Source organism: Terrabacter sp. 2RAF25 (assembly GCF_052115265.1).
Classification (GTDB): domain Bacteria; phylum Actinomycetota; class Actinomycetes; order Actinomycetales; family Dermatophilaceae; genus Terrabacter.
In genome coordinates this window covers 1-57,671 of record NZ_JBFRGJ010000011.1, presented here as the reverse complement: position 1 = coordinate 57,671, position 57,671 = coordinate 1, and the positions used below count along the sequence as shown (strand labels likewise).

Genomic DNA, 57,671 nt, shown 5'->3' with positions numbered 1-57,671 from the left:
CCGTCCGCCCCGGTCGGCCGCGTCGGCGTCGCCTTCTCGGGTGGCGTCGACTCGAGCCTGCTGCTGGCGCTCGCGGTGCGTGGGCTCGGGCCCGAGCAGGTCGTCGCGGTGCTCGGTGTCTCGCCGAGCCTGGCGGCCGACGAGCGGCGGGGCGCTCACGACGTCGCGGCGCACATCGGCGTCCCGATCGTCGAGGTGGGCACGCACGAGGGTGACAACCCCGCCTACCGGCGCAACGGTCCCGACCGGTGCTTCCACTGCAAGGACGAGCTCTTCACCCGCATCTCCGACGAGGTCGTGCAGCGGCACGACCTTTCGGCGGTGGCCTACGGCGAGAACGCCGACGACGCCCGCAGGCCGGACCGCCCTGGTGCCCGCGCCGCAACGAACCACCGGGTTCTGCGCCCGCTGGCTGACGCCGGACTGACCAAGGACGACGTGCGGTCACTCGCTCGGGCCCTCGGTCTGCCCAACGCCGACAAGCCCGCAGCGCCGTGCCTGGCCTCACGCATCCCGCACTTCACCGAGGTCGACCCCACACGCCTGGCCCAGGTCGAGGCAGCCGAACATGCTCTGCGTGCCATGGGATTCACGGACAGCCGAGTGCGCCACCACGGTGACGTGGCGCGCATCGAGCTGGCTGCCGACGACCTGGTTCGCGCCGTCTCACCTGACGTACGCGACCGGCTGGTCGCCGAGGTCACTGCCGCCGGCTTCCGGTTCGTCGCGCTCGACCTCGCCGGCATCCAGTCCGGCGCCTTCACCCTGCCGCTCGTCGAGGTGACTCGTGGCTGACTCGTCCCTCGACGGGGTCGCGGAGCTCGACCTGGACCGCGGCTCGCGACGCGGCTACCCCGAGGCGATCTACTGCGAGGGCAAGACCCCCGAGCAGGTGCGTGCCATCGCCCGCCGGCTGGCGGAGGCGTACGCGTCCGGCGAGACCAGCGGCACCGCCCTGTTCACGCGCGCCTCCGTCGAGCATGCCGCCGCAGTGGTGGCCGAGCTGCCCGACGCGCTTCACGACGAGATGGCACGTCTGGTCGTGTGGCCACCCGAGCCCCCCACTCCCACAGGCGAGCTCGTCGTCATCCTCTGCGCCGGCACGTCTGACCTTCCGGTTGCGCAGGAGGCCGCGGTGACCGCCCGGCACCTCGGCCGACCCGTCGAGCTGGTCGTCGACGTCGGCGTGGCCGGCATCCACCGGGTGCTCGCCCGGCGCGAGCTCATCGACCGCGCAGGCGCCCTGGTGGTCGTCGCGGGCATGGACGGCGCGCTCGCCAGCGTCGTCGCCGGGCTGGCGCGCGCACCCGTCGTCGCGGTCCCCACGTCGGTGGGCTACGGCGCCGCGTTCGGTGGCATCGCCCCGCTGCTCACGATGCTCAACGCCTGCGCTCCCGGGGTCGGGGTCGTCAACATCGACAACGGCTACGGCGGCGGGCACCTCGCTGCCCAGATCGCCGCCCGCTGACCCTTCGGCTGTCGACGCCGGCACGCGAAAGCAGCCGCTCAGGCGACCGGAGACCCGTGACCGGCCCCCCGTCACGCCTGCGCGCGCAGGCCCTCCGGCACGGCCGCACCCGCGACCAGCCCGGCGACCACGGCAGCCGCCACCGACCTGTCCAGGACGTGGCGCACGGGAAGCCCCGATGTCGAGGCAGCCGCCTCGACGTCACGGAACTCAGGCGTCGCAGTGACGACCCGACCGTCACGGTGGGCCACCTTGACGCCGATGCGGCACCCGTCCACGTCGACGTCGCACCAACCCCGTGCAAGCGCCCACCGCCGCACCGTCGTCTCGCGAATCCCGATGGTGGTCGTCGTGGCCAGGAACAGCTCGCAGAGGGCTGCTCGGTGTCGTGCGTCGGTGAGGACCGAGAGCTGCTGGGCCGGCCGTCCCCGTTTCATGACGATGGGCGTCAGCCAGGCGTCGGCGGCCCCGGCATCCATGAGCGCGTCGATGACCGTGGGCCACAGGCGTGGGTCGAGGTCGTCGACATTGGCTTCCAGAACGACCATCTCGGCGCTCTCCAGGTCGGTGGGCTCGGAAGCACCCGCGTCGTGGTCGTCAGGCGGCAGTGCACTGTCGACCGTGAAGGATCCGCCGACCGGCTGACCGAGGACCACCCTGACGACGTTGGGGCGTCCGGGCACGTCCTTGGTGCCTGCGCCCACGCCGCGGCTGATGACCTGCACGGGTGGCAGGTCGCCCTGCCCGGTCGCGAGCGCAGTCGCCAGCGCGACGCCCGTGGGTGTGGCGAGCTCGCCGTCACCACCGGACACGACGTCCCAGCCACGCACGAGCTCCAGCACGGCAGGCACCGGGACGGGGATCCGTCCGTGCGCCGCGTTCACCGTGCCGGAGCCGAGAGCGATCCTCGACACGGTCACCGACGAGACCCCCAGCGACGTGAGCGCGGCGCAGACCCCCACGACGTCGGCGATCGAGTCCCAGGCACCCACCTCGTGGAAGTGGACCTCGTCGACGCCGACACCGTGCACGCGCGCCTCGGCCTCCGCGAGGGCGCCGAAGGCCCTGAGCGCCCGATGGCGGGTCGAGTCGTCCAGTGGGGCCGCTGTCAGGCGAGAGCGGATCACCGACCACGACCGGTGGTGCTGGTCGGGAGCCAGCAGCTCGACATCCACCTTCAGCGCACGCATACCAGCGCGTTGCACCTCGGAAACCACGAGTCGCACGGTGTCGGGGATGACGGCGTCGACGGCCGACTGGACCTGTGACAGAGGGGCGCCCGCATCGACGAGCGCGGCCAGCAGCATGTCTCCGGCGACACCGGCCGACAGGTCGAGCCAGGCTGCACGGTCGGGTTCGGCAGGGCGCTCCATGACCGACACCGTATGCCGTGCCGCCCCGGCGCGTCCGGATGACCCGAACGCCCCGAGACGCCCCGAGTCGCCCTGGACGCCCCGAAGGGGCGGACCGACGACGCGGTCCGCCCCTTCCACGCTGTTCAGTTGTCTCCCATCCCTGTGGGGGTTCCTACGGCAGGTGCCGTGTCGTCACTGCGGCACCACCGTCCCCGAGCGCACCGCAGGACCGCTGCCGACGGCGTTGGAGGCGACCACCTCGAACACGTAGCTGCTGCCGGAGGGACTGGTGAAGGTGAAGTTGCGCGTCCGCGCACCTGCGCCGAGTACGACCGACTGCTCGGGTGTTGCGGCCGGCGTGCCTGCCGTGACGCGGTAGGCGCTGACCGTGTACGCCGAGATCGCGGCCCCGCCGGTGTTCGTCGGCGGTGTCCAGCTGACCGACGCGGTCCGGGCGCCACCCGCGGCACCCGCATTCGCCGCGGTGATGGTCGCGGCGCCCGGCGTGGTCGCAGGAGTCACTGCGGCGGACTGCGCCGAGAAGGCTCCTGCCCCGATCGCGTTGACCGCCCTGACCTGGAACCGGTAGGCGGTGCCGTTGGTCAGGCCCGTGACCAGCAGGCTGGTGGTACCTGCCGCGGCCGGCCGTAGCGCACCCTGTTGCACACCACCAGAGAGGACGCGCACCTCGTAGCCCGTGATCGGCGAACCGCCGTCGCTGGCCGGTGCAGTCCAGTTCACGGTCACCGAGGCGTTGCCGCGGACAGAGGTGCCGATCGTCGGCGCCGTCGGAGCCACGGCGACGCCCGTGCCCGAGACCGCCACAGTGCTCGAGGCACCCGGAGCGTTCGTGACGATCGTCACCGTCGCCGACCTCAGCCCGGCCGCTCGCGGCGCGAACCGCACGGCGACGAGGCAGGTGGCCTGCGAGGCGACCGAGGCGCAACCGGCGGCCGGAGTGGCCGTGAAAGAGGTCGCGTCGGTGCCGGTGACGGTGGCGGCGGTGACCCGCAGAGCTGCGATGCCGGTGTTCCGAACGGTGATGTTGCGCACCGCAGAGGTCGCACCGACGTTCGTGTTCGGGAAAGCGATCGACGTCGGCGTCACCGCTGCCCGCGGGGCCACTGAGATGGTCGTGTCGGTGAACCGCAGCTGCTCGATGTTCCACAGGGTGTCGATCCCGTCAGCCCCACCGTTGCTGTTGACGGTGATGCTGCCGTTCGCGTTCGCGGTGATCGTGTAGGTGGTCGAGGCCGCAGAGAACACGGCGGTGTCCACGGCGGTCGCGTCGGGCGCGGCCGTCTTGAGCTCGCGCACGGCCACCAGGTTGCCCGGGTGGGCGATTCCGGCGAACACGGCCTGCTGGAGGGTCATGCCGGTGGTCCCTGGACCCCACGGGTTCGTGGCGGTGGCGGGGATCGCCTTGTTCTCCATCAGGTCGGTCGTCCCCGTCTCAGTGGCGGGGTCGGCCGGGTTGGTGCGGTAGCTGATGCGCACCGAGAGGTAGCGGTCGCCGTCGATGATCTCGTCGCCGGCACGACCCTCGATGGTGTCGCTGCCACCGCCGCCGAGCAGGATGTCGCCCTCGCCCCAGACCGGGCCGGTGAGCGGGCAGCTGCCGGAGGCGGACAGTGCGGCCACCGCGGTCGCGGTGCCCTGCCACTGGGCCACGGGAGGCAGGATGTCGGACAGTCCGCCGATGCGGGCCATCCCTGCCTGGTCGATGGCGTCGCAGCCGGAGAAGCCGCCTGTCGTCGCGTCGATCAGACGAGGCGTGGCGAGCACACCGTCGGTGCCCTTGATGCTGTCGTCGAACGCCGTGCCGGAGTCGGCCTCCGTCTCCTGCCAGCGGTCACGGTTGACCACGAGCTGGATCGGCAGTCCACCGAGGTTGTTGTTGATCATCATGTCGTCCGTCTGGGCAACGGTGTTGTACTGCCCGATCGCCCAGTCGAACCCACCGGCGCCCGCGTTGCGGTCGATGGCAGCATTCTGCGCCATGACGTCGTCGCCGCCCTCGGCGTCGTAGTCGTTCTCACCGACCTGACCGACGAAGATGTCGTTTCCGGGGGCCGTCTCCGCCGGGTCGTCGAAGAACGGCGCACCGTGGTCGCCCTGGAGCAGGTCCTGCCCAGAGCCGCCCTCGATCCAGTCGTCGCCGCCGTCACCGAAGACCGCGTCTGCGCCCTGGCCCGCGATGACGAAGTCGTTGCCGGGTCCGGCGAACGTCTCGTTGTCGTTGGCGCCGGCGTTGATGAAGTCCTGACCGGCGTTGCCCATCGGGATGTCGTCCCCGGGGCCGGCGTCGATGGCGTCGTTGCCCGGGCCGCCCTTGGGCACGTCGGCACCATCGAGGTCGGTGATGATGTCGTCACCGTCGCCGCCGAGCACGACGTCGTCGCCACCCTGGCCGTCGATGACGTCGTTGCCGGCGCCACCCCAGAAGGTGTCGTTGTCGTTGCCGCCCTTGATGCGGTCGGCGGCCGAGGTCCCGTTGTAGACCGACTGGCCGTTGATGCCGGTCGGGTCCACGGCGTTGCGCTGCCGGTAGGCGATGGTGCCGTCGGGCGAGCGCACGAGCAGCAGGTTCTCGTCGCAGTCCGGCGTGTTCGGGTCGTCCTTGAGCGATCCCTGGCCGATGATGCTCGCCGGGACGTCCGGCGTCGCCGCCCGGACGACCGTGTTCGGGGTGTTCGCCGGGTCGTTGAGGAACGACATCTGGAACTTGCAGTCGGCGGTCGCGAACGCGTCGGCCTTCAGCGTGTTCGTGCCCTCCGTGTTGCGCTGGATCATCTCGGAGAAGCTGTTGCCCTCGAGCTGGGTGCGCAGGTTCATACCCGGCGTGCGGGCCAGGTAGTAGAGCCGGTCGCCGTCCTGGAGCTTCTCGAGCTGCCCCTGGAAGACGTAGTTGAACGTGGTGCCGAGCAGTCCGCCGAAGAGGTTCGTGACCTCTCCGAGGCCACCGACCCACAGGTCGATGTCGTCGACACCCGTCACCGTCCGGCCGCTCGCGTCGTTCGCCCAGGCGCCGTTGCCGAACATGAAGTCCGCGGCGTCAGCCGGTTGCACGTCGGCAGGTGTGATGACCGCGCCGGTCACCGGGTCGATGACCGCCGGCCGTGGGTCGACGATGGCACGAGCCGCATTGCGCTTGCCCGCGATCGTCGTCTCGCTCGTGATGCTCGGGTGCAGGCCGTACGCAGCCACGTAGTTGACCAGCGACTCCGGGTGCTTCAGGTGCTGCCCGTAGTCCTGCCAGCTGGTGTAAGGCGCGAGCTGACTGTCGTTGGTCTGCGCGAACACGTCGCGACGGAACTCGTTCAGCCGGGGAACGCCGGCGTCGCGGGCACGCGTCATGTTGAGCGTCGGCAGGTCGAGCGGCAGGCCCAGCAGGTTGTTGCGCAGGGTCTCGGTCACGAACTCGTCGATCTCGTTACCGGTCTGGTCCGAGGAGCCCATGACGACCGCACCGGCCGCTTCTGCGGGCGAGTAGACCGGATGGGTCGGATCGACCGAGTTGTCGAAGTATGCCGGCGGGTTCAGGAACGCCGTCAGCAGCGGGAGGCTGTTGTCGCGCTTCGACCCGTCGGCGTTCGTGTCGGTGCGCGCGACGAGGTCGTCGAGCATCGAGTGGCCGAAACGGTAGACCGCGTGGGCGAACTCGGCCTCGATCGCGGGGTTGATGTCCGGCGAGTAGACGTGGAACGGCCGGACGGCCGGCACCATCTTGCGGGCGAACTCCTCGAAGACGAGGTGCTGGTACTCCATCTCGGTGACGAAGCGGGCGGCCTGGAAGAGGCGTCCACCGAACCCGTAGCTGATGTCGGTGCCGTTGAACGGGTGAGCCGCGCGGAAGTCGGCCAGCAGTGCTGCGTTGGCCGGGTCGTTCAGGGTGTTCGTGATGTCGTCCACCAACCGGTTGTGCTCGGAGTGGAAGATCTGGTGGATCGTCGAGAGTGCGATGTTCTCGTTGCAGCGACCGTCACCACAGGCGAAGTGCGCGTTGAGCATCTCGTCGTCGTACGTACCGGCCGGCTGCGCCGCGAAGTCCGCCGACGGCACCTGGTCCGTGTCCGGCGTCGGAGCCACGGGCGCCGTGGCCGGGTTGTGGTCGGTGTCCTGGGGCGATGGGTCGGCATTGTGGGCGATGTCCGTCAGGAACGGCGTGTTGAAGTGCAGCACGTTCGCCGGCACCCCCACCGGGCTGGCGGTGTCACCCTCGACGAGCCCCGAGGACGTCACGTACTGCGGCAGGCCGCGTACGGGTCCGGGGAGGAAGTTGCCGTACGGGTCGGTGGCCAGCATGGGGATGTTCGTCACGTCACGGTCGACGAGCAGCAGGCCGAGCTTCTCGGCCGCCTGCTTCTTGACCGAGGCCCACGTGGAGATGCCGTCCTGACCGTCGGGCGAGCCCGGGTAGGTCTGGCCGGCGGCCAGGCCGCCGAGGAACTTGCCGGTCGAGAAGGGCTTTCCGCCGACCATCGTGTAATCGCGCAGGAAGACCTGGTGCGAGGAGTGCGACGTGTACGTCTGGCTCTGGTCGACCCACGGGGAGTCGGTGTTGTCGGCGGGCACGTTGTCGGCGCTCTCGTCGACCGTGGTGGCCGGGTTGTCGTCGAGGATCCCGTCGGGTCCGGGCCGCACCTGGGCGCGCGAGAGCACCATGAACGCCTGCGAGGCAGGCACCTCGTCACCGGTGTTCGCCTTGCCGTCCGGCCCGAGCGTACGCAGCGGGTCGTCGGCCTTGAGCGGCACGAAGACGGTGCCCTGGTCCTTGACCGTCTGGTCGACGCCGTGGTCGAAGAACTGGCCGAAGAACGTGAACATCGAGTTGAACGGCGGCGACAGGCCGACATCCGTCGTGACGTTCGGGATGAAGAGCGTGTGGTGCGACGGCACGCAGCCGGCGGGAACGCCGTCGACCGGCGGAACGGCTGTCGGGTCAGGGTCTGTCGTGCACGGGAAGACGCCGGGGTTGCCCTGGCTGCGCACCGGGAACCCCGCAGCGGCGATGGCGGCGGGGTTGGTCGAGGTCTGGTCGACGACAAGGTTGCTCACGGTCCGGGGCTGCGAGTCGACGACCACGTTGCCGGGCGAGAACTGCTTGTAGCTCGTGGGTCCGGACGGTCCCACGGGGAAGGCGGGCGTGATCGGCTCCGCGTCGCGGAAGAGCGGCTCGGCCAGGTGCGGGAACGGCTGGTCCGCTGCGGCGAACGTGTAGCTCGCAGCGTTCTTGAGGTTGTTGCACGACCCGTCGGTGGTGCGCAGGCCGTAGGAGGTCAGGTAGTCCGGGATCTGGTCGGCGGCCGGACCGACAAGAGTGCCGCAGGGGTTCGAGGCGGTCCAGGTGGCCGAGTGACGCTCGGCGATCTTGATCTGCTTGAGGATGAACGACAGGTCGCCTGCGGTCACGACGAACCCGTTGCCGACAGGCGCCACCGCGGCTCGCGTCACGGCCGACGGCACCACCATCGCCACCGGGATGACGAACGCGATGCCCGCCGCCACCCTCCTGAACCGACCGGCCACGGACGGACGCCATGCTCGCGACGTCGTCCCCCGCGCAGCGGGGATCACTCGGGCGGAAGGGCGCCCGGTGGACTTCCAGAGGAAGCGATTCATGCCACACCTGCCTATTTGGTTGCCGAGTCCGCCACAGGGTCAGAGCGGACCTACTCAGGACCGGGGTGGGGTCGCAGGCTCAGGCGCACGGTCAGGGCGGCGGCGCTGCCGCCGACCTGACCGGCCGCCGTGAGGCTCCCGCCCGGGGGCCGCATGCCGGGATCGTGTGACGTGACCGGAACGTCCGGGGCGGGAGCACAGCTCGAGCCGCCGCCTGTCATCACAACGCCGTATGCCGCGGGAGTCACGACTGTCCTACGAGCCACGGAGGGACACGCCGGAGCCGTCGTCGGCTCGTCGTGCGTCCGTAGGCTGTCCCCGTTGCCCATGCATCGAGCGTGACGAACCTTGTTGTGGCACAACAGTGCCCGGCGGGGGCGTCATGTACCCCCTCGCGCGGGAGCAGGCGAACCCCTCAGATGGGGGTGGCCATCGAGCGCCTCGAGCTCCTGACCGGGTGCAGGAAGGTCAGCGAGCCCACGACCACACGGTCATCTTGGGGAAGCGGGCGACGAGTCGCGTCCCTCCCAGTCCCGATGGCCCGACGCCGAAGGAGCCGCCCGTCTCGACGACGCTGTCCTCGATCAGCAGCAGGCCCAGGTGCCCGTCGCCGGTGGGCAGGACGGGCCCCCCGGCACCGTCGTCCTCCACCTCCACGACGACGTCGCTGCCGTCCAGCCTCGCCGCGATCCGGGCCTTCGAGGCGCTGGCGTGCTTGACGACGTTGCGCAGCCCCTCGCGGATCACCTGGTAGGCGAGCTCGACGGCTTCGCTGGAGACCGTCTGGAGATCCGGGTGCACCTCGACCACCACGTCGATCCCCTGGCTGCGAACGGGTTCGACGAGCTGCTCGACTGCGGCGGCAAGCCCCTCTCTGGCCAGGCTGACCGGGTAGACGTCGCTGAGGATCCCGCGCAGCGATGCGATGTCGGTCTTCAGGCGTTCGCTGAGGAACTCGAGGACCTCACGCTCCGCGGCCGCCTCGTCGGGCAGGTGCTTCTGCACCGCCGGGAGCACGTAGCCCAGGCTGGTGAGGTCCTGGATCACTCCGTCGTGGAGCTCGCGGGAGATCTTGCGTCGCTCGGTGTCCGAGGCGACGAGAGCGTGCCTCAGCAGCGCCACCCGGTCCGACTGCGCGTGGTCGAGGCGCCGTGCGAGAGACAGGGCGAGCGGCACGAGAGCCAGCATGACCACGGCCACAGCGCCGAGGGCCAGCGGCACCGTCCGGAGAGAGATGACGACCTCGTCACGCACGATGCGGTCGGTGCTCCAGTAGGACTCGACGAGGATCGGGAGGCCGTCGGCGTCCCGCGCGGCGGCGTACACCTCGAGCAGCTCGCCGAAGGCCTGTTCCTGGGTGTTCTCGGCCTTGGTGAGGTCCGAGACGGTCGCACGGACGGCGTCGGTCCCGAAGAGCGCGGACTCCTCCGGCTCGAGCTCGAAGCTCTCACCGTGCAGTGCGTCGGCGTCCGACCAGATGACGTGGCCGTCGGGAGCCCACACCTTCACCCTCACCATCGCTCCGTCCCTGAGCGGACTCCCCACAGACGCGTCCAGGGACGCCGTCGCTGCGCGGTCGCCCCTTCGGACAGCACCGTTGACCAGAGGCGCCACCACGTTGCGCGCGAAGGAGGCACCTCGTGCGCTGTCCTCCCGCACTGCGATGTCGCTCGCTGCCGCGCTGACCGCAAGGCCCACGCCCACGCTGCACACGGCGAGGGCCAGCAGGCCCCACCACACGAAGCGACGGACCGTTCGACTGCGGACGGACGGGGCTCCCGCGCCCGGCGCGGCCGGCCCCGCTGCGGCTGTCGCCGGCGCGGCCGGCGCTCCTGCGGCCGGAGCTGATCTGGAGCGACCAGGTGAAGGCACGGTCAGGCGCCGATCAGCCCGTGCTTCCGCGCGCTCACCACCGCTTCCAGCTGGGAGTGCGCGTGCAGCTTGACCAGCAGGTTCTTGACGTACCCGCGGCAGGTCAGACGGGTGATCCCCATCTTTCCGGCGATGGACGCGGTGTTGTGCCCCTCGGACAGCAGCATGAGCACCTCGGTCTCCCTGGCGGTCAGCGGCGTCGACGTCGGAGCGGCGGGTGGGGCCTCGCGGAAGAGGTCACGGATGACGCGTGGGTGGACGACGAGGCCGTCAACGGCACAGGCACGGATGGCGTCGAGCAGGTCGACCAGAGCGCCTTCCTTGAGCAGGAACGCGCCGGCCCCGGCCTCGGCCGCGCGCCGCAGCAGTGCCTCGTCGACGTGCGCCGTGAGCACGACGACGCGCAGCCCCGGGTTGCCACGGATCATCTCCGCCGCCACCTCGATGCCGTCGCCGTCGCCCAGCAGCACGTCCATGACGACGACGTCGGGTGCGAGTTCGGCAACGCGCTGCCGCGCCTCCGCAGCGCTGTGGGCGGCGCCCACCGAGGCCAACCCCGGTTCCATACCTATGGCCAGGGCCATCGCGGCGGCAACGGCCTGGTGGTCGTCGACCACCAGCACCCTCGTGCACTCCTCCAGCGTCTCGCGATGCGGGTCCAGCCCGACAGTCAAGCTCATGATCCTCCCCGTTTTCCCCCTGAACACCTCGGTCACGCCGTGCCGGCCGGACTGATGCGGCTCCCGATCCAGTATGGATAACCCCACCGGCGCCGTCTCGAGATTGCCGAGGTCACGGCGGTCGAAGCGCGAATTCGTCTGATACCGGGGCCGACACAACCGGCAAGACGGTGCATTCGGGTCACCGGGACGGTCACGGTCGCACCGAGCGGAACGACCGTCACCGAGGGACGGGGCGACTTACCTGCCGTTGGGCTACTGCTGACCGAGTCCGGGAGTGATTCACAGGTGCGGGCCATTGGGGTGGGTGAGGCACCGCCCATAGTGTGACAAGCGGGACAGAACGACAGTTCTGATGCGAAGGAGTCCCCGATGCGTCCACACACCGTCCTCGCCCGCGCCGCTGCGACCACCGCCCTGGCCGTGGTCGCACCGGTCGCGCTGGCCGTCTCGGGCCCGCTGACGACGGCGGTTGCCGCCGCGCCGGCCTCGGGGCCGGGCACCGTCTCGGGGGCGGTGCCGGGCCCCGCCGGGGCCGCCACGCCGACCCAGCCGACGGCGGCAGCCGAGTCGCCTCCCGTCACCCCGACGGTGACCCGGGTGCCGATCCCGGCCGTCGCCTCCCCCATCACGTCCACCACGTCCACCACGTCCACCGCGTCCTCCGCGTCCTCCGCACCGTCGGCTCGCGCAGCGTCCGGGTCGGGGGCCGCGCCCAGCGCGCCCGGCACGTCGGACGCGCTCAGCCCGCGCAAGGTGGTCGCCGCGGTGAGCCGCGCGGGCACGAAGTTCGACGTCCTGGGCGTCACCTACCAGGGCGCGGCGCCCGCCGGGCTCACGGTCGAGGCCCGCACCCACACGAAGAACGGGTGGAGCGGCTGGATCGGCCTCGACGTCGACGAGGACCACGGCCCGGACGCCGGCACGGCGGAGAGCCGACGAGCCCGAGTGGGCACCGACCCGCTCACGGCAGCGGGCTCCGACGGCGCCCAGGTGCGGGTCCTCTCGAACGGCGGCGCCGCGCCCCGCGACCTCGCGCTGAGCCTGGTCGACGCGAAGAGCGCCCCCTCGGATGCGGCCGTCGCCGCCTCGCCCGTCGGCACGGCGAGCACCGTTGCCGGCGCGCCGAACACCTCCGCCGGCACGGCACCCACAGCCGGAGCCCGAACCGCCGGCGCGTCCGCGACCGCCGTGTCGACCGCATCCGCGGCCTCGGTGGCGTCGGTTCCGCAACCCACCATCGTGACCCGCGCCCAGTGGGGCGCCGACGAGAGCATGATGCCGTGCCAGCCCGATCCGCTGGGCGGGTTCAAGGCTGCTGTGGTCCACCACACGGTCAACGCGAACACCTACACGGCCGCCCAGGCCCCCGGCCTCGTGCGCGGCATCTTCGCCTACCACACGCAGAGTCACGGCTGGTGCGACATCGGCTACAACTTTCTCGTCGACCGTTTCGGCCGCATCTACGAGGGGCGCAAGGGCGGGCTGAACGGCTTCACGCAGGGTGCCCAGGCCGGCGGCTTCAACTCCGACACGCTGGGCGTCTCGGTGATCGGGGACTTCACCAACGTGAGGCTCCCGAGCGCGGTGACGAGTGCAGTGAGCCGGACCATCGCGTGGCAGGCCGACCGCTCGGGGTTCAACCCCGCGTCGTCGGTCGTGCTCACGTCAGGCGGCAGCACGCGCTACGACGCGGGCGTCCGGGTGACGAAGCCGCGCGTGATGGGACACCGTGACCTCAGTCTGACGAGCTGTCCGGGCGATGCCGCCTACCCCCAGGTGGCCTCGATCAGGTCGTCCGCCTCGTCGACCTGGCGCGCCTACCAGTACGTCGCCGGCCGGTCCGTCTACGTCCCCGTCACGGCGCGACGCCTCCTCGACACCAGGACGGGGCTCGGCACCACCAAGCGCCCGCTCCCCGCGAACACCTCGCTGGTGCTCACCGTGCCGGGGCTCCCCTCGACGGCGACCGCCGTCACCCTCAACGTCACGGCACTCGACGCGACGGCCCCGACGACGCTGACGGCATACCCGGCCAACATGTCACGGCGCCTCACGGCCAACCTCGATGTCGTGCCGGGTCGCACGATCACGACCCAGGTGACGGTCGGCGTCGCGCCGGGTGGCACGGTGCGCCTCTTCAACGCCAGGGGCGCGGTCAACGTCGCCGCGGACCTCGAGGGCTACTTCCGCACGGGCACGGGGGCCGGCTACGCGGCGTACACCCGCCCCTCGCGCCTCGTCGACACGCGGACCGGCGTGGGTGCCCCGCGACAGCAGGTGTCGCAGGGTCGGCCCGTCACCTTCACCGTTCCGGGGCTGCTCAGCGGCACACGCGCGGTCAGCTTCAACGTGACGGTGCTGAACGCCTCCGGCCCGACCAGCGTGACCGCCTACCGTGCCGGCAGCGCTCGCCCTGCGGTCCCGAGCGTCAGCGTCACCGACCGCACGCCGGTGGCGAACCTCGTCACCATCCCGGCAGACCAGTCGGGCCGGGTCACCATCTCGGTGGCGCAGGGCCAGGCCGACGTCGTCATCGACGCGCTGGGCTTCTACGTCGACGGTCGCGGCCTCACGTTCGTCCCCGTCGCGCCGCGCCGGCTCGTGGACACGCGGGTCGGGTGGGGCGTGCCCGCGGGCCCGCTCGCGGCGGGCCGCGCCACCACCTTCGGCATCCCCAACACCACGTATGCCGTTCGCGGCGCCGCTCTCGCGGTGGGAGGCATCTCGACGGCGAACGGATGGGTCTCGTTCTACCCTTCCGGTCAGAGCCCGCCGGCGACCTCGACGCTCTCCACGGTGCCCGGTCGCACGATCACCAACCTGGCGTCCACCGCCACGACGACCGGCAGCCTCGTCAACATCTACAACTCCGCCGGCTCGACACAGGTCATCGTCGACCTCATGGGCTACTACACGGGCTGACCCGGCGCCGCTTGCTCTCGTGCCAGACTCGCGGTCGTGACCGGCGAAGCGTGGCCCTCCAGCGCCTTCCTGCGTTTCTGGAGGGCGAGCGCGGTCTCCGGACTGGGCAGCTACGTCACCCTCTTCGCACTGCAGGCACTGGTCATCCTCGACCTGCACGGAACGGCGTCCGAGGTCGGATGGCTCAACGCGGCGCGGTGGCTCCCCTATCTCGTCTTCGGGCTGCTCGTCGGCGCGCTCGTCGACGGCAGGCGGCGGTTGCCGCTCATGGTCGGCACGGACCTCGCCCAGTCGGTTCTGCTCGTGGCGATCCCCGTGCTCTGGTGGCTCGACCTGCTCTCCCTGCCGGCGCTGCTGGTCATCGTCATGCTGACCGGTTCCGCCGCAGTCATCAACGGCGCCGCCGAGATGTCGTTCCTCCCGCGGCTGCTCGAGGCCCGCCACCTCCAGCCGGCGCATGCTCGCATCGACGGGGCGGATGCCGCGGCTTCGACGGCAGGTCCCGCGCTCGGGGGCGTGCTGGTCAATGCACTGGGCGCGCCGCTCGCCGTGCTGCTCGACTCGCTGACCTACCTGTACTCCGCCCTGACGTTGAGCCGGATCCAGGTCGAGGAACCGCCCCAGCGCACGGGTGTCACCGTCCGCCGGCTCGTCCGTGAGATCGCCGAGGGCATCCGCTGGGTCTATCGGACCTCGGGCCTGACCACCATCGCGGTCGCGACCCACGTGTGGTTCGTCGGGAACGCGATCGTCGGTGTCGTGCTGGCCCCCTACGTCCTGCTCACCCTCCACCTGACCGCCTTCCAGTTCGGCATCGTGGGTGCGGCGGGTGGCATCGGCGCCGTCATCGGGGCCCTGGTTACGACGTCGGTCGGCCGACGCCTCGGAACCGGCCGCACGATCATCGCCTGCCACGTCCTCACGACCGCCGGGGTGGTGGCCATGGTGCTTGCCGGGCAGAGCGTCGTCGGCGCGCTGGCCGCGGTGCTGTCGGGCCAGCTCCTCTACGGCCTGGCGATGGGTATGAGCAACTCCCACGAGATGAGCTACCGGCAGCTCAAGACGCCTGACCCGCTGCAGGCCCGCACCAACACGACGCTCCGTTCGTTCAACCGCGCCGTCGCGATGGTGATGGCGCCCATCGCCGGAGTGCTCGCCGACGGCTGGGGCGTCCGGCCCACCCTGCTCCTGGCAGCGGCCGTCTTCGCGCTCGTGGCGGTCGGGCTGGCGGCCACCCCGTTCCGCCACGTCAGGGTGCCGGCGTAGGCGTCGCCTTCAGCGCCCGGCCGGAGGGGACGACGCTCCTCGCGCGCCGGGCTGGCGGGAGCATGCAACCGAAACGCCGCCTGAGGGTTCGTCAGGAGTGGAAGCATCAACAGGGGGATCCGGTAGGTGGTCAGCTCATGCACGATGACGACGAAGACGACGGCGAGGCGGTCCGCGCCGTGTACGACGTGTCCTACCGGCGCCTCGTGACCCAGATGGTGGCCCTGTGCGGCAACCGGTCCGAGGCGGAGGACGTGGTGCAGGAGTCGTTCCTGACAGCGCTGACGCATCGCGCGGACTTCATCGACGCGGCCAACAAGGAGGCGTGGCTGCGGACGGTGGCCCTGAACCGGCTACGCAACCGTTGGCGTCGCGCCCGCGTCGCCGGCCGCGTGCTGCCCAAGTTCCGGGCCGAGCTGAGCATCGAGCTCGGACCCGGAGCCCCCGAGGACCACGTCGCCATCGTGTATGCGTTGAGCCAGCTGAGCCCGCAGGTCCGGCTCACCGCGGTGCTCTACTACATCGCGGACCTGACCGTCGCGCAGACCGCCCAGGAGCTCTCCGTCCCGGAAGGGACGGTGAAGGCGCGTCTGGCGCGGGCTCGCGTCCAGATGGCCGGCTACCTCGACGACCACGAGGAGGCCGACCATGTCTGACCTACGCAGCTTCGCCCGAGAGACCGAGCGGTCGATCGACCAGCCGCCCTTCGAGGTCATGATCGCGACCCAGCGCCGGGCTCGCCGGCGCCGAGCGGCCGTCGCGGTCGCCGCCGCCGTGGCCGCCGTGCTCGCCCTGACTCTCGCCGTCGCAGGCCTCAACCAGCTCCGCCGGCCGCAGATCCCGTCCGTGCCTGCTCCGAGGCCGACCCTGGACCTGCGGGTGCCGAACTGGACCGCCGACCAGATCGTCGGGTTCCCGGCGGCGTCCATCGTGAAGCAGTTCCAGGCGCGCACCGACTCGCGGACCATGCTGACGGTGTGGAAGCGCTGTCCCACCCCGACGCACGACAACGACTGCCTCGGGCGAGAGGCCATCGCCGTGATGGACGGGTCGGGCCACCGGCTCGTCACCCTCGGAGCAGTCACCGACGCCCCCGCCCAGCCTTCCGGCGCCGGGGACGGCTTGCTCCGAGAGGTCGGCAACGGGCTCTGGTACTGGGCGCACGAGAACCCGGGACCCTACCTGCTGTCGGCGACCATGAGCCGGCCGGTCCTGCTCACCGTGGTGAACGGCCCTGCCACGCCCAACTACGGCGTCTCCAGCATCGAGTGCGCGGACCAGGTGAGCCTGTGCTCACTCAACGTGGCGGCGGGCACGCTCCAGCGGCTCGCGGTGCCCAACGTGCCAGACACCCGCTGGGCCACCCCGACCGCGCAGGGCTGCGGGCTCTGGGGTCTGGCCGGCGTCGGCACCAGACCGCGACTGGTCATCCAGCAGCGCGACGCCTCGTTCGCCGTCACCGATCTGCCTGGCGACCCGAACTCCACGACCATGGCCGAGGGCGGTCCGAACTGCGAGGTCGCCTTCTACCAGAGCGTCACCGAGCATTCGGACCAGCTCGTCGTCACCCTCGACCAGGGCAGGACCTGGCAGATCCGTCAGTCCCCGTTGCCGCAGGTCGCCGGCTACTACGAGCACCAGCCCCGGGACCGGTTCCTCATCCCGCCTGACTGGAGCAAGCTGCCCCCGATGACCCACCCGCTCACCCCGCCCGGGCCGCTCAAGCCACTCTGAGCCACTTTGATGGGGAGTCCGCGTGCCCTCGCATCGTGCCGCAACGCCCGTATGCCGGCCCCGATCCACCGGGGGGCGGCGGCGCCGCGGGGCGGGAGAGACGGTCGGTTCTCAGCGGGTGAAGGTGAGGTGGGTGACGCCGCTCGGCGTCGACACCGCCTCGACGGCATACCCCCGCTCCAGGGCCTCGAGGCCGTCCCACAGCCGCACGCCGCGGCCGAGCAGGATCGGGACCTGGACGACGTGCAGGTGGTCGACGAGCCCGGCGGCGAGGAAGTCGCGCACCACGGTCGGCCCCCCGCCGATGCGGACGTCCAGGCCGTGCGCTGCCTCCCGAGCCGCGTCGAGCGCGTCAGCCGGCGACGCGTCGAGGAAGTGAAACGTCGTGCCCTCGTCCATCTCCAGCGGCTGGCGCGGGCGGTGGGTCAGGACGAAGGTCGGCGTGTGGAACGGCGGGTTCTCGCCCCACCATCCACGCCACTCCGGGTCGTCCTGCCACCCCGGCGGACCGAACTTGCCGGCGCCCATGATCTCCGCGCCGATGCCGTGCTCGTGACGCTCGGCGAAGGCGTTGTCGGCGCCGGTGCTGCCCGCGGCGCCCTCACCCTGCTCGACGACGCCGAGGCCGTGCCAGAACCTGGTGGCCGTCATCCACTCGTGGAGCCGGTGTCCCGCATGACCGAACGGGGCGTCGGCCGACAGTCCTTCGCCGGTGCCGAAGCCGTCGAGCGAGATCGAGAAGTTGTGGACTCTGGTGCGCGACACGAGTGGCTCCTGCGGTTGTCGGGGGTCAGCCAGGCGGACGGTCGCCTCGTGTCGTAGCTCGAGGAGAGGAGACTCGTCCACCGCGATCCTGCACGGCGGCTCGCCCTGCGGTCCACCTCTTTGGCCGAGACACGAGCGGCCTAGCCTTGGGGCATGGATCTCGGCCTGGACTTCGGCACCACCCACACGGTCGTCGCCCACGGCGATCGCGGCAACTACCCGGTGGTCTCCTTCCTCGACGAGGAGGGCGACGCCCGCGACCACTTCCCGTCCGTCGTCGCGGACGACGCCGGGACGCTGGTCTATGGCTTCGCGGCCCTCGAAGCGGCGGGACGAGGTATGCCGTCCGCCCGGTCGTTCAAGCGCCTGCTCGCCGAGCCACGGGTCACGCCCGACACCCTGATGCGCCTGGGCGACCGTGACGTGCCCCTCTTCGACGTGCTCACTGGTCTCTTCGCGGCCGTCCTGGGCGCACTCCGCACCGCGTCGAGCATCGACGAGCGCCTGGACGACACCGAGCCGCCACGGACCATGCTGGGCGTGCCTGCCCAGGCCAACAGCGCCCAGCGCTTCCTCACGCTGGAGGCGTGCCGACGAGCGGGCTTCGACGTCGCCGGACTCGTCAACGAGCCGTCAGCGGCCAGCTTCGAGTTCGCGCACCGACAGGCCCGTTCGATCACGTCGCGGCGTGACCTCGTCATCGTCTACGACCTGGGAGGCGGCACGTTCGACGCGTCGCTCCTGAGGCTGTCGGGCACCCACCACGAGGTGCTCGACTCCTTCGGCGTCAACCGGCTCGGCGGCGACGACTTCGACGAGGTCCTCGCGGCGACCGCCTTGCGCGCTTCCGGACGCTCACGCACCGAGCTGTCCGACACGTCGTGGGCGGTCCTGCTCGAAGAGTGCCGCGAGGCCAAGGAGCGGGTCGGTCCGCAGTCCCGCCGCATCGCCGTCGAGGTGCCCGCACCGGACGGCGGCGACACCACGACCGTCACGGTTCCCGTCGACGACTTCTACGCCGACGTGACCCCGCTCGTCGCCGAGACGACCGAGGCGATGGAGCCCCTCGTGCAGTCGCTGCAGTCGTCCGACGTGCACGGCGAGGAGCTCGTGGGGGTGGCCGGCATCTACATCGTCGGCGGCGCGAGCGGTCTGCCGCTGGTGCCCCGCCTGCTCCGGTCACGGTTCGGGCGCCGGGTGCACCGCTCCCCCATCCCCAGCGCCTCGACGGCCGTGGGCCTCGCCATCGCCGCAGATCCCGACGCCGGGTTCTCGCTGCGCGACCGGCTCTCACGTGGCTTCGGGGTCTTCCGCGAGCGCGAGGGCGGGGCAGCCGTGTCCTTCGACCCCGTGCTGGACCGCTCGCTCCGCACCGCAGACGCGCTGGACGACTCCGCCCCCGAGCCGGTCGTGGTGACCCGCCGCTACCAGGCGGCCCACAACATCGGCTGGTTCCGCTTCGTGGAGTACTCCTCGGTCGACGACCAGGGCGAACCTCGCGGGGACCTCACGCCGGTCGCCCAGATCGTCTTCCCCTTCGACCCCGAGCTCCAGCGCACCGTCGGCGAGGGCGGTGGCGCCGCTGCCTCGTCGGCCCTGCACGAGGTGCCCATCGTGCGTCTCGAGTCGGGCCCGCTGCTCGAGGAGCGCTACAGCGTCGACCCGGCCGGAATCATCGAACTGTCCCTCACCGACCTCACGACTGGCTATCGTCAGGAACACGTGCTTCACGCCTGAACGCGTCCTTGCTGGGGGGTGAGGTTCATGCAGCCTCGAGATCGGGCCACGCATCGTTCGGCCCTGTTCGCGACCGGCGTCGCAGTCGTGCTGTGTCTGGCCGCCGCCTTCGGCGTGTGGGCCCTCGCCACTGCGCCGTCCACGACGCAGGCCGGCCTGCCCGTGTCCCCCACCGCCGCCGCGGCGGCGGGTGGCGGCCCTGCCGTGGCCACGCCGCGTGGCGCTGCGCCGCGCCCGGTTCAGCCGAGCACCGCGGATCCCACGGACCTCGACGCGCTCGTGGCGAGCGAGGACGCCGCCGGACAGACGCCGGGGCAGCACCCGACGACGAAGTCCGCCTCCTTCGTCGGCGAGGTGGGCACCTACCTGGTGGGGCGCGGCATACCGCCGGGGACGTACGAGTCGGCAGGTGGTCACGACGGCAGGACCTGCCAGTGGTCCCGCCTGAAGGGTCTGGCCGGCATCCCGGCCGACGTGCTCGCCTCGGGCTCCACCGACGCGCCCGCCCGGGTCACCATCCTCGCGAGCGACGCCTTCTTCCAGACCAAGGACTGCGCGACCTGGCACAAGACCGCCGCCTGACCGATCGCTTCCAGGTCGCCGCTCCCGGCCGTATGCCGTCCGCGCCGAGGAGTCAGCCCTCCCGCGCCACCGGGCGACGGGTGGGGTCGAGCAGCTGGGCGAGGTGCAGGCTGTCGCGGCCACGAAGGTCCGCGACCTGGGTGCGGCACGAGAACCCGTCAGCGAGCACCACGGCATCCGGGTCGGCGTCGATCGCAGGGAGCAGGTTCTGGCCCGCGACCGCCAGTGACACGTCGTAGTGACCGATCTCCACGCCGAAGTTGCCGGCGAGCCCGCAGCACCCGGCAAGGGTCTCGACCGTCGCGCCGGTGGCCGCGAGCAGGTCGGCGTCGGTCTTCCAGCCGAGGACGGCGTGGTGGTGGCAGTGCGGCTGGGCGACCACCATGGTGCCGCGCAGGTCGGGGCCGGTCCAGCCCGGGGTCTCGGCGAGGAGCTCTGCGAGCGTGCGCACTCGTGACGCGACCAGTGCGGCGTCCTCGTTTCCGGGGAGCAGCTCGTGGACGTCCGACCGCAGCACCGCGGTGCAGGAGGGCTCGATGCCCACGATGGGCACACCGGCTCGGGCATCCTGCGCGAGTGCCGCCACGGTGCGGCGCAGGATGCTCCTGGCCGAGTCGAGCTGCCCGGTCGTGATCCACGTCAGCCCACAGCACACCGAGTCGCTCGGGAGCCGAGGCTCGTAGCCCGCGTCGCGCAGCACGCGCACCGTCGACTCGGCGACCTCCGGGGAGAACGCGTCGGTGAACGAGTCGGCAAACAGCACAACGGGTTTCAGGTCCGACACGGCCGGCCGGAACGTGCGTCGGAAGGGACGTCGGGCGAACGCCGGGATCGATCGACGCCGGTCGACTCCGGCGAGCCACAGCGACACCGAGCCGACGAGGGGAAGGGTCAGGGCCCGGTTGGCGAGCCACGGCACGCGGCCGCCCAGGCGGGCCCACATCGGCAGCCTGCCGAGCGTGTAGTGCGATCGCGGGCGCAGCCGGCGGCGGTAGGTCTGGTGGAGCGCCTCGGACTTGTAGGTCGCCATGTCGATGCCGGTCGGGCAGTCGGACGCGCAGCCTTTGCACGAGAGGCACAGGTCCATCGCGTCGTGCACTGCGGGGTCGGACCACGGCAGCTCGCCCCGGACGACCTCCTGCAGCACGCGGGCACGCCCGCGGGTGGAGTCCTTCTCCTCGCGCGTCGCGAGGTAGGAGGGGCACATGACGCCGCCGGCCGCGGAGTTGTCGGCTCGGCACTTGCCCACCCCGGTGCAGCGGTGCACCGCCTGGGCGAGGTCACCGCCGTCGTGCGGATAGGCCATCGCGAGGTTGCGCACCGGGAAGTGCCCCACGGGTCGCACGTCGGCGTCCAGCGGGTCGGGGTCGACGAGCACCCCCGGGTTGAGCAGGTTCTCGGGGTCGAACGCGTGCTTGATGCCGGCGAACAGCGCGAGCGCGTCGGCGGAGTACATGTGGGGCAGCAGCTCGGACCGCGCGCGGCCGTCGCCGTGCTCGCCCGACAGTGAACCGCCGAATCCGCCGACCAGCATTGCCGACTCGGTGAGGAACTCACGCATGACCTTCGTGCCGTCGGGCTGGTCGAGCGGCAGGTCGAGGCGCACGTGCATGCAGCCGTCGCCGAAGTGCCCGAACGGCGCAGAGGTCATGCCGTAGGCGCTGACGAGGTCGTCGAAGGCTGCGAGGTACTCCCCCAGGCGCGCGGGCGGGACGGCCGCGTCCTCCCACCCGGGCCACGCCGGCTTGCCGGAGGGTGCCCGACCGGCGAGGCCGGCGCCGTCCTCACGGATCCGCCACAGCCGTGCCTGTACGGCCGGGTCGACGACGACCTCGGCGTCCCCGGCGAGCCCGTCCCCAGCCAGCCGTCGCGCCCGGCCGACGACCTCCTCGACGTCCTCTCCGGCAAACTCGACGAAGAGCCAGGCCCGCCCGCTCGGAAGGGGCGGGATGGCGTCTGGTCCTCGTCGGGCTCGCAGCACGTCGATGAGGCGCGAGTCCAGGCCCTCGCAGGAGGTCGGACCGTGGGCGACGACGGCGGGTGCGGCCTGCCCGGCGGCGACGATGTCGGGGAAGCCGAGCACGACGACGACGCGCACGGGGGCGTCGACGACGAGCTTGACCGTGGCGCCGGTGATGACGCCCAGGGTGCCCTCGGACCCGACGAGTGCCTGGGTGAGGTCGAACCGCTCGGGCAGCAGGTGGTGCGCCGCATAGCCCGACACCTGTCGGCCGAACCGGTCGAACTCGGTGCGGGCGGTCGAGAGGTGTCGCGCCATGACCGTGCGGACGCCGGACAGCTCGTCGGCACCGCCCCGCGTCAACGGCACACCGCTCGGGTCGTAGCCCGTGGTGAGCTGCTCGCCGGCCGCGGTCAGCAGCTCGAGCCCGGCCACGTTGTCGGAGGTGCGCCCGTACGCCAGGGACCGTGAGCCGCAGGCGTTGTTGCCGATCATCCCGCCGATGGTGCAGCGCGGGTGCGTCGAGGGGTCGGGGCCGAAGCGGATGCCGTGGGGTGCGGCCGCCTTCTGCAGCACGGCGTGGACGGTGCCGGGCTCGACGACGGCCGTGCGTGTCTCGGGGTCGAGCGACAGGACCCGGTTCATGTGCCGGGAGAAGTCGAGGACGACCCCGCGTCCGACGGCGTTGCCCGCGACCGACGTGCCGCCGCCTCGCGCGGTGATCGGTACGCCCGTCTCTCGAGCCACCGAGAGGGCCGCGGCGACCTCGTCGACGCTCCGCGGGCGCACGACGGCCAGCGGGAGGATGCGGTAGAGCGAGGCGTCGGACGCGTACATGCTTCGGGTGCCCGCGTCGGCCCGCACCTCGAGTCCGGCCCCGACCAGCGCGCGGGTCACGTCGGTGGTGAGCTCAGGCATGGGTAACATGTTACTCATGGTCCACCTGGCGCTCCCCCACGGCGCTCCCTCCCTCGCCGACGCGGTGGTCGCCGCGGTGTGCACGGGCATGGCCGCCGGAGAGCTCGTCCCAGACGACACGTACTCCGTCTACCAGCTGGCCGACCTGCTCGGCGTCTCACGCAGCCCCGTGCGCGAGGCCCTGCTGCGCCTCGCCGAGGCGGGCCTCGTGCGGATCGACCGCAACCGTGGCTTCCGGGTGCTGACGCCGCACGCCCACGACATCGAGGAGATCATCGAGATCCGCCTCGCCCTCGAGCCGGTCGCCGCCCGAAGGGCGGCCGAGGAGGCCACCGACGAGGAGCACGCGGGCATCGGCGAGACGCTCGCCGCCATGGACAGGGCACTGGAGGACGACGAGAGGTTCTGGGTCGCCGACCGCGCGCTCCACGACCGGCTCATGCGTGCCGGCGGCAACCAGCGCGCCGCCTCGATCATCGACCGGCTCCGAGCCACGACGGCCCTGCTCGGGCCACCCACCACGACGGCCGGGCGCACGCTGCGCGAGATCCGCGACGAGCACGAGCCGATCGTGACCGCGATCCTGCGCCGCGACGGCGAGGGGGCCGAGCGCGCGATGCGCGAGCACCTCGAGCGCACCGGCCGGCTGCTGGCCAGCAGCCTGGCCCGCACGACGTCGCCGGGGCGATCCTGATGTCCCCGACCTGCGCAACCGTCTCACCCCGCGCACCCCTCAGCGCCTGCGCCGACGCTCAGGGCACCCTTGAGGACCGACGGCGCCACGACCCACAGCACGACGACCCACAGCACGACGACCGACAGCACCACGACCGACAGCAACCACGAGACCGGGAGTCCGGCACGGACCGGAAACCCCAAGGGAGAAGAGCGTGAAGGTACTCCTGCTGGAGAACGTCCACCCCGTCGCGGCGGAGACGTTCCGCCGCAACGGATTCGAGGTCGAGGTCCGGCCCGGATCGCTGAGCGAGGAGGACCTCGTCGAGGCTCTGCCCGGCGTGTCGGTCCTCGGCATCCGGTCCAACACGAAGGTCACCCAGGCCGTTCTCGACGCCGCACCCGACCTGCGGGCCATCGGCTGCTTCTGCATCGGCACCAACCAGGTCGACCTCGCGCACGCCACCAAGCTCGGCCTCGGTGTCTTCAACGCGCCGTTCTCCAACACGCGCAGTGTCGTCGAGCTCGTCATCGGCGAGATCCTCGCCCTGGCAAGGCGCCTCCCCGAGAAGACGCAGCGGATGCACGACGGCGTCTGGGACAAGTCGGCCAAGGGCGCCTACGAGACCCGCGGCCGCACGCTCGGCATCGTCGGCTACGGCAACATCGGCACCCAGCTGTCCAACATGGCAGAGGCCATCGGCCTGCGCGTCGCGTTCTACGACACCGCCGACCGCCTCGCCCACGGCAACGCCCAGCGCATGGGATCGCTCGACGAGCTCCTCGAGGAGTCCGACTTCGTCAGCATCCACGTCGACGGGCGGCCGGGCAACGCCGGCCTCTTCGGCCCCGAGCAGTTCGCCAGGATGAAGCCCGGCTCGGTGTTCATCAACGCCTCGCGCGGCATGGTGGTCGACGACGTCGCCCTGCGCGAGCACATCCTGAGCGGCCACCTCTCCGGAGCCGCGATCGACGTCTTCCCCATCGAGCCGAAGGCCCAGGGCGACCTCTTCGAGTCACCGCTCCGCGGCCTCGACAACGTCATCCTCACGCCTCACGTCGGCGGCTCGACCGGCGAGGCGCAGGAGGAGATCGGCACGTTCGTCTCCGGCAAGCTGACGGCGTACCTCGCGTCCGGCGCGACCGCCCTGTCGGTCAACCTTCCCTCGGTGGCCCCGGCCCCCCGCGAAGGCTCGTACCGGATGGCCCTGCTGCACCGCAACGTCCCGGGTGTCCTGGCGTCCATCAACCGCACCCTCGCGGAGGCCGGGGCGAACGTCGTCGGCCAGTCGCTGGCCACCCTCGGCGAGCTCGGCTACGTCGTGACCGACACCGACGTGCCGATGTCTGCCGAGACCCTCGCGTCGCTGCGCCACGTCGCCGAGGCCGTGCACCTGGAGACCTGGTCCGAGGACGCCCCCGAGTGAGCGGGTAGGTCGGTCGGCACGCGCGTTCGCCGGCGGCTGCTCTCCCCGGGCCGACGTCGGGCACCCCGTCGCTCGCCGTGTGGGTATGTGACTCGCGTGACCAACCACCCCTGGCGGACGTCCTGTCCGGCCCGGCCGTGCTGAGCGGCCCGGTCGCGCTGCGTGACGAGCCGGACGAAGGGCTCGGCCGTCTGGCGCAGGACGTCGCAGGCGCCAGGGACCCGCTCGGGGCGATCGCGCTCGTCGAGCGGCACCCGGACGCCTTCCCGCTCCCGGGACGTGGCAGCACCCTCTCACTCTGGGAGTCACTCGCGACCGTCGCTTCGACGAGCCTCACGGCTGCGCGGTCGGTCGAGCCACACCTCGACGCACTCGCCATCCTCGACGAGGCGAGGCGCGCGGGGCACGCCGTTCCTGCCGTCCCCCAGGGTTCGTCCTGGGGCGTCTTCGCCGCCGAGGGGCCCGGGACTCGCCTGACCGCCGAGGGTCCCGACACGCACACGCGGCTCACGGGTGACAAGCCCTGGTGCTCACTCGCCGACCGACTCAGCCATGCCCTCGTGACCGCGTGGGACAGCGACACGACGCGACGGTTGTATGCCGTCGAGCTGGGTCCGGCGAATCACGTGGCCGTGCGGCCGGCGACGTGGGCTGCCCGCGGGTTGTCGGACGTGCCGAGCGGTCCCGTCGCCTTCGCGGGGTCGGGCGGCAGCCCTGTGGGACCCACCGGCTGGTACCTCGAGAGGCCCGGATTCGCCTGGGGTGGAATGGGGGTCGCCGCGATCTGGTACGGCGGCGCCGTGGGTGTCGCACGGCGCCTCATCGGCGGTGGACGCGAGCCCGACCAGGTCGCGTTGATGCACGTCGGCGCGGTCGATGCGACCCTCTGGGCCGCGCGCGCCGTCCTCGTCGACGCGGCCGCCCGCATCGACGGCGGTCGCGCCGAAGGGATCGAGGGAGCGGTCTTCGCCCTGCGCGTACGCCGGGTCGTGGCCTCGGCCGCGGAGGACGTGCTCGAGCGGGTCGCCCACGCGAGCGGGCCCGCTCCGCTGGCCCTCGAGGAGGACCACGCGCGACGGGTGGCCGACCTCCAGCTCTATGTGCGGCAGGAGCATGCCGAGCGCGATGCCGCGGCTCTCGGACGCACCCTGACAGGGCACGACGACGTGACGAGGCCTCCGTGGTGACCGGCGGCCCGATGGGCGCGGCGAACGGCCACCTCTGCGCGATGCCCGACCGCTGGGTCCTCGATCAGGGCAAGGAGCAGGTCGGGCAGGTCGGCCCGTGCGACCGCGAAGGGTGCGCCGACGTCGTGGGCCGCTCGCGGTCCGGCAATCGGACCCACCGCCCACCACCCAGCGGGATGATGGGTTCAGCCCTCCGGTTCGCGGGTCGGACCCCAGGGCACGGTCAGGTCCCTTGGTGACGCGACTCAGCGTCCTTTCAGCGACAGCGCCACATGATGTCCCTCGACCGTTTGAGAACACCCCCGCAAGGGGACCGGAGGGAACTCATGTGTGGGATTGCTGGCTACTTCGGGCTCGACAGCGACCCGGGGCTCCTCGAGCGCATGGCGCTCGAGCAACGCCATCGTGGCCCTGACGACGCCCGGATCCTCCTCGACGCACCGGTGGGTCTGGCCCACCAGCGGCTCGCGATCCTCGACCGGGTGGGCGGCGCCCAACCGATGACCTCGACCGCCGGCCGCTACGTGCTCGCGTACAACGGTGAGGTCTACAACTACCGCGAGCTGCGCACCGAGCTGGAGGCGCTGTCGAGGACCTTCGCCACCGAGAGCGACACCGAGGTCGTGCTCCAGGCCTTCGCCGAGTGGGGGCCGGCGGCGTTCGACCGGTTCAACGGGATGTTCGCCCTGGCGATCTGGGACCGGCACACCAAGACGCTGACCCTGGCCCGCGACCACTTCGGCATCAAGCCACTGCACCTCTGCCGCGTGCCGGCAGGTCCCGACGAGGGGCCGGACGCGCGTGACGCGTGGCTCTTCTCCAGCGAGATCAAGCCGATCCTGGCCAGCGGCCGCTACGAGCCCCGGCCGAACGACCGCACCATCTACCGGTACCTGCGCTACCGGATCCACGACGATGGTGCCGAGACCTTCTTCGACGGCATCGAGCGCGTGCTCCCGGGCGAGATGGTCACCATCTCGGCGGACGGCATACGGCGGACGATGTTCAGCCGGTTGCGCAGCGACCTCCTGGACAGCACGGCACGGGGCAACGGCTACGACGCGGCCGTGGTCGAGGAGTTCCGGCAGCGGCTCACGAAGTCCGTAGCGCTCCGGCTGCGCTCCGACGTGCCGGTGGGCACGTCGCTCTCGGGCGGGTTGGACAGCTCGGCCATCACCGTCGCGATCGACCGGCTGCTGACTGACGACGTCGCCGCGACCAGCGCTGTGGGCACACGCCAACGCACGTTCTCGGCTGTCTTCCCCGGCTACCGCAACGACGAGGAGCGCTACGTGGACGCGGCCGTCGGGGCGTGCTCCCACGGCGTCAGGTCCCACAAGACGCGACCCACGTCGGCCGAGTTCCTCGAGGACGTCGCCGACTTCGTGCGCGCGCAGGAGGAGCCGGTCATCTCGACGGGGCCGTACGCCCAGTACCGGGTCATGAAGGACGCCAGCGAGTACGTCACCGTGATGCTCGACGGGCAGGGCGCCGACGAGCTGCTGGCCGGCTACGTCCCCCAGCTCGTGGTCCACCTGCGGGCCCTGCTGTCCAGCGACCGACGCTCCGCCGTCCGGGAGCTGATCGCCTCCCGGGACGTGCTCGCCCACCTCGCGGCCGCGAAGACGCGCACCCTCCTCCCCCGCCGCAACTCGACGCCGAACCTGCTCGGACGCGAGTTCTGCGCCGCTCATGCGACGGAGTCGTATGCCGTTCCGACGGGAAACCTGCGTACGCGCCTGGTGCACGACCTGTTCGTCGGCTCCCTTCCGGCCCTGCTGCGCTACGAGGACCGCAACACGATGCGCTTCTCCGTCGAGGGTCGCGTGCCCTTCCTCGACCCCGAGCTGGTGCGCACGATCTTCTCGCTCAGCGACGAGGCCATCATCAAGGGTGGCTGGAACAAGCGCGTGCTGCGGGACGCGACCGACGGGATCCTCCCGCCGTCGATCAGTCGGCGCCGCAACAAGATCGGGTTCACCACGCCCCAGAGCGAGTGGTTCCGCGAGCAGCGGGACTTCGCGTTGGACGTGTTCCGTTCGCCGTCGTTCAGCCAGCGACCCTACTTCGACTCCGCTGCCGTGCTCACGGCGTTCGAGCGCTGGCTCGACGGCGCCGGCGACCTCGACTCCATGGCCTTCTGGCGTCTCATCAACGTCGAGCTCTGGCTGCGGGAGTTCATCGACGGCGTAGGCGCTCTCCCCGTCCCCTCGTCCGTCCAGGCAGCGTGACGCGAGCGCTCCGCAGGTCGGGTCCGACCGCACGGGTGTGACCCATCACACGGTCGTCGGTCGACTCGAACGGCGCAGCCGAGCCGCCTTCCCGCGCTGTTCACAGGCTCCTCGGTCAGACTGCTCCCTTTGCCACCCCTCACGACAAGGACGGATTCGTGCACCGACGAGCCCACCGGCACCGCACGCCGCCCGGACGGCGGGCGAGCGGGACTCTCCGCGAGAGGCTCGCCCTCGCGGCCGTCGTGCTCCTCAGCCTCGTCGTCGGGGCGGCGCCGGCCGTCGCCCAGTCGGTCAGCGACGGGGCGCCCGTTGACGTGGTGGGCCCCCCGGCCACGGTGCTGAGCGCCGACACGCACGGACGGGGCCGCCTCGTCGAGGCGTTCGGCGACATCCGCCGGGCGCGCCGGATCGCCGTCATCGTTCCCGGTGTCGGCTGGACCGGCCCTCTCCTCCGGGACGAGCAGGGAGCCGGGCGGCGGCACCCGGCCGTGCAGGCCCGCAGCCTCCTCGCCGAGATGCAGCGGTCCGATCCGCACACGCCGGCCGCGGTGGTCGTGTGGCTCGACTACGACCCGCCGGCCGGCATCGACACCGACGCCGCGCGCTCGGAGCGTGCCGTGGACGGCGCTCCTCGGCTGGCCTCCTTCGTCGACCGTCTCCCCCGTTCGGCAACGATCAGCGTCGTGTGCCACAGCTACGGCTCCGTGGTCTGCGCCCACGCCGCGCCCCACCTGCGCATCGCCGACCTCGTCGTCGTCGGCTCACCCGGCATGGACGTGTGGACCCGCTCCGCGCTGCGCACGAAGGCCGAGGTCTGGGCCGGCATCGCTCCCGACGACCCCATCGGCATCGTTCCGCACACCCGGGTCGAAGGTTTCGGCCATGCCGCGGACCCGACCGCGCCGGACTTCGGTGCCAGGTCACTGCCAGTCGGCGGTGCACACGGTCACAACGGCTACCTCGTCTCGGGGACGGAGTCGCTGCGTGCGATCGCGCAGATCGTGACCGGCCACGCCCGAGCCGTGCGCTGAACCGAGACGGCCAGGCCGGCCGGACCGGGGCTCCCCCGGCTCAGCAGGTGCTCAGCGGGCGCTCAGGTCGCGCCCCGTAGGGTCGGCGACGTGAGAGACCACGGCATCGGCCGGCGACGCCTGCGGGAGGTGTGTCCATGCGCATCCTGCTGATCGAGGACGAACGGCCCCTGGCCGAGGTCGTCCGTCGAGGCCTGTCCCGGGAGGGCTTCGTCGTCGACGTCGTGCACGACGGGGAGGACGGCCTGTGGGCGGCGACCGAGTCGACCTACGACGCCGTGGTTCTGGACATCATGCTGCCCAAGCTCGACGGCTACCAGGTCGTCAGACGGCTCCGCGACGCCGGTGTGTGGACCCCCACCCTCATGCTGACCGCGGTCGACGGCGAGCACGACCAGGCGGAGGCGTTCAACCTCGGCGCCGACGACTACCTCACCAAACCCTTCAGCTTCGTCGTCCTGGTCGCCCGACTGCGCGCCCTCATCCGCCGGGGAGCGCCGGAACGGCCCGTCGTCATGCGAGCGGGCACGTTGTCGCTCGACCCGGTCCGCCGCCGGGCACACCGCGGCGACGTCGAGATCTCGCTGACGGCCAAGGAGTTCGCGCTGCTCACCTTCTTGATGAAGCACGTCGGCGACGTCGTCACCAAGACCGCCATCCTCGAGTCGGTGTGGGATCCCGCGTACGACGGAGACGTCAACATCGTCGAGGTCTACATCGGCTACCTCCGGCGGAAGATCGACGTCCCGTTCTCCGTGACCAGCATCGAGACCGTGCGTGGGGCGGGGTACCGGCTCGTCGAGGCGGGCGCCGGCTGAGCAGCGGCGCTTCGGTGCTACGGACGGTCCGCGGTGCCGGTCGGTGGCAGCGGGAGCGACAGCTCGAACCGGGCCCCGCCGAGGGGCGACTCCGACACCAGCAGCGTCCCACCGTGGGCGACCGCGAGCTCCCTCGCGATGGACAGTCCCAGTCCCGTACCACCGGAGTCACGTGACCGGCTCGCGTCGAGACGCACGAACCGCTCGAACACGCGCTCGCGGTCGCGCGCCGGGATGCCCACGCCGTCGTCGTCGACGGTGACCAGCGCACGCCGGCCGTCGGTGGAGACCGTGACGTGCACGCGCGAGCGGGCATGCGTGGCTGCGTTGTCGAGAAGGTTGCGCACCACCTGCTGGAGCTGGAGCTCGTCGCCGAGCACGCGCATCGGGGCGTTCTCGAGCCGGACGGTCACGCCGCCCAGCTGGCGCAGGCGCCGGGCCTCGGCGTCGACGACCTCGTCGAGGTCGACCTCGACGCGGACCGCGGTCAGCGACGCGTCGTCGGCGCGCGAGAGCAGCAGGAGGTTGTCCACCAGCCGGCCCATCCGCTCGGCCTCGGACCGCACGATCGGGCCCAGCTGCTCCCAGGACGTCTCCGGGACCGACGGGTCGACGACCTCGAACGATGTCCGGATCGTCGCGAGCGGCGAGCGCAGCTCGTGGCTCGCGTCGGCGACGAACCTGCGCTGGGCGCGCTGCGAGGAGTCCAGGCGCGCCAGCATGGAGTTCATGGTCTCGGCCAGGTGGGCGATCTCGTCATCGGTCGCCGGCACGGGCACCCGGTCGTGCAGGTGAGCGGCCGTGGTCCGCTCGACCTGCAGTCGGATCGCGTCCACCGACCCGAGCGCGCGTCCGACCCGCCACCACGTCACCAGCGCGGTGAGGGCGACCAGCATCGGCAGGGCACCCCCGAGCAGGGCTGCGGTGGTGAGCACCGCCTCCGCCCGTGAGGCCTGGGATGCGGCCGCCACCAGCACGTAGGGGGTCCCTGCGTTGTCGACGCCGCGAGCGACGACGAGCGGCTCCTGCCGGCCGAGCGGCATCGGCAGGAGTGACGCGCCGCTGAAGCGCGTCTCCCCCACGGCGGGCCGCAGGTCCGTGACGGCGTCGGGACGGGACGCCCTGGAGGTGTAGAGGACACGCGCTGCGGTGCCCTGGGTGGAGATCACCTGGACGAGGACGTTGTCCGGGCCCTCGTCACGCTCACTGCGTTCCAGGCCCGCCGGGCCGGTGGACGCGAAGACGCTCGCGTCCTCGTCGACGATGGCGACGATGCTGTCCTGCAGCGTCTGCGTGAGGGCACGTTGGAGCACGAGCACCAGCAGCGCACCGCCCAGGAGCAGGGCAACGGCGACCACCGCGGCCGCGGCCACGGTCGCCTGCCGACGCACTCCCGAGCGCGACCGGAAGAGAGTCATCGTCCAGACTCCTTCCGGTCCCGCCCGGGATGCGCCCGGGATGCGCCCGGGAGTGCGCCCAGCGTCGGTGAGCCGCGCGAGCACGCAGCCGAGTCGATTGTGCCCGAGTCGACCTACTGCTTCTTCTCCAGCGTGCCGATCGTCGACTGCAGTGCGGTCAGCGCGGACACGCTTGCCGCCTTCGTCGGCGGGGTGGCACGCAATGCTGTCAGGGCACCGTCGATCGCGGAGTCCATCGAGTGCCAGTCGTCAGGCGATGCCGGCTTCATTGCTGCCTCACCGTTGTCCCACGCCACCTCGAGGTCCTTGATCCTGGCGGTCGCTGCGGCCAGGTCCCCCTTCTTCGCACTGGCTGCGACGTCATCGACGATGACGGCGAACGGGCGGAGGTCGCCGATCGGGGAGGTCGCATCGGCCTCGAGCGGGTTGACGTGCCCGCCCTTGCCCGGCGCGGCCGCCGTAGCCGGCGAGGCCGCCGCAGGCGTGGGGGCCGGCGCCAGCACGACGGCAGCGGCCACCACGGCGACGGCCCCGGCCGCTGCCCAGGCGTAGTCGCGGTGCGGGCTGACGGCGGGCGACTCACCCTTGGCACGTATGCCGTGGCGGTTGGCGTTGACCTGCTCGCGCGCCACGAGGGCGATGATCACCCCGAGGAAGATCAGGCTCGTCAGGCTGGCGCCCAGACCGAGACCTCCGAAACCACGGTCCTGGGTCAAGAGGTCGCCCAGCGAGGCACCGAGCGGGCGCGTGAGCACGTAGGCGATCCAGAAGGCGAGCACCGCGTTCAGTCCGAGGCGCCGAGCCAGCCAGACGGCCAGGATCAGGCCACCGAAGATGAGCGCGCCGTTGCGGAACCCGAGCGACAGCGCCTCGGTCGCGAGGTCGCCCCCCGCGGTGCCGAGGGCGAACGTCGTCAGGATCGCGCCCCAGTAGTACCGCTCGCGTCGGGGTGTGTCGATCGCCGTGATCGCCAGCGTCCGCTCCTGACGCCACCACACCGTGAAGACCACGGCGAGCACCACCGAGAAGACCGCAGTGCTGACGTAGAGGCTCACACCGAGGACGTCGGTGAAGAAATCGGTGATCTGCGTGCCGACGATGCTCACGAGCACGACGGTGAGCCAGTAGAGCCATGGGATGAGCTTCTTGGCACGCAGCTGCGCGACGAGTGCGACGGCCAGCAGTGTCATCATCGCCCCGTCGGTGACCGCGGTGCCGAGGCCGACCTGGACGGCCAGGTAGTCGGCGAACGTCTCACCGATCGTCGTGGACAGGATCTTGATCAGCCAGAACGTGGCCGTGATGGCCGGGACCTTGTTGAGCAGTGTGGATCCTGTTTTCGTGGTGGCGCGGTCGAGCGCGGTGGTCACGCTTCCAGGCATGGGGATTCCTCTGGTCGAGTCGGACTTTTCCGATGGAGAGACTCCCCGACATGCCCTGAGGCGTCGCTGAGAGCCCGAGCCCGGCTGCATCGGCAGTGCGAGCCGCTCGGGCGAAGGGCTCAGCGTCCTCTCAGCGACGCGTTCACACACTGGGACCTCGACGTAGACCCGCCCTCCGACAGGGCGGCGGAGGGACGTGCATGTACAGGACCGGCGGGGACCTCGGACTCGGACGCGATCCGGTGAGGATCCGAAGCAGGCTGCTCGCCGTCCTCGGTGCATCACTCTTGGTCGCCGGACTCCTGCTCGGACTGGCCGTCACGCGGCTCGGCGCCACGCGAACGGGCGAGCTCGCGGTCGACATCTCGGTCGCCGACCACCGGACAGGAGCGCTGACGGCCGTCGCGAGGTTCTTCGACGTCGCGTTCTCACCCGGCGTCGCGCTCGTGCTGCTGCTGCTCCTGTGCGGACTCATCTGGCGGCGCAGCCATTTCGCGGCCACGGCCATCGCGCTGCTCACCATCGTGGGGTGGCTGTCGGTCGAGGTCGGCAAGGCCGTCGTGCAACGACCACGCCCGCCCGCCGCGACAGTGCACGCGCTGGTGAGCGAGACCGCGGCCGACAGCTATCCCAGCGGTCACACGGCCTTCGCCGCTGCGGCGGTCATCGCGATCGCCACCACCATGACGCTCGTCGGTCGGCGAGCCACGGTGGCGTGGGCGGTGGGACTCTCGCTGGTGTTGCTGGTCGCTGCGTCGCGGCTCTACCTTGGGGTGCACTACCTCGCCGACGTCGCAGGCTCGGTCATCTTTGCTGGGGGTTCCGTGCTTCTCGGTGTCGCGCTCTGGGCCCGGCTTCTCGTCGGGCGGAGCCAGCACGACGGAATGTTGCCGTGAGCGCGCAGGAGCGCCCGAGCCCGGTGGACCGTGAACCTGAGGTCGACCCGAACGGACCACTCGAGCCACGGCTGGGCGCGGCCCGAGCCACGCGGCGTACCGTCGTGACGGCCGCGGCGGCAGCCCTGGGCTCGGTGGGGCTGGCCGGCTGTTCCGTCCCGGCCTCGTCACCGCAGGCCTCACCTGCGAGTTCGCGGTCGACCGGGTCGACCCGGCCCCCAAGCTCTCCCGGGTCCGCCGGATCCGGCGGCGGCCCGAGCTCGTCGGCATCGACGGCTCATGGCGCGACCGCCGGGGCACCGGCCGGTTCCGGCGACGCGACACCGGCACTGCTCGAGTCCCCGGGGCCCGACGTCCGGACCGGACCGGTCGGCGCGCAGCGGGTCGCGCTCACCTTCCACGGCGCTGGGGCGCCGGCGCTCACCCTCCGCGTGCTCGACACCGCCAAGGCCCACGCGGCGAAGGTGACCGTCTTCGCCGTCGGCACCTGGCTGAACGTCAACCCTTCGCTCGGACGAGCGATCCTCGCGGGCGGCCACGACCTCGGGAACCACACCTACAGCCACCGGCCCATGAGACGGCTCACCGCGTCCGAGGCCGACCTCGAGGTGCGGCGCGGCGCCGCGGCAGTTGCTGCAGTGCGTGGGAGCGCCGGCCTGCTGTTCAGGCCCTCCGGCACCCAGCTGAGCACCTCGACGATCCGGGCTGCCGCCCTCGCGGCGGGCTACCACCGGTGCGTCTCCTACGACGTGGACCCCCTCGACTACCTCGACCCGGGGACCACTGCCGTGCGCGACCGCACGCTTGCCGCCGTGCGCGACGGCAGCATCGTCAGCCTGCACCTCGGGCATCCCGGAACGGTCGCAGCGCTTCCCGGCATCCTGGACGGTCTCGAGCAACGAGGGCTCACCGCGGTCACGGTGACCGAGCTGCTCGGTGGAGCCACATGACCGCGACCCGGCAGGCCGTGCCGACCCGGCGAAGCCTGCGAAGAATCGCGTTGGCGCCGGCCCTGCTGATCACGCTGGCGGTGCTCGCCGCGTGCACGCAGGCGGATGCCGGGATCCCCGGTGCCGCAACGGATCCCGCTGGTACCGGGACGAGTCGCCCCGCGATCGTCGAGCCGAGCCCGCGGCCGACGACCGGGCCCGGAGCACCGAAGGTCCTGCCCACGCAGCCGGGACCGTACGCGTACGTCGTGGCCGGTGCGCTGTCCGCGGAGGCGCGGCGCGCCAGGCCACTCGTCTACGTGCCCAACCAGCTCGCCGGAACGGTCCAGGTCATCGACCCGAGGACGTATGCCGTGATCGCCACCACGCGCGTCGCCGCGTCGCCCGAGCACGTGGTCCCGTCTCACGACCTGCGCACGCTGTGGGTCAACAGCGACAAGGGCAACTCCATGCTGCCGATCGACCCGAGGACCGGACGCCCCGGACCCGCGCGCCCCGTGCTGGACCCGTACAACCTCTACTTCACCCCCGACGGACGCTACGCCCTCGTCATGGCGGAGCGCCTCAAGCGCATCGACGTCCGCGACGCACACACCATGGCGCTTCGTCGGTCCCTCCCGATCCCCTGCCACGGCATCAACCACGCCGACTACACGCAGGACCTCTCCACCCTCCTCGTCAGCTGCGAGTTCAGCGGGAAGCTCGCGGTGGTCGACGCCTCGGCCACCCGCCTCCTCCGGATGATCGACCTCAACGCCATCGCCACGCCGGGCGCCACCCCACCTGCGATGGCCCGGCACATGGGCGGACCAGCGGCCATGCTCGATCCCGGCTCGAGCGCCATGCCGCAGGACGTCCGCCTCTCACCCGACGGCAGATGGCTCCTCGCCGCCGACATGCTCCGGAACGGTGTGTGGGTCGTCGACGCCCACACCTTCCGCGTCGTCCGTTTCGTGCCCACCGGGCGAGGGGCCCACAGCATCTACCTCTCGCGCGACTCGCTGCGGGTGTACGTCGGCAACCGCGACGAGGGGACGGTCTCGGTGCTGGACGGCGCCACCTTGCGCCCGGTCGCGACGTGGCGCATCCCCGGCGGCGGCTCGCCCGACATGGGCGGGGTGACGGCCGACGGACGAGAACTGTGGCTCTCGGGTCGATACGACTCCGTCGTCTACGTCTTCGACACGGCCACCGGGCGTGTGAGCCACCGGATCCCCGTCAAACCTGGTCCGCACGGCCTGCTCGTGTGGCCGCAGCCGGGCCGGTTCTCGTTGGGGCACACGGGAAACATGCGCTGACTGGAGGGGATCCCCGGTCCGTGACAGGTGACCGGCGACCGCATGGCGGGCACCACCTCGCAATCTGGACATTTCGACCACATGGGCGGGAGCTCCGGGTTAGGGTCGCGTCGCGCCGACGATGATCCAGGCGCCTCAATATGCATCCTGCGGGGGAGGCAAAGCGTGGTCGAGAGCCGAACAGGCCGGTGGTGGTCGCAGCGCCTCGTGCCGGAGGCGGATCGGGAGAGGGGCGCGGTCAGCGCCATCGCCGCGATGCTGCTGAGCCTCGGTGTCATCATCGGCATGCTCGCGCTCGTGGTCGACGTCGGCGGCATCATGTGGGAGCGGCGGCAGCTGCAGAACGGGGCCGACGCCGCAGCCCTGGCCCTCGCGGCCGACTGCGCGACGCAGAGTGCCAGGTGTGTCGTCGGCAACCCTGATCTCCAGGGCCTCGCGAACGCGAACGCGGCCGACAAGTTCTCCAAGGTGGACACCGTGTGCGCCGTCGGCACCTTTCCCGGCTCGGCCGCGTTCCCAGCCTGCGCGGCCGGCTCTGCCGGACTGGCCGACTGCCTACCGACACCCGCCGGGGTGACCGACTTCGTCGAGGTCCGCACGCAGACCTCCACCAACGCGACCAACACCGGAACGCTCCTGAAGCCGTTCTTCGCCCAGTTCTTCGGCAACCAGGGCACCTCCGTCCGCGCCTGCGCCCGGGCCAGCTGGTCCGCCGGCTACCCGAGTGTCGTCTTCCCCGTCACGCAGGCCCAGTGCGCCTGGGACAGCGCGACGAACGTCGGCACCGACTTCCCTGCGGCCCCGCCGTACGCCCTGACCGGATCCGGGACCCCCGGGCTCACTCCCCTGCCCCGTGTCCCGGTCGCCGCCAAGTACGTCACGAAGATCGTCCTGCACACCGGCAACGGAACCTTCGACGGCACGAGCAAGTGCGGCTCGACGGGCCCGGGTCTCTACACCCCCGGCAACTTCGGCTGGCTCGACACCGACGCCTCGGGTTGCCAGGCAACCCTCGGCTCCGACGTCGGCGCCTTCTCCGCCGGCAAGCCAGGGGCGTCAGCGCCGAAGGTCTGCAAGGACGTCATGACCAGCCTCATCGGCTCCATCATCTACATCCCGATCTTCACCAGCGTCACCGGTCAGGGCAACAACACGACATACACCTTCGACGGGGTGTCCGCCTTCTACTTCGCCGGCTACAAGGTGCCGGGGGCAGGTGACGACGGCTTCACCCCGACGGACCCGTCAGGTGCCTCGACCGTGAGCTGCTCGGGCGAGAAGGACTGCATGTGGGGGTGGTTCGTGACCCCGATCATCCCGGCCGCACAGGTCCCCCACGGCACGTCGCGGGGCCCCAGGACCACCAAGGTCGTCGGCTGACCCTTGCTCGCCCCCGGGCCGAGATCGACTGCCCGGAGCGACCTGGCGACGTCGAGCGCACGGGCGGCGGCGTCGGGCCTGCCTCGGGCCGATTGACCGCTACTCCAGGCTGCCACCATTGCCGATCAGCTTCCGGAACTCTGGTTCGTCCTGGATCGGAACGAAGTCGGCGTCGCTGCGTGCGTCTGCCCGGAACTTCTCGGAGAGGTCGATGGCGCGCCGCAGGTGCTGGATCGCCGCGGTCCGGTGGCCTCGCAGGCTCTCGCAGCAGGCCAGGTTGTAGACGAGCATCGGATACCCGGGGTTCTCCGCGATCGCCGCCTCGAGGCGAGCGCTGAGCTCTGCGTGATCGCCCCGGTCGTAGAGGGGTCTCAGCGGCGCCCACAGCTCCCAGCCGGTCGCGTCGTAGGCCCTGCCCGGCGAGCCGTCGAAGGCCAGGATCGTGGTCGCGGGCTCGACCGCCACCGCCGTGCGCCGGGTGCCCGACCTGGTGTACACGAGAATGCCAGGGCTGGCTTCCACCCGTTCGTCCTCGAGCTCGAAGACGGCGTGTCCACTGACGACCAGGAAGAGCTCCTCGGCCGGCTCGGAGTCAGCGTCGAACTCGTTGATGATCGCCTCACCCTCAGACCCGACCCATGCGGTCACCCCGAAGCTCATGATGCCGAAGTGGTGCCGGACGGGTCGATACCGGTACCGGCCGTCGGCCAACGCATCGATCTCGTCCAGTCGCGTGGTTGCGTACGGTCGCTGCCCGTCCGGAGCCCGTGTCGACGTTGCCATCCGAACACGGTAGGACCGCTTCCGGACGACTCACATCCGGAAACGCTCTGCCTCGGGTATGCGGTCCCTCCGCTCGCTAGAGCATGAGCTTCATCCGCGGCGCACTGGTCAGTTCGAAGCCGGAACGGGCATAGATGCGTCGGCCCTCGGGAGTCGCGCTGAGGTCGACTCGGTCGGCCTGGATCGATCGTGCCCAGTCGACGACGTGCTCCACCAGGGCAGTCGCGTGGCCCTGCTTTCGGTGCTCCGGCAGGGTCACCACGTTCGCGAGACGGGCCGTGCGTCCGCGCGGACAATGAGGGTTCGGCACGCCGAGCTCCAGCGTCCCGACCGCGCAGGCGACGATCGCAGCGTCCACCTCGACCACAGGGAAGCACGCCACCTGGCGGTTGACGACGACGCTGCCGAGCCAGTCCCTCGCATGGCCGCGCCAAGGAGCTGCTTCGTGCGCCGCTCCATCGAAGAGCAGGCCCCAGAGGGCTATGAGGTCGTCCACGTCCTCGGCGCGAGCGTCTCGTGTCCTCGATGTGCTCTCGGTCGTCATGCAGGCAGCATCGCCGATGCCGGCCTCGACGTCATCCGAGAGCGCGACGGCACGTGGCCTAGGTGGCGTGGGCGAGGGGCAGTGCGTCACGCCGTGCCCAGTCCGCGCTGACCGCCGATGCTGTTGCGAGCAGACGAGGCAGATGCTCCTCCAGCAGGACTTCGGTGGAGGTCTCCGCTGCGTGGACGGTGACGTTCATGGCGGCTCGGACGGCGCCGGAGCCATCGCGCAGTGGAGCCGCGACCGATCGGATTCCGCTCGCGAGCTGCTCGTCCGTCAGCGCCCAGCCCTGCGCTCGCACCTCGGCGAGGACGTCGAGCAGCTCCGGGAGCTCGGGACGCCACCGCGGCTCGATGCCGGACCGCGACGGTTCTCGGACGACGCGCGCGATCTTCTCGTCGTCGAGGCCTGCGAGCAGGACCTTGCCCAAGGACGTCGGGACGGCGGGGAACTTGGTTCCGATCCGCACGACCAGGGCGATGAGCTTGGGGACGGCGACGCGGGCGACGTAGACGATGTCGGACCCGTCGAGCTCCGCGATCGAGCTCGACTCGCCTGTCCGGGCGACGAGCCGCTCGAGGTGGGGCCGGGCAACATCCCACATGTCCACCTCCTGGACGTAGGTCATGCCCAGCTCGAGCACCCGGACGGTGAGCGTGTAGCCGCCTGGGGTCTGGCGCACGTAGCCGAGCTTCTCCAGCGTGTAGAGGATGCGGGAGGCCGTCGGTCGCGGGAGTCCCGCGGCGTTCGCGAGCTCGGCCAAGGTCATGTCCGGTCGGCCGGGTGCGAACGCCCGGATGAGGTCGAGGCCGCGGGCCACGGCCTCGACGAAGTTGGGGTTGCTGTCGCGGCGCGGCATGAGCTTCCTCAGTTCTGGAACGTCGTCGCAACCATCCTGTCCGCTCTGCGGACAGAAGTCCAGATGCTCCCGAAATCCGCACGGCGGGCCTTGAAGTCACCTGTCCGCCGGAGCATCGTTGCCTCAAACGCCACACCCAGGACCGTTCGGCGGACGGCTGTCCGAGAAGGCCCAGCCCTGAGCTCGACGAGCCCCCCTTCGGCCACCGACGTCCAAGGAGACCCGACATGACTGAGACAGACTTCCAGGACCTCACCGACGAGGCCCTTCGCCGCTGGGGCACGGCTCACACGCCGCGGCTGCAGGAGCTGTTGACCGGCCTCGTACGACACCTGCACGACTACGCCCGAGAGGTCAACCTCACCGAGGACGAGTGGATGGCCGCGATCCAGTGGCTCACCAGGACCGGACAGATCAGCGACGACAAGCGCGAGGAGTTCATCCTGGCCTCCGACGTCCTGGGCCTCAGCATGCTGGTCGTTCAGCTCAACCACGACTTCGACCCCGCAGCCACCCCGGCCACCGTGCTCGGCCCCTTCCACATCGACGGCTCACCGGCCGCCCCCTACGGCTTCGACATGTCCGAGGGGATCGACGGCGTGCCCCTGTTCGTCACCGGCACCGTCACCGACATCGCCGGCCGGGCGCTCCCGGGAGCCGTCCTGGACGTGTGGCAAGCCGACTCCGACGGCCTCTACGAGGCCCAGATCAGTGAAGCCGAGGAGGCGCGTCTGCGCGCCAAGTACGAGACCCGCGAGGACGGCACCTACTGCCTGCGCTCCGTCGTGCCCCTCGGCTACTCCATCCCCATGGACGGCCCGGTCGGCTCACTCATCACGCAGACCGACATCAGCCACTACCGGCCGGCGCACATCCACTTCCTCATCGACGAGCCGGGCTACCGCAGGCTCATCACGCACATCTTCGAAGACGGCACTCGCTACCTCGACAACGACGTCGTGTTCGGGACCCGGAAGGAACTCATCACCCAGTTCGTCCACCACGCCCACGGCGTGGCCCCTGACGGCACCGACTTCGACAGCCCTTACGTGACAGCAGAGTTCAACTTCGTGCTGCAGCCCGAGTAGGACACACCCGCCCGAGCAGCCAGAGCGTGACCCCTCGCCTCCACACGTCGACCGGTTCGACCGGTTCGACCGGAAGGACAACCATGAACACCTCAAACGCCACCGCAGACCCCGGCGGAACCCCCGCCACCACAGGAGACCCACCGCGCGGCCCCCTGCACGGCCTCGTCGTCGCGGACTTCTCCCGCGTGCTGGCCGGCCCTTACGCCACGATGCTCCTGGCCGACCTCGGTGCGGAGGTCATCAAGGTCGAGAGCCCGGCCGGCGACGACACCCGCCACTGGGTGCCGCCAGTGCGAGACGAGGTCGGCACCTACTACCTCGCGGTCAACCGCAACAAGCGTTCCATCGTGCTGGACCTGAAGGACGACGCCGACCTCGCGGTCGCACACGAGCTGTCGGCACGCGCCGACATCATGATCCAGAACTTCAAGCCCGGGGGCCTGTCCCGCTTCGGGCTGCACTACGACGCGGTCACTGCCCGAAACCCTCGCACGATCTACTGCTCCATCAGCGGCTTCGGTGCCACCGGTGGCAAAGACCTGCCCGGCTACGACCTGCTCGTCCAAGGCATGTCCGGGCTGATGAGCCTGACCGGCGACCCGGACGGCCCCGCCTACCGCTCGGGAATCTCCGTCTTCGACGTCATGACCGGGCTGCACTCGGTCATCGGGATCCTCGCCGCCCTGCGCCACCTCGAGCAGACCGGGGAAGGGCAGCACGTGGAGACCAACCTGCTCTCCACCGCCGTCTCGTCCCTGGTCAACCAGACCTCCGCCTACGTCGCCGGCGGAGTCGTCCCTCACCGTATGGGCAACGCGCACCTGAGCCTCTTCCCGTACGAGCCCCTCGCCACCGGCGACGGAGAGCTGATCATCGTTGCCGGCAACGACGGCCAGTACCGAAAGCTCGTCACCGAGCTCGGCGCGCCGCAACTCGCCGACGACGCACGGTTCGCCACGGTGGGCAGCCGCAACGAGCATCGCGGGGAGCTACGGCCCCTGCTGCTTCAGCTGCTGTCGAAGAAGACGGCGCAGGAGTGGTTCGACCAGCTCAGCACCGCCGGCATACCGTGCGGACCCATCAACGACGTCCGCGGCGGCATCGAGCTCGCCGACCGGCTCGGCCTCGAACCGGTCGTGACCATCGAGGGCACGCCCACCGTCCGCAACCCGATTCGCTTCTCCCGCACGCCGGTCCGCTACGACCTGGCCCCACCCGCCCTCGACGCGGACGGCGAACGCGTCCGCGCCTGGCTCGCCGACCCGGCAACAGGCGCCCCGAGCGCCGGCAAGGCCGGAGAGAACAGGTGGTCGGCTTGAGCCCCGGCACCGATGAGGCCGAGCGCTACCCGACATCTCTCGGCGTCTCCACCGTCGACACGATCAGCCTGATGGGGCGGGACCTGTCCAACGACCTCATCGGCGCCGTCGACTTCGGCGACCTCGCGTACCAGCTGATCACGCTGCGAGAGCCGACGCCCGGTCAGGCGGCGATGTTCAACGCCGTGCTCGTGGCGCTGGCCGACCATGGCTTCACCCCCACGGCCATCGCTGCCCGACTCACCTGGCTCAGCGCACCCGACGCCATCCAGGGAGCCTTGGCATCAGGGCTGCTCGGCGGCGGCTCCCGGTTCCTGGGCGTGAGCGAAGACACCGGCCGCTTCCTCGACGAAGCCCTCGGCACGTGCGAGGGAGAGCTGCCCACCGACGAGGCAAGCTGGGACGCCCTTGCCACGACCGCGATCACGCACCGGCGCGCGGCCGGGCAGTTCGTCCCCGGGCTCGGACACCACCTGCACAAGAACGGCGACCCTCGCGTGCCCCGACTGCTGCAGCTTGCCCGCGAGCACGGCACCTACGGGCCCCACCTCGCGCTGTTCGAAGCCATGGGACGTGTCGCCCCCGACGTGCTCGGCAAGGCCCTCCCACTCAACGGCGCCGGCGTCTGCGGTGCCGTCCTGGCCGACCTCGGCATCCCACGACAGCTGCTCCGCGGCGTCGTCCTGCTCGCCCGCTGCGCAGGCCTGCTGGGCCAGCTCGCCGAGGAGATGCGCAACCCGATCGCGCCGCAGATCTTCAACCATGTCGAGAGCCACGCGGAGTTCGTCCCACCATCAGACGACTGAGCTGCCGGGACTGTGTCCGTGCCGGTGTGGAGGCTGGACGGCGCCTTCTCGTGGGTCTCCTGGGGGGCCTGCTCCCTAGGACTGGCGAAGGTCGATCACGGCACGGCCGTGGACCTGACCGGATCGTTGGCGCTCCCACGCGATGGCGGCCTGGTCGAGCGGGAAGACGTCGAAGGGGACGCTCAGCACGCCTGCGGCGGCGCGCTCACCGATGGCGTTCATCGCGTCTGCGCGTTGTTCAGGCGTGAGGTCGTTGTTCGTGTAGCCGCGGACCACTCGCGATCCACTGCGCAGATGCGCGGAGGAGAACGTCGCGGTGGGGCCCGCGCTCGAACCGAGGTTCACGAGGCGGCCCCGCGGTGCCAGACAGAGCAGCGCCGCCGAGGCCGGCACGCCGCACAGCGGGTCGATGACGAGGTCGACCTCGCCGACCACCTGACGGATGCGGGCGGCAGCGCTGTCCAAGTCGTCCCCACGGCTGAGCTGGACGAATCCGTCCGCGCCCAGGTTGTGGGCCGCCTCTCCGGCCCACGACGACGTCGCAGCGCCGAAGACCGCACCCGCACCGTTGAGTCGCGCGGCCTGTAGCGCCACGGTCCCGACGATGCCGCTCGAGCCGAGGACCAGGACACGCTCGCCGGGTTGGAGCCCACCCCAGATCAGGAGTGACGTCCATGCTGCGACAGCCGAGAGACCGAGGGCTGCCAGATGCGTGTCGTCGACCCGGTGCCCGATCGGCACCAGGTCTGCGTCCGGGACCACGGCGAGTTCTGCCATGCCTCCGTCACCGGGCGCCATGCCCGCTGACGTCGGGAACCAGACTCGCGTGCCGGCAGGGTGCAGCGCCGAGCTCAGGACGACGCCGACCCCCTGTACGCCTGGAACGTACGGCGTCGCCGGCCGACCGAAGTACGAGGTACCACTGGCGCACAGCAGGTCGAGGGGGGTGACCGGCGCCGCGGAGACGGCGATCAACGACGACCCGGTCCGGGGCGTCGGGTCATCCATGTCGACGACGTGCGGGGGCTGTGCGCAGGTGTGCAGCTGGGCGGCGCGCATGTGGTGTTCCTATCCGGACCGTGTGCAGGCTTGCCGTCTGGGCTCTGGTCTCGACGCCAAGTCCACCACGACCTACGCATCCCGCCTACCCTCCAGCTGCTCGGCGCGCAGCCAGAGCGTTCCGCAACCTGCACGCAGCCGTCCGCCACAACTCGGGTGGTGAATGCCTTGACAGGGCCCGGCGGCGATCGCCAGAGTGGCCAGAACGGACGACTGACCGCACAGCGGACGGCATACGCGATGACGCACATCGGAGGTCAACATGTCAGCCCAACCAGCGCCCCCGCTCGCAACGCTGACGGCCGCACCGGCCATCGTCTTCCGTCGCGGTCTGGTTCTCACCATGGACGACGCCCACACCGTCCACCAGGTCGGTGACGTCCTGGTCATCGGAAACGACGTCGCCGCCGTCGGGCCCGACCTCGACGTCCCGGAGGGCACCGCCGAGATCGATGCCAGTGGCGGAATCGTGATGCCCGGCATGATCGACACCCACAGGCACATGTGGCAGACCGCGATGCGGGGCTACGGCGCCGACTGGACCCTGACCCAGTACTTCGTGTGGAACTACCTCGAGCACGGCAGGAAGTTCCGCCCCGAGGACTACTACGCCGGCAACCTGCTCTCCGCTGTCGAGGCCATCGACTCCGGAGTCACCACGAGCGTCGACTGGTCCCACGGGTTGGCGACGATCGACCACGCCGACGCCGCGGTCGACGCGCTCGAGGAGGTCCCCGGCCGGTTCGTCTTCGCATACGGGAACATCCACGCGGCCCCGTGGGAATGGAGCAACTCCCCCGAGTTCCGCGAGTTCGTGGGGCGCCGCATGACCAGGAGCGAGATGCTCGGTTTCCAGCTCGCTTTCGACGTGACCGGAGACCCCGCGTTCCCGGAGCGCGCTGCCTTCGAGGCCGCCCGCGAGCTGGATGTCGCCGTGACCACCCACGCCGGGGTGTGGGGCGCCACGAACGACAACGGCATCACGCTGATGCACGACCACGGATTCATGACGCCTCGGACGATCTACGTGCATGCCGCGACGTTGAGCGACGACTCCTACCAACGCATCGCGGCAACCGGTGGTCATGCCTCCGTCTCTGCGGAGAGCGAGGCGTCGTGTGGCCAGGGCTATCCCTCCAGCTGGGCCCTGCGACGACACGCCATCCCGATCTCGTTGTCGGTCGACACGAGCGTGTGGTGGAGTGCCGACCCGTTCTCGGCGATGCGCGCCACGCTGTCGACCGACCGAACCCGCGAGCACGCGGTGGCGCATGCCAACGGTGAGACGGTGACCCACATCGGCCTGCGGGCCGAGAACGTCGTCGAGTACGCCACGCGAGGCGGCGCTCGTGCGCTCGGCCTCGACCACCTCGTGGGCAGCATCGAGCCGGGAAAACGAGCCGACCTCGTGCTCATCAAGAACGACCAGTCCCCCGCCATGCTCCCGATCCTGCACCCCTACGGCCACGTGGTGTTCCAGGCCCAACGCGGCGACGTGCACAGCGTCCTGGTCAACGGCAAGGTCGTGAAGTACGAGGGGCGGCTGACCGGAAACGCGCTGCCCAAGGCGCGAAAGGCGGTCGAGGAGACAGTGGACCACCTTCAGCGGACGCTCGGCGAGGCAGAGTGGACTGCTGGCATGCACCCCGACATCCCGGAGTCGAAGGTGCTCGACAATCCCTACACCTACACGGAGTTCCGCAACGCGGCCGCCGGCACGGACGAGGCGCACAGCGCGGAGTGAAGTCGCCCCCCGTTGCAACAGGGAGCCCGGTCACGCAACCGCGTGACCGGGCTCCCTGTTGCGGAATCCACGTGTGCGTCAGTGCTGCTCGCCTTGCGGGTCGCCGTTCCAGCTGATCTCCCACGTCGTGTTGTCCCCGTGCTGCTGGGTCCAGAAGGTCCGCCAGCTAGATGAGATCGTCGGCTCGGGCAGCTTGGCACCGAGCAGGCCGCCGACCGAGGGGTCTCCGTCGGAGACGTGGATGCCGGTGATCTCGTTGTCGCCGTCGTTGTACGACGGGCCACCCATCGCGTCGAAGGTCGCCGACGCGTCCCTGCCCTCCGCGAGGAAGCGCACCGGCTGCGGAGCGCGAGCGGACCGCTCGCCAGATGCACGCTCGTCCTCGCGGCTGCTGCGGAGCTGGAAGACGTAGCCCGAGTCCAGGGCGTTGCGCTGCCCGTGCAGGCCGTCGCCGGCGTCCTCGACGACGAGCAGGTCGTCCTTGGTCGCGAAGCTGATGTTGTCGAAGCCGGTGTGCTCCTTGTCGCCAACCGCGGCGATGGCGATGCGACCTGTGGTGGCGCTCGGGCTCTTCTGGGAGAGGCGGAAGACGCCGCCGTACGCGCCGGGCAGGGTGCTGGAGGTGGTCGTGTCGCCGGTCTCGGTGAAGTAGAAGTCCTTGAAGCTGGTGCCCGGCCGGAAGACGCCGTTCTCGGGCCGCTTGAGCGGTGTGGCGTCGGCGGCCTTGGCGGCGGTGGTGGCGTCGAAGGCGCCGGTCGTGCCACCGTTGATCGTGACCCAGCGTGTGGCGAAGGACGTGCCGTAGGTGTGCAGCTGGGAGATGAAGGCGTCCGACGGGTTGGCCTGCAGCTCAGTGGTCGTGGCGGGAGTGCCGTCGGCGCGGTGGATCTGCAGTGCCTGCAGGTCGCCGCCCTTCGTGAGGTCCGTCCGGTCGGTCGGTAAGAAGCGGTAGACGAAGCTGTTGGGCACCTTGCCGCCACTGGCAGCTGCTCCGCCGATGTCCTCGACGATCCACACGTTGCCGTCGGAGTCGTTCTGGATCCCCTCGTAGCCGCCCGAGCCGAGCGCGTCGAGGCGGGTGGCCTTGCCGCCGTCGGCCGGGTCGCCGTTGGCGTCGAGGCCGACGGCGAAGACGCCACCCCTGGGCGAGCTCGACTCGGCCGTGAGCAGCAGCTGCCTGGTGAACGGGTCCCAGGTGATGCCGTCGATGGTCGGGTAGGCGTTGCCGGCGGTGTCGGTGTCGGAGATGAGTGTGACGCGCTTGAGCGGGTCGGTCTCGTCGAGGTTGATCCGGGTGACGTAGCCGCGAGGGCCGATCTCGTGACCCTGATAGAGGTAGTGCTTGCCCGCCAGCACGAGGTAGACGTTCTTGTCGGGCTCCGTCTTGTGCGCCTCGTTCTTCGTCTGGGTCAGGGGCGCGCCGTCGAGCGTGTTGTAGCCGTAGTGGGTCACGCCGTTGGGCGAGTCGGGGTTGGTCAGGGGCAGGTTGCCCCACGCGACGGACGTCTGGGTGGCGGAGGGCGTGAGGACGTTGTTCTGGATGCCGAACCGCGGGTTGGCGTGCGGGACGTTGATGACGGGCAGGCCACCGTGGGCCTCGGCGGCCGTGCCGCCGAGGGCGAAGGCGGCGGCCGCGGCGAGGGTGCCGGCCAGACCCGCCTTGGTCAGGATGGAAGTGTTCACGAAGGAGCCTCTCGTGCGCTGCGGGCGTGAGCGTCAGGCGATCGAGTTCGCTGACTGCACAAGACTTTCCGCCTTGTCTGGGAGCGACCTTCGGATTGCGTGAACGACGTGGGAGGCAGTTCGGACCACTGGGTGAAGTCTGGGTGACCGGCAGGCCATCGAACCGCAGACAGCTGGTCAGGACGTCGCCACGATCTATCCGTAGCGTCCAGCTCACCGACAAGGGCATAACTCGAGGCGGGAGCAATGACGTCCGCGGCTGGTGTGGCCCTAGGCTGGAGTGCGGTCATGGTCCGCATCCGGGCCGGTTCTGGCCTTCGCAGGACGGAGTTGTCGTGAGCAACAGCAATACGGTCGGGCTGCGTGACGTCGGCCTGCTGGCCCTGCGGGTGGGTTTCGGCGCGGTCATGATCGCGCACGGCGCGCAGAAGCAGTTCGGCGCCTTCGGTGGCCACGGCATCGAGGGAACGGGAGCCTTCTTCGACGCGGTCGGCTTCAGGCCTGGTGTGCTGAACGCCCGGATCGCCGCAGCGTCGGAGCTCGGAGGCGGCGCCCTGCTGGCCGTCGGCTTGGCCACGCCTGCTGCCGGGGCGGCCGCAGCGGGGACCATGCTCGTCGCCGGGTCGATCAGCAGGGAGCACGGCTTCTTCGCCCAGGAGGGCGGCAACGAGTACCAGCTGGTCCTGGCTCTCGTCGGCGGCGCGCTGGCCCTGACGGGGTCGGGCCGTCTGTCTCTCGACCATTCCACGCGGCACGTCGTCGACAAGGCGTGGATGCGGGTCCTCGCCGCGAGCCTCGTTGTCCCTGCCGCGGTGCTGGTCATCTCTCGCCGCGAGAAGGCTCTGGCGTCCGCGACCCCTGACCAGCAGACCCCTTAGCCCGCTCGAATCCGCTCGAATCCAAACCGTCCACACCCCAGTCCCATTCATCGAGAATGCAATTCGTCCGGGCGAACAGCCTTATCGATGGTGGTCTCCGAGGCCCGGGTGGCGGCTCGAGGATCGCCCGGCGGTCCGTGCCTGTCCGTCAGCCGGGCGCTGCCCCCCGGTGAGCACTCGACCACGACGGACGCCGCAGGCGACGCCCTGCGGTCCGTAGACACACCGAGCTGGACCCCCCAGCTCAGGTCCGCGTCGTCGGTCACGGCGAGACGGTGGATCCCGCGTCCACCTCGAGTCTCGACTCGAGCTATCCACTGCGCACACAACGCAACGGTTGCCGCCCGGCACCGAAGGCACTCCCCTCCACGCCGATTTTCAAAGCTGGCAACCTAGCCCGGAGCGCCACAGGCGACGGAGCCCTTTTCGCCGCCTGTCGGGCGACTAGCAACTCCGTTCAAAGTCGAGTGTGACGCTGCGCGAGGTGCGGCCGTGGTCGCTCGACCAGCCCGAAGTACCCACAAGCGGGATCTCAAGGACACAGGTGTCGTCACGATGGATGGTGCCCACCGAAGAACTGGCCCCCGCCCCGTGGGGCGGCTACTGCGGCAGGACGATGAGCCCGATGACACCGAGGATGTAGAGGACGAGAACAGCGATGCTGTCGATGCCGAGGCGGGCGTGTTGCCTGGCCGGACGGAAGATGAGCCCGGCCATGTACACGATTGTCAGGAGCGCGGCGAGGCCCGTCAGGTAGATGTCGGCGGCGTGGGCGTTGGGTAGGACGGCCTTGCCCGAGACCAGGACCGCCAGCAGGAACAAGACCGGCAGGAACGCGTTGCCGCCGAAGATGTCGCCGAAGGCGAGCTTGTAGTCGCCCTGCCTCGTCGCGTTCAGTCCGGTGCTGAGCTCGGGCAGGGACGTCGCTGCTGCCAGGACGGTCGCCCCGAGCAGCACCCCTGACAGGCCCACCTGGTCGGCGGCCGCGGTGCCGCTCTCCTCAGCGAGGGCACCTGCAACCAGAGTCGCCACCGCTGCGGCGCCGAAGATCAGGACAACGCGGGTGGTGCTGACGCCCTTGCGGGTCGCTTCGGCTGAACGGGTCTTCTGCGAGTGACCACGGGGCTTCGGCTGGCTGTCGGGGGCTTCACCGCTGTTGGACCAGGGCAGGTTCCCACCGGCTCGCTGGGTCAGCATAAGCCCTACCACCCAGACCAGCGCGATGAGAACGACGTCGGGCGTGAGCCGGGCGACGACAAGGTGCTTGGGCAACTGGGTGCCCATCACCACGACGACGAGCACTGCGAGGACGACCGCGCCCTCGATGACGAGAATCAGGCTCGCGGCCTGGTAGGTCAGCGGCCGCCGTTCTCGCACCCCGAACGCGTCCAGTGCGACCAAGACCACCGTCTGGATGGCGATGCCGCCCAGGATGTTGCTCACGGCCACGTCGAGCTTGCCGCTGGCTGCTGCGCTGTAGGTGATCGCGATCTCGGGCAGGTTGGTGGCCACGGCCAGCAGGATGAGTCCGCCGAGCGCTTGGCCGAGGTGCAGCCGGTCGGCCAGGATGTCGGTGTAGTTGGACAGCGGAATGCCGGCGACCCAGATGACCGCAGCGCTTGCCACGAAGAGCAGTAGATCCGCCCAAAGGGGTAGGTGAGGCAACACGTTCACCGCGCCATGGTAAGAACAGACGTTGCAAAGGCGCTGAAAGCGCCCTCACCGGGTCAAGCACCGCGTCGCCGTTAGGCCTCCCTCGTCCCCGTTGGTCGTACGGCTCACTTCCGATGCCATCACAACTTCGAATCCGCGTCCCTCGGCCCACGGATGTCCACCACAGCGGCATGCATGAGGACGTTCCCTCGTGCTGCGATCCGCTCGTTCGAGCGATGGTCGCGAGAGCTGAGTCATTCCGCCGCCAGTCGCCCTGTATGAATGGCCGCAATCTACGATCCAGATGTGGTGATCTCGGTCGAGATACAGGCCGTGAGCGGCCGAACGCTGGCCGCGGTGCGGTGCACGGTCCAGCCCGGCGAGGTTGGCTCTGCGTGGGGTCCGGCGATAGGCAAGGTCTGGGACTTTCTGCGCGGCCGGCCAGAGCTCTGGACTGGTGGCCACAACATCTTCGTCTACCACGTGGCGAAAGAAGCGGGCGCGCCGTTGCTGTGCGACTTCGGGGTCGAGGTCACCGGCACCTTCGACGCCGCCGGCGAGGTGTTCGCGACCGAAACGCCCACGGGAGAAGCTGTGGTCGCCGTCTACCGAGGACCTTACGACCGCCTGCACGAGGCCTACGACGCGATCGACGCCTGGATGACTGCGCAGGCCAGGGGCTCTGCCGGGCATTCATGGGAGATCTACGGAGATCCGACGCCGAACCCGGCCGACACCGTGACGACGGTCCTGCATCTCCTCAACTGATCGAAGAAGCGGCCCGATCGTCCATGGCGACAGTTCTTGACGGTGAACCTTATGCGGCCCTGGCGGCAGAACGCGCGCATGAATTGCCTGCTGCAACCCCTTTCGCCGCAAGGGACTCACCCGAGGCGTGAGGAACTCGTCTCGCCGCCATTCAGACGGAAGCGATGTATGGCCCCCCAGTTCCCAGCCCCGGGATCCAGGCATTGGTCGTCCAGCGCTGGCAGCCCACGTTGGACGGATCTCCGTCACAGCCTGGAAGCGTCCCATCAAGAGCGACGAACCAGTAGAACTTTCCGTCTTCAAGGGCCTGGGAGTAGGTCTTGCCTTCAGGGAGCGCGCCCACATCTTCCCATCCTCCGTGGTTCACGTTTCGGAAGACTGTCACGGCCAAGCCCGACGTTCCGTTGTGCAGAGCGAAGGACGAGAAGCCCACAGGCCCTGGCGGGATGTAGTGATAGGTGATGTCCACGGCCGTGTGCTGGTTGACCTCTGTAGCCGGCGCAGGGCTTTGGCCGATGCAGACGATTCGGTCATCGGTGGCTCCCCATGGCGCGTCACTCGTCACGTTTCCGAAGTCGAGAACCGCCGCATGGATGGCGGATACCACTTCGGAAGGGTGGAGCCCCGTGAGCGTCGGCACATGGGTGCGTACTGGCGGCGAGAGAGTCGTCACCTCGAAGGTAGTGGACGCGGTAAGGCCCGTGGGGGTCTGAACGGTGATGCTGAACACGTAGCTGGTACCCGGCTTTAGATACGCAACCCCCGCACCCGTGAAGCCTCCATCCCCAGTGACTGAATGCCGCCCGCGAGTGTCTGCTGGATTCCAATCAAGCTGCACGTGACTGGCATCCGGGTTGTGGACGGTCCAGTGCAGGTTCACGAAGTCCAAGCCGGCCTCTGCGGAATCCAGCGTGGGCTCGATGGGGAGAGTCCATGTTTCGTATACCGGCCCCCAATGTTGGGCTGCATTCCTCAGAGCCCAAACAATCCCGGTGCCCGGCCGGTACAACACCAGGTGGTCCAGCTTGCCGCTGCCGTCRTAGTCGAACGCGAACACCTGGTCCCTAGGGTCAGCCAGGTCATAACCACCGATGCCGTGCCCCGGCGCACCCTCAGCCATCACGGCCGAGAACTGTCCCTGGCTGTTCTTCAAGATCCAGATCGTCCCCGCCCCCGGCCGGTACAACACCAGGTGGTCCAGCTTGCCGCTGCCGTCRTAGTCGAACGCGAACACCTGGTCCCTAGGGTCAGCCAGGTCATAACCACCGATGCCGTTCCATCTGAGATGAGCGATCGGCATCTCACGCCTCCGCGTCGAAGGTGATGAGTTCTCCCAACGGTCCAACTCTGGTACTGCGTTCTGACATCGCTGTTCCTTCCGAGCGCTTCAAGAGAGATTGCTGATCGACCTCGGAGGCCCTTGATCCGGAGGAGGCGAGCCCCGGTCTCGGCCACCTCCACTACTCGTGACGCCAGTTGACTTCGCGCCCGCTACTCGCACCCGGCCTCACCTCATCGCACCAGCCAAACCACCTGGATCGCCATCCAAACCCGGTCCGGCGCCCTGTCCACCGTCGCCCCAGAAAACGACCTCGCGTCCGCCAGTTGAGGTCCCGGTCGTGTACGTGTCCTGCCACAGCATCGGAGTTTCTGTCGCGCCACCGAGGGTGCTCGGCATCTCTGAGAATCGCGCTACGCGCACAGTAGGGCCATACTCTTTTCGGAGTACATATGTCCGCATTGCCCGTTGCATTGAGCGACGGAGGTTCTTGTGACTGAGTCAGGATGGGTCATCGGCGCGATAGCTCGTCGCGCCCTCACCACCGCGTTGTCCGCGCCCGCCCTGCTCACTGGGACGGCCGTAGAGGCCGAGACCGCTCGGCTCCTCGAGGAGGTCATCCCCTGTGACCGCGTCATTCACACCGAGATTCGTCTGGGAGGCAGCGCGCGCCTGCGAATCGGTCCCGATCTGTCTCAGGATCGGCCTTGGGAAGATGCACTCGCGTCGCATGTTGCGGAGCATCCCGCCGTGACGAGCTACCTTCACGCCGGCGATGACGGGAAGCCGCGACGTGTCACGGACGTCATTGACCAGCGGACGTGGTGTAACAGCGCCGTATTCGCAGATGTCTTCCGAGACCGTGGAGGGCGATACCAACTCAGCCTCGTCACGTCACTCGACCACGGTGTCGGCAAAGGCTGGGTGCTACTTCGTGATAAAAGGGACTTCTCTCTGGCCGATCTACAGACCGCCAACCTTGTCTTGCCCCAGGTGGTCTGCCTCGCCGAGATGGCAAAACTAAAGTCACAATTGATTCCACGCCAGCCCCGCGTGGGCCAATCTCAGCAACTCGAATTCAAGAACCACGGCAGCCCAAACGCACCACACCAGGGCGACACTGCTCGTCACCCGCCGACCCAGGCTCCGTGGCCGCCGTGGCTGGACAAGTCGCTCGCACGGGCCGCGAAGCCCACCTCGCTGGAGTTGCTCACCGCACGGGAACGAGTCGTGTTCGAGGCACTCGCCAGTGGCGCATCAGCCCGGCAGATTTCGCGCGAACTTGGCATCACCGAAACAACGACGCGAAAGCATCTGCAGCACATTTACGCGAAGCTCGGCGTGCACGACCGTCTGAGCGCTGTGCTCGCACATCCCGCCCGACTCGACAGCGATCCTAAGATCATCTGAAATTGCCCCGCGTCTTTACGCCGCGTCAGTTCCGTGGCAAGCCCTCCCGAGAGCCGCCCGCTCCCACCCTCCCTTGCCGGCCTCCCAGACACTGCACTTCATGCGGCTTTCGTCGGAACTGTCGGAAACCGTCACGAAGCGCCGGACGGCCGCTTATCGTTCGATCGGTTGGCGGGAAGGTCCCGCTGAGGGAAGGACCACATGCGTCAGCGCGCTAAGTACGCCAGCTTCACTGGCCTTGGGATTGCCGTCGGGATTTTAGTATCGCCGCCAGCGGTGCAGGCCGCGGTCAACTACTTCGACACCACCAGAACGGTTAGCGGCAGCGGGGCGGTGTCCTGCCCGTATGGCTGGCGCGTGACCGGCGGCGGCGTCGCAAGCCTCCCGAGCGACTACTTCGGGAGCTACAGCAGCCGCGAGTACACCCTGACGGGTTCGATGCCATACGGCAACGGCTGGAAGGCCACCGCGAAGCAGACGAACGGTTCGTACTCCACGTACAGCGGCTGGCGTTTCTCGACCTCGGGTTACTTTCCCCAGGTCTTTGCCGTCTGCGCAAGCTGACAACCCGAGTGGCTTGATTCGGCGTTGTCGATCTTCCGTTGGACCCAAACAGTGGTCTCCGGAGAAGGCCATCTGGAGGCGCGGCCCGTTGAATGATGGGCGAGATGGAGTGCGGCGTGAACTCAGTCCACGCCGATGGCAACCATCCGCAAGGACCCTGGTCTGTAAGCACGAATCTCAGAGCCCTTGGCTGGCAGCCCCCGCAGGCACCTCCGTGCAGGACCGCGGGGGCCGACATGGCCATCCATCACTGGGCCCCGACCGGGAGCCGGGCTACGCAGGCCGACTGGCGTGGCGGCTGACGTGAGTCACACTGCCGCCAGACGAGCTGATGCCATCCGCGGGATGCTCGGATGGCTACCGGGCATGTGCCCCGTCACGCGTACATCGTGCCTTCCGCCGCTCGACCCTGACCTCGGCGATATACGGTGCTCCGTGAGTGATCAAGAAGCGCGAACGGGGCGAAAGGCAGCGCCACGGACCCGGGTAACGGACGCCTTTGCTGCGCAACTTCGCGCTGCGCGCGAGCAGAAGAAGATATCCCAGGGCGAACTGGCCCAGCGCTCGGGAGTTGGCCGACAGACCATCCTCCGTATTGAGAATCGCGCCCGGGTCATGGACATCTCACAGTTGGGCGCTCTTTGTGAAGCGCTCGACATCGGCCTCCTCGCATTCTGTCAGCGCGTTGAGGAAGAACTCCACGAGGGCCACGCGCGGCCGTCCGGGTCGGCCGAGCCCCCTGCCTCTGCCGACCCTGCACGACTCGACCTGCCGAGTCAGCCAGAGGCGATGGATGATGTTCACCACTTCATTGCTCTTATCACTGCCCGTCTACGCAATCGCCCGGAGCCCGCGCGAACGCGACTGATGAGCGATCTTCTACGTGCGCTGGTCGAGAACTCCTAATAGGAGAGCGCGAATCGACCGGTGCGCTGAAGGCCGTTATCGCCAGCGCTGGCTTCCTGCAACGAAGGCCGCTAGTTGCGAGCGGCGCTGCGTCACATCGCCGCGCGGCGGGACGCCCTGTATGCAGCTGATGCAGATGGCCGCTCAAGGAGCGCGAGCGTTGATCATGCCCTGTGCTTCTCTGCCGTGGCCCCACACGTTACTTCTGGTCGGTCCCGGCGTCGAGCGACCTCATCAACTTGTTGAGAGCTAGGTCGAGCTCTGTTGCTGTACCGTCGGCCAAGCGATTGACTCGGGCCTGCTCCACTCGTTGCAGCTCCACGTGCGCGTTACTGAGTTCGGCTTCGATGTCCCGAGGTTTGGCCCACCCCGTGACCGACGAGTAGTACACCTCATCGTGTCCTATCAAGGCAGCCGGATTGCATCCCTGCCTGTACGCCTCAATAGCAGGGTGGCTGCTGAATGGCTCGAAGGTATTGCACCCGCTGCACAGAAGCCCCCGGACTTTTGCTGTGTCGTGATCATGGTCCTTGACGAGCCGATCGCGCTCACCGCATATGGCACACCGTCCCCGCTGCCACGCGCTTAGGCGGCTGTTGTGGAACCCTAGCTCGATTGTTTCAGGGATTGACCAAAACGCGCACGCCGGCTTGTTCTGCCGGGGGAACCCGCGGGGCCGTCGCGTGCGCACGTCCACAAGACTACGGTCCCCGAGCATCGTCTTGGCGCCCATGTGCGTCTCACGGCGTAGGCACATCGGAGTGGAGGGCAAGAGCAACAACACCTCACACAGCCGGTTGATTTCCGGGTCGCTCCTCCGGCTTCCGCCCGCTTCCTGGGCCGCGAGCTGGCCTGGATGATCGCGCCCTTACCGCCGCGTGGAGGGCGCTGCTCTCCAGTCGTGTGGCCGGCTCACGCAAGCTCGTCCCATGGCCCAGGGCAGCGCCGTGCCGTTGGGCGGTCAACCGCGTAGTAAGCGCTCGGCGAGATCCACTTCGTCCGGGAAGACGTGGCTCCGGTGTCTTTGCCGCAGCTGCCATGGGGTCGTGAAGCCGTCGGGAAACTGCCACTGACCCAAGAGCGCGCGCTGGACTCGTTCCCGGACCTCACCTTCGTTCTCGGGTTCAGTTGCGAACAGAACCCGGACGTGCAGGGAGTCGTGAACTCGTTCGCTGTGCACGTGGTGCGGCGAAAGAGGGCAGGGCGGCTCGTGCTCCCAATGTCCGCACAACGCCACGGTGATGGCAGCGCCGGGTGCCCCGTCGTCTGCGTCTGGGTCCATGGAAAGGACCGCCTCGTGGGCGAACGCCTGCCGCATAGCACCAGAGTGTCCCCTTACTACTGACGTCCGGGCGCGCTTCGCCCGAACCGTCTTGTGGAGCATTCCCCCGCGAAGCGGCAGTGTCCCCCCGTCGCATTTGCAGCACACCCAGACGCTGCGGGGCACGGACGCACGAACGCCAATTCAGGCTGATTCATGGCGGCCGTCGCGCGTCGCGGACCGGTGCCCACCGGGCCGGGCTCGAAACCGCTGCGCCGTCCCCAGCGGTAACTGTGCGTCAGCGTCCGTGGGCTGCGGTCAGCGGGTGACGTCCTGGATGACCTCGTTGCGACGCAGTGGCCACGGCTTGAACGGAGGGTCGTAGCGGGCGAACCGTGGCACCCCCACAGGTACGTATCCGTCCGCCACAACAGCGGCAACCAAGATGTCGAGGTTTCGCTGGTATGAGGACTCGGTCCACCGACCGGAGTAGCGCCGGGCAGCAGCAATCCGCTCGGGTACGGTGCGCACCTGAATGTCCGGATCGACAGGGAGCGGCGCGGTCACCAATGTCATCGATGCGGGCATCACGAACGCGACGACGTAGCGTCCCTGCGTCATCTCGGTCTGGACGACAGGGGCCGTCATGGCGATCTCCTCGCTGCGGGCCTGCTGCTGCACCACCGGTGCGGTCATGTTCACTACGCGTTGAGACCGGTTGTTCCCAGTGATGTAGCGGAACAGGGCGCGAAAGGCGCGGTTGCCAGCGTCGTCGAAGGAGCCGCCTATCTCGACCTGGGCCAGGAGGTGGGCTGGGTAGCGACGCACTTCGAAACCGTCGTGCTGTTCGAGCACCTCGTAGGGCTGCTGCTCCGTCACGACCACGACGGTACGCCCGTGCCAGCTCACCACCGCCGGCATCCGGGCTCCGAGTCCCGGCGGAGCGCCTTGGACCAGCAACGTCTGCACGTCAAGGCAGTTCAGGGCCGGAAGCCGAACCTGCTGCATACCGCCGACTATCGGAGTCAGTCGTGTTGTCCAAGTGCCGATCGGCACCCTTGAGGGAGCCCGCTGGCTACGCTCCCGGCATGACGAAGACGACGGCCACTCGGGTCGCACTGGCCGCGGGCATCCTCGGCGTGATCGGAGGCCTGATCACCATCATCGGCGGCAGACCGCAGGGATGGATCGCGATCGTCTGTGGTGCAGGCATGGTCGCTCTGGTGATGGTCGAGAGCCGCCGTTCCCGCCCCTAGCCTCGACCCGCCTGCGCGACCCGGTAGCGGCCGCGGGTGCGTCTCTCCGCCGCCAGGCGACCATCCTGCCTGCGGCAGAAGAAGCCCTGTGTCAAGCGGCGGCCTTCTGGAGGGCTTGGTAGGCGCGGTGGCGTGCAGGGTCGTAGGCCTCGTGGTTTTGCCAGCATCGCCAAATGACCATGAGCCATGCTCTGGCGAGGATGCGGGTGGCGTGGGAGTGGTCCTTGC

At 69.9% G+C, this 57,671-nt stretch carries 46 protein-coding genes (1 of these 46 running past the window's edge); 28 read left to right on the top strand and 18 right to left on the bottom strand.

The features are described 5' to 3' along the window. Positions 1–795, top strand: partial view of an ATP-dependent sacrificial sulfur transferase LarE gene (larE, locus tag AB4091_RS20675; protein WP_442294557.1) — the 3' portion only. It extends 102 nt beyond the left edge of the window; the window shows 795 of its 897 coding nt (coding positions 103–897); its start codon lies beyond the left edge, outside the window; it ends in the stop codon at positions 793–795. Continuing rightward, positions 788–1,468, top strand: a complete 681-nt coding sequence (gene larB, locus AB4091_RS20670) for a nickel pincer cofactor biosynthesis protein LarB (protein WP_442294555.1) — start codon at positions 788–790, stop codon at positions 1,466–1,468. The genes larE and larB overlap by 8 nt, the downstream gene beginning before the upstream one ends. A 71-nt stretch (positions 1,469–1,539) precedes the next feature. Here larB and larC read toward each other — a convergent pair whose 3' ends face one another. The 4 genes from larC to AB4091_RS20650 form a co-directional block, all read right to left on the bottom strand. Beyond that, on the bottom strand, positions 1,540–2,841 hold the full coding sequence (gene larC / locus AB4091_RS20665) for a nickel pincer cofactor biosynthesis protein LarC (RefSeq protein ID WP_442294553.1): 1,302 nt from the start codon (positions 2,839–2,841) through the stop codon (positions 1,540–1,542). A gap of 174 nt (positions 2,842–3,015) precedes the next feature. Then, on the bottom strand, positions 3,016–8,352 hold the full coding sequence (locus tag AB4091_RS20660; protein WP_442294551.1) for a peroxidase family protein: 5,337 nt from the start codon (positions 8,350–8,352) through the stop codon (positions 3,016–3,018). Between the two features lie 561 nt (positions 8,353–8,913). Next, positions 8,914–9,963 carry a sensor histidine kinase gene (locus AB4091_RS20655; protein WP_442294549.1) on the bottom strand — a complete coding sequence of 350 codons (1,050 nt, stop codon included), beginning with the start codon at positions 9,961–9,963 and terminating at the stop codon, positions 8,914–8,916. Between the two features lie 356 nt (positions 9,964–10,319). Then, complete coding sequence (locus tag AB4091_RS20650; protein ID WP_442294547.1) at positions 10,320–11,033, bottom strand: response regulator transcription factor; 714 nt, start codon at positions 11,031–11,033, stop codon at positions 10,320–10,322. A 336-nt stretch (positions 11,034–11,369) separates the two neighbouring features. Between AB4091_RS20650 and AB4091_RS20645 the strand changes: the two genes are divergently transcribed. The 4 genes from AB4091_RS20645 to AB4091_RS20630 all read left to right on the top strand — a co-directional run bounded on the left by AB4091_RS20645 (position 11,370) and on the right by AB4091_RS20630 (position 16,922). Further along, complete coding sequence (locus AB4091_RS20645; protein ID WP_442294545.1) at positions 11,370–13,922, top strand: N-acetylmuramoyl-L-alanine amidase; 2,553 nt, start codon at positions 11,370–11,372, stop codon at positions 13,920–13,922. A 36-nt stretch (positions 13,923–13,958) separates the two neighbouring features. After that, entirely contained in the window at positions 13,959–15,188 is a 1,230-nt protein-coding gene (locus AB4091_RS20640; RefSeq protein ID WP_442294543.1) for an MFS transporter, read from the top strand. A gap of 137 nt (positions 15,189–15,325) precedes the next feature. After that, a complete protein-coding gene (locus AB4091_RS20635) occupies positions 15,326–15,844 on the top strand; it encodes an RNA polymerase sigma factor (protein WP_442294541.1) in 519 nt (172 codons plus the stop codon). Beyond that, positions 15,837–16,922: a hypothetical protein gene (locus AB4091_RS20630; protein WP_442294539.1), complete on the top strand. Its 1,086-nt coding sequence runs from the start codon at positions 15,837–15,839 to the stop codon at positions 16,920–16,922. Before AB4091_RS20635 ends, AB4091_RS20630 begins: the two co-directional genes overlap by 8 nt. A 111-nt stretch (positions 16,923–17,033) precedes the next feature. Here AB4091_RS20630 and AB4091_RS20625 read toward each other — a convergent pair whose 3' ends face one another. Beyond that, complete coding sequence (locus tag AB4091_RS20625) at positions 17,034–17,687, bottom strand: dihydrofolate reductase family protein (RefSeq protein WP_442294537.1); 654 nt, start codon at positions 17,685–17,687, stop codon at positions 17,034–17,036. Between the two features lie 153 nt (positions 17,688–17,840). On the opposite strand from AB4091_RS20625, the gene AB4091_RS20620 reads away from it, so the two are divergent. Next, entirely contained in the window at positions 17,841–19,424 is a 1,584-nt protein-coding gene (locus AB4091_RS20620) for an Hsp70 family protein (RefSeq protein ID WP_442294535.1), read from the top strand. A gap of 27 nt (positions 19,425–19,451) precedes the next feature. Further along, positions 19,452–20,006: a hypothetical protein gene (locus AB4091_RS20615; protein WP_442294533.1), complete on the top strand. Its 555-nt coding sequence runs from the start codon at positions 19,452–19,454 to the stop codon at positions 20,004–20,006. A gap of 52 nt (positions 20,007–20,058) precedes the next feature. On the opposite strand, the gene AB4091_RS20610 is transcribed toward AB4091_RS20615, so the two are convergent. Then, the gene (locus AB4091_RS20610; protein WP_442294531.1) at positions 20,059–22,884 is read right to left on the bottom strand and encodes an FAD-binding and (Fe-S)-binding domain-containing protein; all 2,826 of its coding nucleotides are present in this window, start codon (positions 22,882–22,884) and stop codon (positions 20,059–20,061) included. Here AB4091_RS20610 and AB4091_RS20605 point away from each other — a divergent pair. Beyond that, complete coding sequence (locus tag AB4091_RS20605) at positions 22,883–23,578, top strand: GntR family transcriptional regulator (protein ID WP_442294529.1); 696 nt, start codon at positions 22,883–22,885, stop codon at positions 23,576–23,578. The two genes, AB4091_RS20610 and AB4091_RS20605, sit on opposite strands and share 2 nt — an antisense overlap. Before the next feature lie 23 nt (positions 23,579–23,601). Here AB4091_RS20605 and AB4091_RS20600 read toward each other — a convergent pair whose 3' ends face one another. After that, entirely contained in the window at positions 23,602–23,763 is a 162-nt protein-coding gene (locus tag AB4091_RS20600; protein WP_442294527.1) for a hypothetical protein, read from the bottom strand. An 11-nt stretch (positions 23,764–23,774) separates the two neighbouring features. On the opposite strand from AB4091_RS20600, the gene serA reads away from it, so the two are divergent. From serA to AB4091_RS20575, 5 genes are all read left to right on the top strand, one after another. Continuing rightward, positions 23,775–24,986: a phosphoglycerate dehydrogenase gene (gene serA, locus AB4091_RS20595; RefSeq protein ID WP_442294525.1), complete on the top strand. Its 1,212-nt coding sequence runs from the start codon at positions 23,775–23,777 to the stop codon at positions 24,984–24,986. A gap of 137 nt (positions 24,987–25,123) precedes the next feature. Further along, the gene (locus tag AB4091_RS20590; RefSeq protein WP_442294523.1) at positions 25,124–26,173 is read left to right on the top strand and encodes an acyl-CoA dehydrogenase; all 1,050 of its coding nucleotides are present in this window, start codon (positions 25,124–25,126) and stop codon (positions 26,171–26,173) included. Between the two features lie 326 nt (positions 26,174–26,499). Continuing rightward, the gene (asnB, locus tag AB4091_RS20585) at positions 26,500–28,404 is read left to right on the top strand and encodes an asparagine synthase (glutamine-hydrolyzing) (RefSeq protein ID WP_442294521.1); all 1,905 of its coding nucleotides are present in this window, start codon (positions 26,500–26,502) and stop codon (positions 28,402–28,404) included. A 158-nt stretch (positions 28,405–28,562) separates the two neighbouring features. Then, positions 28,563–29,438, top strand: a complete 876-nt coding sequence (locus tag AB4091_RS20580; protein WP_442294519.1) for an alpha/beta hydrolase — start codon at positions 28,563–28,565, stop codon at positions 29,436–29,438. 137 nt (positions 29,439–29,575) lie between these two features. Beyond that, a complete protein-coding gene (locus AB4091_RS20575; RefSeq protein ID WP_442294517.1) occupies positions 29,576–30,256 on the top strand; it encodes a response regulator transcription factor in 681 nt (226 codons plus the stop codon). Between the two features lie 17 nt (positions 30,257–30,273). Here the strand turns inward: AB4091_RS20575 and AB4091_RS20570 are convergent, their stop codons facing one another. Both AB4091_RS20570 and AB4091_RS20565 read right to left on the bottom strand, forming a co-directional pair. Continuing rightward, a complete protein-coding gene (locus AB4091_RS20570) occupies positions 30,274–31,674 on the bottom strand; it encodes a sensor histidine kinase (RefSeq protein ID WP_442294515.1) in 1,401 nt (466 codons plus the stop codon). Positions 31,675–31,787: 113 nt separating this feature from the next. Then, a complete protein-coding gene (locus AB4091_RS20565) occupies positions 31,788–33,056 on the bottom strand; it encodes a COG4705 family protein (protein WP_442294513.1) in 1,269 nt (422 codons plus the stop codon). A 287-nt stretch (positions 33,057–33,343) separates the two neighbouring features. Here AB4091_RS20565 and AB4091_RS20560 point away from each other — a divergent pair, with 287 nt between their 5' ends. From AB4091_RS20560 to AB4091_RS20545, 4 genes are all read left to right on the top strand, one after another. Beyond that, a complete protein-coding gene (locus tag AB4091_RS20560; RefSeq protein ID WP_442294511.1) occupies positions 33,344–33,952 on the top strand; it encodes a phosphatase PAP2 family protein in 609 nt (202 codons plus the stop codon). Further along, positions 33,949–34,902 (top strand): polysaccharide deacetylase family protein, encoded by a 954-nt coding sequence (locus AB4091_RS20555; protein ID WP_442294509.1) that lies wholly within the window; start codon positions 33,949–33,951, stop codon positions 34,900–34,902. The genes AB4091_RS20560 and AB4091_RS20555 overlap by 4 nt, the downstream gene beginning before the upstream one ends. After that, positions 34,899–36,200: a YVTN family beta-propeller repeat protein gene (locus AB4091_RS20550; protein WP_442294507.1), complete on the top strand. Its 1,302-nt coding sequence runs from the start codon at positions 34,899–34,901 to the stop codon at positions 36,198–36,200. The genes AB4091_RS20555 and AB4091_RS20550 overlap by 4 nt, the downstream gene beginning before the upstream one ends. A 165-nt stretch (positions 36,201–36,365) precedes the next feature. Beyond that, positions 36,366–37,580, top strand: a complete 1,215-nt coding sequence (locus tag AB4091_RS20545) for a pilus assembly protein TadG-related protein (RefSeq protein ID WP_442294505.1) — start codon at positions 36,366–36,368, stop codon at positions 37,578–37,580. Between the two features lie 99 nt (positions 37,581–37,679). Here AB4091_RS20545 and AB4091_RS20540 read toward each other — a convergent pair whose 3' ends face one another. The 3 genes from AB4091_RS20540 to AB4091_RS20530 all read right to left on the bottom strand — a co-directional run bounded on the left by AB4091_RS20540 (position 37,680) and on the right by AB4091_RS20530 (position 39,766). After that, complete coding sequence (locus AB4091_RS20540; protein WP_442294503.1) at positions 37,680–38,363, bottom strand: TPR end-of-group domain-containing protein; 684 nt, start codon at positions 38,361–38,363, stop codon at positions 37,680–37,682. A gap of 76 nt (positions 38,364–38,439) precedes the next feature. Beyond that, positions 38,440–38,907, bottom strand: a complete 468-nt coding sequence (locus tag AB4091_RS20535) for a GNAT family N-acetyltransferase (RefSeq protein WP_442294501.1) — start codon at positions 38,905–38,907, stop codon at positions 38,440–38,442. Positions 38,908–38,965: 58 nt separating this feature from the next. Beyond that, positions 38,966–39,766, bottom strand: coding sequence for an IclR family transcriptional regulator domain-containing protein (locus AB4091_RS20530; RefSeq protein ID WP_442294499.1), 801 nt, complete (start codon positions 39,764–39,766; stop codon positions 38,966–38,968). 227 nt (positions 39,767–39,993) lie between these two features. Between AB4091_RS20530 and AB4091_RS20525 the strand changes: the two genes are divergently transcribed. The 3 genes from AB4091_RS20525 (at position 39,994) to AB4091_RS20515 (ending at position 42,982) form a co-directional block, all read left to right on the top strand. Then, the gene (locus AB4091_RS20525; RefSeq protein ID WP_442294497.1) at positions 39,994–40,854 is read left to right on the top strand and encodes a dioxygenase family protein; all 861 of its coding nucleotides are present in this window, start codon (positions 39,994–39,996) and stop codon (positions 40,852–40,854) included. 83 nt (positions 40,855–40,937) lie between these two features. Beyond that, complete coding sequence (locus AB4091_RS20520; RefSeq protein WP_442294495.1) at positions 40,938–42,176, top strand: CaiB/BaiF CoA transferase family protein; 1,239 nt, start codon at positions 40,938–40,940, stop codon at positions 42,174–42,176. After that, entirely contained in the window at positions 42,173–42,982 is an 810-nt protein-coding gene (locus tag AB4091_RS20515; protein ID WP_442294493.1) for a citryl-CoA lyase, read from the top strand. Before AB4091_RS20520 ends, AB4091_RS20515 begins: the two co-directional genes overlap by 4 nt. 75 nt (positions 42,983–43,057) lie before the next feature. On the opposite strand, the gene AB4091_RS20510 is transcribed toward AB4091_RS20515, so the two are convergent. Continuing rightward, positions 43,058–44,041: a quinone oxidoreductase family protein gene (locus AB4091_RS20510; protein WP_442294491.1), complete on the bottom strand. Its 984-nt coding sequence runs from the start codon at positions 44,039–44,041 to the stop codon at positions 43,058–43,060. Between the two features lie 262 nt (positions 44,042–44,303). On the opposite strand from AB4091_RS20510, the gene AB4091_RS20505 reads away from it, so the two are divergent. Beyond that, positions 44,304–45,785 carry an amidohydrolase family protein gene (locus AB4091_RS20505; protein ID WP_442294489.1) on the top strand — a complete coding sequence of 494 codons (1,482 nt, stop codon included), beginning with the start codon at positions 44,304–44,306 and terminating at the stop codon, positions 45,783–45,785. Between the two features lie 78 nt (positions 45,786–45,863). On the opposite strand, the gene AB4091_RS20500 is transcribed toward AB4091_RS20505, so the two are convergent. Further along, the gene (locus AB4091_RS20500; protein ID WP_442294487.1) at positions 45,864–47,468 is read right to left on the bottom strand and encodes an alkaline phosphatase PhoX; all 1,605 of its coding nucleotides are present in this window, start codon (positions 47,466–47,468) and stop codon (positions 45,864–45,866) included. 335 nt (positions 47,469–47,803) lie between these two features. Between AB4091_RS20500 and AB4091_RS20495 the strand changes: the two genes are divergently transcribed. Continuing rightward, entirely contained in the window at positions 47,804–48,346 is a 543-nt protein-coding gene (locus AB4091_RS20495) for a DoxX family protein (protein WP_442294485.1), read from the top strand. A 600-nt stretch (positions 48,347–48,946) separates the two neighbouring features. On the opposite strand, the gene AB4091_RS20490 is transcribed toward AB4091_RS20495, so the two are convergent. Next, positions 48,947–49,972 carry a sodium:calcium antiporter gene (locus AB4091_RS20490; RefSeq protein ID WP_442294483.1) on the bottom strand — a complete coding sequence of 342 codons (1,026 nt, stop codon included), beginning with the start codon at positions 49,970–49,972 and terminating at the stop codon, positions 48,947–48,949. Between the two features lie 309 nt (positions 49,973–50,281). Between AB4091_RS20490 and AB4091_RS20485 the strand changes: the two genes are divergently transcribed. Then, positions 50,282–50,767: a GyrI-like domain-containing protein gene (locus AB4091_RS20485; protein WP_442294481.1), complete on the top strand. Its 486-nt coding sequence runs from the start codon at positions 50,282–50,284 to the stop codon at positions 50,765–50,767. A gap of 151 nt (positions 50,768–50,918) precedes the next feature. Here the strand turns inward: AB4091_RS20485 and AB4091_RS20480 are convergent, their stop codons facing one another. Continuing rightward, positions 50,919–52,067, bottom strand: a complete 1,149-nt coding sequence (locus AB4091_RS20480) for a PASTA domain-containing protein (RefSeq protein WP_442294479.1) — start codon at positions 52,065–52,067, stop codon at positions 50,919–50,921. A gap of 729 nt (positions 52,068–52,796) precedes the next feature. On the opposite strand from AB4091_RS20480, the gene AB4091_RS20475 reads away from it, so the two are divergent. The 3 genes from AB4091_RS20475 to AB4091_RS20465 all read left to right on the top strand — a co-directional run bounded on the left by AB4091_RS20475 (position 52,797) and on the right by AB4091_RS20465 (position 54,926). Further along, positions 52,797–53,456: a response regulator transcription factor gene (locus tag AB4091_RS20475; protein WP_442294477.1), complete on the top strand. Its 660-nt coding sequence runs from the start codon at positions 52,797–52,799 to the stop codon at positions 53,454–53,456. Positions 53,457–53,657: 201 nt separating this feature from the next. Continuing rightward, positions 53,658–54,020 (top strand): hypothetical protein, encoded by a 363-nt coding sequence (locus tag AB4091_RS20470; RefSeq protein WP_442294475.1) that lies wholly within the window; start codon positions 53,658–53,660, stop codon positions 54,018–54,020. A 345-nt stretch (positions 54,021–54,365) separates the two neighbouring features. Next, positions 54,366–54,926 carry a helix-turn-helix domain-containing protein gene (locus AB4091_RS20465; protein ID WP_442294581.1) on the top strand — a complete coding sequence of 187 codons (561 nt, stop codon included), beginning with the start codon at positions 54,366–54,368 and terminating at the stop codon, positions 54,924–54,926. Between the two features lie 199 nt (positions 54,927–55,125). Here the strand turns inward: AB4091_RS20465 and AB4091_RS20460 are convergent, their stop codons facing one another. Both AB4091_RS20460 and AB4091_RS20455 read right to left on the bottom strand, forming a co-directional pair. Beyond that, the gene (locus tag AB4091_RS20460) at positions 55,126–55,644 is read right to left on the bottom strand and encodes an endonuclease domain-containing protein (RefSeq protein ID WP_442294579.1); all 519 of its coding nucleotides are present in this window, start codon (positions 55,642–55,644) and stop codon (positions 55,126–55,128) included. Positions 55,645–56,505: 861 nt separating this feature from the next. Next, positions 56,506–57,066 carry an SOUL family heme-binding protein gene (locus AB4091_RS20455; RefSeq protein WP_442294473.1) on the bottom strand — a complete coding sequence of 187 codons (561 nt, stop codon included), beginning with the start codon at positions 57,064–57,066 and terminating at the stop codon, positions 56,506–56,508. Between the two features lie 209 nt (positions 57,067–57,275). Here AB4091_RS20455 and AB4091_RS20450 point away from each other — a divergent pair, with 209 nt between their 5' ends. Continuing rightward, entirely contained in the window at positions 57,276–57,443 is a 168-nt protein-coding gene (locus AB4091_RS20450; RefSeq protein WP_442294471.1) for a hypothetical protein, read from the top strand. Positions 57,444–57,671: the final 228 nt, after the last annotated feature.

Excerpts from the sequence above, each read along its gene's own strand:
- AB4091_RS20540 (WP_442294503.1), bottom strand. The coding sequence starts at position 38,363 with ATGGCAACGTCGACACGGGCTCCGGACGGGCAGCGACCGTACGCAACC.
- AB4091_RS20520 (WP_442294495.1), top strand. The coding sequence starts at position 40,938 with ATGAACACCTCAAACGCCACCGCAGACCCCGGCGGAACCCCCGCCACC.
- AB4091_RS20645 (WP_442294545.1), top strand. The coding sequence starts at position 11,370 with ATGCGTCCACACACCGTCCTCGCCCGCGCCGCTGCGACCACCGCCCTG.
- AB4091_RS20655 (WP_442294549.1), bottom strand. The coding sequence starts at position 9,963 with ATGGTGAGGGTGAAGGTGTGGGCTCCCGACGGCCACGTCATCTGGTCG.
- AB4091_RS20470 (WP_442294475.1), top strand. The coding sequence starts at position 53,658 with ATGCGTCAGCGCGCTAAGTACGCCAGCTTCACTGGCCTTGGGATTGCC.
- asnB (WP_442294521.1), top strand. The coding sequence starts at position 26,500 with ATGTGTGGGATTGCTGGCTACTTCGGGCTCGACAGCGACCCGGGGCTC.
- AB4091_RS20565 (WP_442294513.1), bottom strand. The coding sequence starts at position 33,056 with ATGCCTGGAAGCGTGACCACCGCGCTCGACCGCGCCACCACGAAAACA.
- AB4091_RS20615 (WP_442294533.1), top strand. The coding sequence starts at position 19,452 with ATGCAGCCTCGAGATCGGGCCACGCATCGTTCGGCCCTGTTCGCGACC.
- AB4091_RS20575 (WP_442294517.1), top strand. The coding sequence starts at position 29,576 with ATGCGCATCCTGCTGATCGAGGACGAACGGCCCCTGGCCGAGGTCGTC.
- AB4091_RS20610 (WP_442294531.1), bottom strand. The coding sequence starts at position 22,884 with ATGCCTGAGCTCACCACCGACGTGACCCGCGCGCTGGTCGGGGCCGGA.
- AB4091_RS20630 (WP_442294539.1), top strand. The coding sequence starts at position 15,837 with ATGTCTGACCTACGCAGCTTCGCCCGAGAGACCGAGCGGTCGATCGAC.
- AB4091_RS20450 (WP_442294471.1), top strand. The coding sequence starts at position 57,276 with ATGACGAAGACGACGGCCACTCGGGTCGCACTGGCCGCGGGCATCCTC.
- AB4091_RS20505 (WP_442294489.1), top strand. The coding sequence starts at position 44,304 with ATGTCAGCCCAACCAGCGCCCCCGCTCGCAACGCTGACGGCCGCACCG.
- AB4091_RS20485 (WP_442294481.1), top strand. The coding sequence starts at position 50,282 with ATGGCCGCAATCTACGATCCAGATGTGGTGATCTCGGTCGAGATACAG.
- AB4091_RS20535 (WP_442294501.1), bottom strand. The coding sequence starts at position 38,907 with ATGACGACCGAGAGCACATCGAGGACACGAGACGCTCGCGCCGAGGAC.
- AB4091_RS20510 (WP_442294491.1), bottom strand. The coding sequence starts at position 44,041 with ATGCGCGCCGCCCAGCTGCACACCTGCGCACAGCCCCCGCACGTCGTC.
- AB4091_RS20635 (WP_442294541.1), top strand. The coding sequence starts at position 15,326 with ATGCACGATGACGACGAAGACGACGGCGAGGCGGTCCGCGCCGTGTAC.
- AB4091_RS20620 (WP_442294535.1), top strand. The coding sequence starts at position 17,841 with ATGGATCTCGGCCTGGACTTCGGCACCACCCACACGGTCGTCGCCCAC.
- larC (WP_442294553.1), bottom strand. The coding sequence starts at position 2,841 with ATGGAGCGCCCTGCCGAACCCGACCGTGCAGCCTGGCTCGACCTGTCG.
- AB4091_RS20570 (WP_442294515.1), bottom strand. The coding sequence starts at position 31,674 with ATGACTCTCTTCCGGTCGCGCTCGGGAGTGCGTCGGCAGGCGACCGTG.
- AB4091_RS20605 (WP_442294529.1), top strand. The coding sequence starts at position 22,883 with ATGGGTAACATGTTACTCATGGTCCACCTGGCGCTCCCCCACGGCGCT.
- AB4091_RS20530 (WP_442294499.1), bottom strand. The coding sequence starts at position 39,766 with ATGCCGCGCCGCGACAGCAACCCCAACTTCGTCGAGGCCGTGGCCCGC.
- AB4091_RS20550 (WP_442294507.1), top strand. The coding sequence starts at position 34,899 with ATGACCGCGACCCGGCAGGCCGTGCCGACCCGGCGAAGCCTGCGAAGA.
- AB4091_RS20465 (WP_442294581.1), top strand. The coding sequence starts at position 54,366 with ATGCTCGGATGGCTACCGGGCATGTGCCCCGTCACGCGTACATCGTGC.
- AB4091_RS20525 (WP_442294497.1), top strand. The coding sequence starts at position 39,994 with ATGACTGAGACAGACTTCCAGGACCTCACCGACGAGGCCCTTCGCCGC.
- AB4091_RS20460 (WP_442294579.1), bottom strand. The coding sequence starts at position 55,644 with ATGCTCGGGGACCGTAGTCTTGTGGACGTGCGCACGCGACGGCCCCGC.